Below are 57,039 nucleotides of genomic sequence, written 5' to 3'. Positions count from 1 at the left end.
GGCGCTGTTCAATCACCTGGCGCCTGAAGGCGTAGAAGCGGTCAGCTCGGGGAGCTTTCCCAGTGGCCGGGTGAATCAAAGGGCACTGCAGACACTGGAGGCGGCGGGTATCTCTACTGCGGGCTTAAGCAGCAAGGCTTCGGACGCTTTTGAAGGCTCGCCGCCAGACATCGTGATCACTGTCTGTGACCGGGCTGCAGGTGAGGCATGCCCAATCTTCTTCGGGCCAGCTTTGAAGGCGCATTGGGGGCTGGCCGACCCGTCTGAGGCTAGCGGGTCGGAAGCCGAGATCACCGCTGCGTTTGAAACCACACTCGCCAAAATTCACGAGCGCGTGAGCGCATTTCTTGCGCTGCCACTGAAGACCATCAGCACTGACCAGTTGAAAGCTGAACTGAACCGCATCGGTTCGCTTTAAAGATCAACCGAGGCGGCACCCAACCAGGCGCCGCCGTAGGAGTTTATATGCAAGAGACATTGCCGAACGTTCACGCCGACCTGATCGACATTCCTTCGTTGGAGCAACTGGCACCTCGTACGCCTTCGCTCCATAAGCCTCGAATTCTGCTTTTGTACGGATCGACGCGAGAGCGCTCTTTCAGCCGGCTGGTGACTCAGGAAGCAGCCCGCTTGTTGGAAGAGTTTGGCGCCGAAACCAAGATCTTTGACCCATCAGGTCTCCCGCTGCCGGATGACGCTCCCGATACACATCCCAAGGTCGCTGAGCTGCGCGAGCTGATGCAATGGTCTGAGGGGCAGGTGTGGTGCTCCCCTGAGCGTCACGGCTCCATGAGCGCAGTATTCAAAGCCCAAATTGACTGGGTACCGCTGGCGATGGGCGCTGTACGGCCTACGCAAGGCAAAACCCTTGCAGTGATGCAGGTCTGCGGCGGCTCGCAATCTTTCAACGTGGTCAATCAGCTGCGCGTACTGGGCCGATGGATGCGGATGTTCACCATCCCAAACCAATCTTCGGTGGCCAAGGCATTTACCGAGTTCGACGAGGCAGGTCGTATGAAGCCGTCCTCGTACTACGACCGACTCGTGGACGTGATGGAAGAGCTGATGAAGTTCACCCTGCTGTTGCGGGATCGCCAGGATTATTTGGTTGATCGGTACTCCGAGCGCAAAGAGTCCGCCGAAGAGCTTTCCAAACGCGTCAACCAGCGCTCCATCTAACGTCAGTGCGAGGAAACTGTATGAGCCAGATCACGATCTATCACAACCCGCAATGTGGCACCTCTCGCAACACCTTGGAGCTGATCCGCAACAGCGGAGAAGAGCCGACTGTTATCGAGTACCTACAGACCCCACCTGACCGCACCACGCTTGTCAGGTTGATCAAGGATATGGGTATTGAGGTGCGGGCCCTGCTTCGCATCAAAGGCACTCCTTACGAGGAGTTGGGACTGGGCGATACGTCACTTACTGATGATCAGCTCATCGATGCCATGATGGCTCACCCCATCCTGATCAATCGCCCCATCGTCGTGACGCCCTTGGGCACACGCTTGTGTCGACCGTCAGAGGCAGTCCTCGACCTTCTGCCGCAAGAGCAGCGCGGCAGCTTCGTCAAAGAAGACGGACAAGTCGTCATTGATGAGAATGGCCGCAGGGTTTAAACCGATGTAAAGCAGATGGGCCTGGGGGGATGCTGGTGAATCAAAACTCGAAATTTGATGTAGTGGTCATTGGCGGTGGCCAATCCGCGCTCACCGTAGCCTATTTCTTGAGGCGTACAGGCCTTTCCTATGTATTACTCGACGCCGAGTCAGCACCGGGAGGGGCCTGGCGGCATGGGTGGGATTCTCTCCGACTATTCTCGCCGTCTGCTTGGAGCTCTATTGCCGGCTGGCCCATGCCAGCAGTATCCGGGGGGACTCCTGGGCGGGACGATGTTATCGACTATCTAACTCTGTACGAGCGTCGATATGACTTTCCCATCATCCGATCCACGCGGGTAAACCGTGTCGAGAAAATCGAAGACGGATTACGGGTTGTCTCCGAGGGAAGAGCCTGGGTGGCCAAAGCGGTTATCAGTGCAACAAGCACCTGGAGCCGCCCATTTATCCCAAGCTATCCCGGACAGGAGTTGTTTCTAGGGCAGCAGCTTCATTCCGCTCATTACGTTGGGCCGGATGAGTTTGAGGGGAAAACTGTCCTTGTCGTCGGTGGTGGCAACTCGGGAGCCCAGATTTACGCCGAGGTTTCCAAAGTGGCTCAGGCAACCTGGGTAACTCAAGAGGCCCCGAAGTTTCTACCTGATGAGGTCGATGGCCGCGTCCTGTTCGAGCGAGCTACTGCTCGATTGAAGGCGCAGCAGGAGGGCCTGGAACCTCAGCAGCCGCCAGGAGGGCTCGGAGACATCGTTATGGTTCCGTCGGTCAGGGACGCTCGCGAACGCGGCGTGCTGAATGCCGTACGACCATTCAAGCGCTTCACTTCGACAGGCGTTGTGTGGTCATCAGGAGACGAAACAAAGGTGGACGTTGTCATCTGGTGCACGGGATTTTCTCCCGCGCTCGACCACCTGAGCAGCCTGGGCGTTGTAGGCCTGGACGGTAAAGTGGCTGTGGACGAAAATCGAAGTGTTGCGTCACCCAATTTGTGGCTGGTGGGTTACGGCGATTGGACGGGGCTCGCCTCTGCGACATTGATCGGAGTAACCCGCACCGCTCGGGATGTAGTCAAGCAAGTGCAAAGCTATCTCACAGATGCAGCACGATAGCTCACGCCCAGAATTCGAGTGGACTACTGTGATGCGACTTCAAGCTCAGGAAAGAGAATAGGCTCCAGTGGAGGAGTTGCCGGACACAGCCCGAGTCGCCAGTAGCCGACGTCGTGCCATTTCCCAAGCTTGAAGCCTACCTCCGGATATGTGCCGATGTGGACGAACCCCAGCGACTCGTGCAGGCCCACACTGCCTTCGTTTGGCTGCGCAATTCCGGCGTACGCTGCGCGAAATCTCTGCTTATCAAGAATCGGAAGCAAGGTCTCATAGAGCTCACGGCCAACGCCCTGCCGGCGAGCTGATTCAGCGACATAAACCGTCACGTCAACAGCCCATCGGTAGGCCGGACGAGCCCTGTGTTGGCTTGCGTAGGCGTAGCCCTTGATCTCGCCATCCTCTTCAGCCACTAGGTAGGGATATGTCTGAAGTGTCGTCGCTATCCGCTGAGCAATTTCCTCAACGCTTGGCGGGGTCTCTTCGAATGAGATCGCTGTATTTAGAACAATGGGAGCATAAATGCGCTGGATGGCTTCTGCGTCGGTGATTACTGCCGTACGAATTTTCAAACCCTTTACAGCCATCGTGAATGATCTCTCGTTGAATAGCCGTCGTTCGGCACTCGGAATCTAACTACACTCGCCGCAGCGATGCATTTCTGACTGAAGCCGGTGACTGGTATGACTTAGAGGCAGAAACGACCGGCATGGCCAATGTACCTGTTGGGCGCGCTCGTAGGCGATCAAAATTCGCATTTGGTGAATCGAAACTCATAAATGTTAGCGTTTTCGCCTGCTTTAAAGCATTTTTTATAGGTTTTCGAGGATTTTTGAGTGAAAACTCAGATTGACAAATAGGCAATTTATTTACCGTTCGTCGGCAATGTCCATTTTATTTTCACCCCCCCCCTCTTGAAAATTTTTAAGCGAGACGGAGTTCTTATATTTGAGAGCAAGATAAAAGCGGCAGTGGCCCAGGCACCGCTTTTCTCACAGGATTTCGCCGGCTTTTACATCTGATATTTACGGCTTCTAGATCACACGGTTTTGAGGACTGAAGGTGAATTTGAGGTTGGAATGGTGGGGCTGGGGGCGGAGGAGAAATCGCTTTACTTTGCAGCCGTAGGCTGCTGCTTACGCTTTGACGTCAAACCAATAGGGCTTTTTTGCTGGGATCAGTCCGTCTGAAATTCCACCCGTCTCGTACAACAGGCGTCTGCAAACGTCCGCCCCCGTCATATTTCTAACGAAATGCATTTGCTGACCCTATACGCACGTTGAAAATTCTGGCCTGTAAACCAAATTTTTACACTGTAAACTCCTGTGATTAACACGTTAAAAAATTGGTTTACAGGGTGCACCTGAATTCTGGCCGCGCTTGGGGTTATGTTGCCAATTTATGGATAATGCGAGCCCGACATCGGATCCTATGACCCCACTGTCTGATGGCCAGCTCTGGTCTCTTGCCTGCGAAGCCTATGGGGATGATCTCCCTGTAATCCTTCTATCGCTTTTAAGCGCCTACGAGCGTCGTCCTGGGCTGAATAATCCTATCCGTGTTCACAGGTCGGTTATCGGCGTTGATGGCTTTACAGCGCTTCGAGAGGCCCTTGTTACACAGCGCTCCAATGGTTTCCATCAGCTCGACGGTTGCTTGGAAATCCGTGAACCTTTGGCTTGGCATCTCGTACGCCATCTGCAGCAGAAGCTGATAATCGATGGGCATGCCCCTGCTTCAATCCGCGACCAGCGTTTTGCGGCAGACCTGGGGCTTTAAGTTTGTCCCGTTGAGACACTTAGTCGACCATTGGGTTGATACGATCCTGATCGTCATCAGTCTGTCGGCCTCTCTGCCCGACCTCGATCGCTGCTGTTCGGACATCCACTCGCCCGCGTCGCTGAACTCTTGCATCATTTCTGCGGAACCCCATTAGTGTCAGGGGCTCCGGAGCTTTCTTGTTCTGCGTCTCCGCAAGAGAAAGAGAAACGCCCCGCATGGGCGGGGCGTGGTTACCAGCGCCGAACTCAGCGCTCTTTGTTCGCCTGTGAGAGCACGGAGCCGGCCAGGCTCAACACCATCTGGCTGTGGCCCGACTCACCCAGAATTTTGCTGGCGAGCTCCTCCATCCGAGCGCTGGTTTGCTTGGTAGTTGAGGCCTGAGAAAGCGCCGAGCCAGCCAGCTCCTTGGCCAAAGCCGAGGATTTAGAATCAAGCAATACAGCCGAGGCCAGGCTGGCGATCGAACTGCTGGTTTGTTTCGCGTTAAAGCTCATATTCTTACCTTCTGATCAGAGATTAAGTGCCCCGGCTCAGCGCTAGCGCATCGAACCACGCGTCACCTTTATTTGACGCGGCAGTTCGCAATTCGATGTAATGCGTTCACTCAAGTCAGGTTGACTAACCGTATGGCTTTGAGAGCGGGTGGGTCACGGAACGTTTGGCGACCTAACGTGACCACTCGCTGAACTTGCCTCCCGTATAGGGATACGGTACTGCAAACACCATATCTTGGGTGTTTTTGGCGCAGCAGCCACAAGATGAGCGATTTTCGCGCGGTTATCAAGCGTTGAAGACACACATGCCCTGTGGATAATGTGTGTATATCCTGTTGGCCGTAGAGCCCAAGCTGCATACCGCTTGGCTTGCAGCGAGCCCCAAAAATTTCGAACTTTTTTCCGCTGGCCATTACGTGATTCGTCGTGAGGCTCTGAAACGCTCATGCATGCTGAACTGGCGTCGATGGGGCCAGGGCTGCCTAGAGGTAGTCGAGGAAGATCGATCCATCGTGCTCTTTGCGCACAAAGGACAGCTCTTCGGGGTATCCATCGACGCCAATCAGCTTGACTACACCGTCCGCACGCTCGTGCATGCAAACCAGAGTACACGTCGCAACCTCGGCGGCGACCTCGGCTTCATGGAGGCTATAGCGTGGGATGTGGTAAGTATCGCCGGCTTGAAGGCAAAGGCGATGTGTTTCGACTACCGCTTCACGCAGCTGAGTTTTACGCAGGGTATTCGCCGTCTGTTGAAGGTAGCGATTCCCTTCATAGATCACTTCGTACACCGGGTGGCCCGCAGTAGATCCATCGGTAACGGGCGTGCTGATGTACTGAATGTTAGTCAGCGTGCCGACCAGTATTCTGCTGCTCACATGCGTATCGTGCAGGTGGATGCGAGCGGGCATTCCCGTGATCTGGCGTACGCCGTTGGGCCAGAGATGCAGGCGCCATTGCTCAACGTCCGAGCGTTTGAGCAACATGACGTAGAAGCCATGCGGATGCTTGAGGCATTTGGGGGTCTTCTGGTTGATCCAGGCTTTCAAGGTATCCTTGATGAAAGCATTTGAGAGACCGGCAAGATCATGGAGGTTGAGAAAGTCCAGATCAGCTGACATACGGGGAGCTTTCCTTTACCGAAGCTTCCGCAGCCGTCACCACGTCCGACGGTATGATGCCCAAACCAAACATGGACTGGAGTACCTCGCTGGGGGCGACCTTGGTAGGTATCTCCACGCTGGCGGCCTCTCTGCGGATCAACCCCAGCTCATGCGCATACGCCGCATAGTCTCGATGGGTGCGGTGGTAGCGGTAGGCGAAGTCTTTGGGGTCTTCGCGTGTGATGATCAGCTCTTGAGACGACCCTTCGATCCGGAATGTCGACAGCCGCTTGCTTAGATAGAGATGCACGATGAGCAGAGAGGGGTAGTCCATCTGGGCCCTGGCAATAGTGAGGATGGTCGCCAGTACTTCAGACTTAACGTAATTCACGCTCCACAGCTTGCTGTCGAAGGTCGCGCTTTGCCGAAAACGAGCGTACTGCTCGCACAGCGCGTCGTCCCTGAAGTCGAGCAAGATTGCTTCGATCCGGATCGGCTGGCGATGTCTCTTTGCCTGCTCCAAGAGCTTCGGAAGGGTGTCTGCGCGAAAATGCCGACCCGTCCGCACACTGATCTGATAGTCAACGGATTCGGCAACGATGCGATCAAGATTTTGCGAGATGTCCTGAGGCAGAACGACCGCAGCTTTCTGGACTTCATTCGGGTCAACGAAAAACGAAATGTAGAGCGTGGACAGAATCGCAAACGCACCACTAGCCACCACAGACGTCAAGAAGCTGTTGAACGCAGTTAGTGCGGGAGAGGGTTGCGGGATGCTTGCGATCCACAGGATGGCCAGGAAGCACAAGGCGAGCAGAGTGCAGCTGGCGATCAGGAAGCTGCGGCGTTGATGAGCCGAGCTGAAAATGCCGGACAGAGACATGTCGTCTACCTTGAGAATTCCGTTTCGGTCGCGGATTTTGCTCGGCGTGATGGCGTAATGCAAGCATGAAGCCTCACAAGCAACGGGCGCTGCGATCCGAAAACTGATCCGAGGGTGCAAATCCGAATGCTTAAGCTAGGCTCAGATCGAAGCGATCTAGGCGAAGTTTTTTCCGCTGATCAGCGCCAAAATCGAGTCTCGAATCACCGCAGCGAATGGATGAAGAATCGTGTGACATGTCACAAAGGAGTATCGCTTTGCATGATTCCTTTATGCCATACTCAATTCACTAGGCGATTTTCGCCGGTTGATCCCGCTCCAAATCGGCTGCGTGAAAGGCGCAGAATTCACGATCAACACCCAGCAGTGACGGAGGCGTTTCGCTTCCTGAACCCGGAATAAACGTGGCAAAGGTATCTGCATGGCAGGTGCTTGAGATGAACGTAATCGTAAGCTTTGAGTCGAAGCAGTGAGTGAAGCCGTCTGTCGGACATCTGTTTGGGGTGCTGACGCTGTTGATGGCGGATTCGTATAATCCTCACCCTCACGAACCATGGCGAGCTGTACCCGCTTCGGCGTCGTAAGTGTCTAACGTAAGAAAGTCCGTAAGTCAGCAAGACCGCACCACCGGGAACGTGGGCAAAAAGGGGACAGAAAAATGAGCGTTGAGCTTTTGTATGAGAAGGCCAGGAAACACATGGGCGCGACGGAAGAGGAGCGCCTACGAAAAGCGCGAGCCCGTACCTTCGTGATGACCAGAATCCTAGCCAAGCAAGCCAAAGCCCAAGCCGTGACTGATGAGATGCTTGCTCGTACCTGCAGCCTCTGAGTTTTTCTGACCTGAAAGCAGCCCCTCGTGGCTGCTTTTTTTTGCGCATAGAACAATGACTCCATACCTCGTCACGGAATTTCAGGCCGAAACGCTGAGCGCCCTGATTCGCGAATGCTTTGGCTACGAATACCTGCAGATCTTTGACAAAGAGCAGGTGAAGTACCTCTACAACTACCTCTGTCACATCGGTGCCAAGTCGATCCTGCTTGAGCCTCGGTACACCGATCGTGACTTCCTAGAAGACTATTCGCGCTACTATCTGAAGCGTTTCCGTAACGACGGTCAGGTCTGCGGGCGGCTTCATTTTTTCAGCTGCAAGCTTGACCATAAATCGCTTGATCGCATGATGATCGACAGCGCGCGCCAAGACCTGTCCCGGGCTTCGCTGCAGGACAATTACCTCGGCTTTGTGGTGATCAAACCGCTCGAAAAGACCTTCATCGGCAAGACATGCCTACGCATTGCCGGTGATCACGGCACCGGGCCAGGCACGAAGAAAAAAATTGCCAAGCGCTATGACGTCAATCTGTTCGGCATCAAGCTGCATGTGAATTCGATTGCTTTCCAGGAGCAGGACAAGGTCGTCGCCGCCTGCGCGACCACTGCGATCTGGGCTGCGCTGCATGCGCTGCCAGGGCGTGATGTGAAGTCTGTCCCATCGTGCAGTGAGATCACCACCGCTGCACTCAATTTTGTGGATGGCTCGCACAACGGTTTCCCGAACAAGCACCTCACACACAAACAGATCCAGCGATCGCTCGACGTTCAGGGCTTTCGGTACCATTCCACCACACTCACTACTGAAACCCAGGGCTGGTTCCACAGCTACGCCTCTTCGCATATCGACAGTGACTTGCCGATCATTCTGGCAGGCGTCGTGTACGGGCCGGAAAGCAGCACGGCTGCTGACAAGCAGATGAAGGAAGCTGAAGCGCTGGAGGTGTTGGGGGAGTTCGATGAGCTCGACGAAACCGAGCGCGAAGAACTGAAGCTCGCAATGACGACTTCGACTTGCCAACCGATGTGCTTGAAAGGTGGCCATGCGGTGACGCTGGTGGGATATGACTTCCGAGACGGCAAAGAATGGCTCTACGTTCACGATGACCGTTTAGGCCCTTATGCGCGGGCGAAAATTGTCCCTGCGCAAGCATTCATCAAGGCTCAAGAAGACATTGGCTCTGTGGCCACTGAAGAGGTGAAGGCGTTGCTTTGCGAGCGCTGGGCGTTGGAATTCAGTCAGTGGAGCGAAAAAGCACAAGACTGGTTGCCGCCACATGAAATCCTGGTACCTGACCTCGGTATCGTTCCGGCTGACAAAAAGGCCCGTCTCGACTTCAAGTATGCGTACGGGACTGCAGGAACCATCCTCAGCCACCTCGAACGTTGGATGGTGGGCATCTGCGAGGAATCAACACTCAAGCCTGAGAAATGTTGGCACTCGATCAAGCTGGCGTCCATTTCTCAGGTTCGGGATGAGATTACCGGTCGACCCATTGGCTATGAAGTAGGCGACACCCTTGATGCCGGCGCCGAGACCCCTGTCGCGACCGCCGAGGCCATCGAGCGTTGGAACGCACACAAGTTGAGCGTCCTCACCGCACCAATGGCCCGCCTCCAGTGGAGCATTGACCTGTACTGGGGAGATCGAAAGGTGTTGAAGGTGTTGCTCGATGCCACGGACACGCCTTTGGGGGATGCTGTCTCAGCGATTTATGAACACGACTTGTTGTTCGGTGCCCTGTTCCTTAGGTGGTTCAGGGATCAGAAGGCCAATGCTCAGTACGTCGATGTTGAGCATTTCTACAGCTCGTTCTTGAAGGTGTTGGCCAAGCAAGACCAGGACTACGCCAATTACTTGAACACGACCTACGGCAAATTGCGCGCTCCCAAGCGGTTGGAGAAAAGCGAAATCACTGCTGAGGGGAAAGGCGCCAACCATACCGCGATCGAGCGATTCGACCCGCTGGCCAAGGAGCGTACCTTGGTGCGGAAATTCCCGCAGGTCGTCAAAAATCCAAAGACGAAAAACCTGATATGGGCGATCGGGAAAGACGGCAGCGTGTTCGTCGCTGAAGATTTGAAAGATCCAAAGCGCGGTCACCCGAGCATGACAGGCCTACAGGCAGCCCGGATCGCCGGGGAAATGTGGTGGCGACCCAAGGGAGGGAGGAAAGGCGTGTGGGGCGTGAATTACGGCTCAGGCCGCTACAGCTTTGACTACACCAATCCTCGGCCTTTCCTGGCCAACGCGATCACCAAGATCGCTTCTTTCTTCCCCGAAGACAGGTTTGTGGAAGAGAAGATTCGCTGAGGGACTGCGGGCGCTCACCAGGGCGCGTCTTCTCAATGTTCGCAATCGCGAGACTCGCCCAACCCAAGCCTTCCATTGACATCATCGTCACTTTTGACGATGATGGGGGCATGAGATATCCAGGCGGGAAGGGCAAGTGCTATCAGCGCTTGATCAATTTGATGCCTCCGCATCAGACCTACATCGAGACGCACTTGGGGGCGGGCGCAGTCCTGCGTCACAAAAAAACTGCAGCTCGAAACATCGCGGTGGACGTTGATCCTGCCGTTCATGACACGTGGACTGATCACCAGGTTGAAGGCCTTGAGCTCATCCTGGGTGACGCGTCGAGCTATCTGAACAGTTTCACTTACGACGGCAGCGAGCTGATCTATGCTGATCCTCCGTATGTGACAGAGACGCGTCGTCGCCCCAAGATCTACCGGTACGAATATGATCAGAGCCAGCATGAACAGCTGCTGCGTACGTTGTGCAGCGTGCCGTGCAAGGTGATGATCTCCGGCTACGACAGCGCCTTGTACAACGACATGCTCCATGGATGGAGGAAGGTCACGTTTACGGCCAAAACGCACACGGATCTGCGGGAGGAATGCGTATGGATGAACTACGCTGCCCCTCAGGAACTGCACGATAGCCGTTACCTGGGCGATACGTTCCGGGAGCGTCAGACCATCGCCAGGCGTCAGTCACGACTGCGTGATCGTATCGCGGCGATGGAGTCCGTGGAGCGCAACGATTTCTTGCACTGGATCGCGCAGACCTATGGCCCCGCTCAGGAGGCACGATGATGCAAAGCGGCGTAGTGTTTGTTGAGTCCACGCTGTACCAGCGCGACTTTCCTGATGCCAAGATCGAAGTGCTCCCGGGCGTTGCGTGGGGATTGATCGAAGCATTCCCGTCCCCCGCTTACTGGGCTTATCAAGTATGGGCAAACGACCAGGAACCTGAGCCGCTCAACTACAAGCTGGGAGCCACGTTGGCAGAGGAGGTCGGGGCATGCGTACTGGGCGGCCACGGAATTCCAGCGAACGTCGGACTGGCAGCATTCGCCCACCTGAGAAACCATGGCGCTTTTGAAGGGGGCCTGCCTAGTGAGGAGCAGCTGCAGGCGTGGCTAACCGTTCCGTTGAATATCGGTAGCCGCTCGGTACGCTACCGTTTTGCCAAACAGAAAGCGCGTTACCTGCACGCCGCGCTCGCTGCTCTGGCCGCAGGGGGCTATCCCTTGAGTTCCGGGCGGGCGCTTCGGGACTGGCTACTCAAGTTGCCGGGCATTGGCTACAAAACCGCTTCTTGGATTGCTCGCAACTGGCTCGATGCCGACGATGTCGCGATCCTGGATATCCACATTTTGCGCGCAGGGGCGTTAGCGGGCTTTTTTACGCCTGGCCTCACGGTGGAGCGGCACTACCTGAAGCTGGAAGCAGAGTTTCTTGCGCTGAGCAAAGCGATTGAGGTTCGGCCATCCAAGCTCGACGCGCTGATGTGGTACCAGATGATGTCCGCGCGTTCCGTCGTGCACAGCCTGCTGAACCAGACCGGCTTGAAGGCAGCCTAGTCCCTCAGTGTCGGCCCGCCCACTAGGACAAGTCCCACGCCGGTAAGCACCCCTGGCGGGGCAAGTCGACTGGCCCAGGGCTCCCCCGTGATACCCAGTGGGCAGAGCACGCAGTCTAAAGCCTCAGCTACCACTGCCATCACCGCTAACAGTGCCCCTGCATCCCGCCAGATCAGGCTTTCGCCGTGTTGGTATTTGGCAGCTGTTTTCCCAAGCTCGGCCACCAGAAGCAACCGCGTCGCCTGCTCGCTGGGCAGGGTTTGCTGACACTGCTCAGTCAATCCTGCGAGGGCCTCCAATGACCCTGGTATCGCAACGAGGCCGTGCCGGCGACTGTCGTAGCGGCACCAGTTCGCCGCGCCCGGGAGGTGGGCCAGGATGTGGATGGGGTGGATAGCGCCAGCAGATGGGGTGGGCCGAAGCTCCAGATCGAAGCCGTAGTCGGATTCGGCGATGGCTTGTGTACGTGTACTGCGCCACAGTAGCTGGCTCAACTGATCATCGCTCAAGGCCTGGAACGTTCGCCTGGTGCGTCTGTTCTCCAGAAGGTAGAAGATGTCCCGCTCGCGGACACCTTCTACCTCGGGCAACGCATGAAAACGGCCATCAGGCCAGGCGTACGGCTGATAGTGCCCTGGCTCTGGCCTTACGGTTGGGCTACTCAGCGTGATCCAGTCCATGCTCGATCTCGTGCCAAACCTCAAAATACTTGTAGCAGCCTCGGCAGTTACCACAGGGCACGTTTGATTTGTGGCAGCTATGAGCCCAGGCGAGCATTGAGGATGGGACGTTGGCTTCTTTGACTAACTCGAACGTGCTCAGATGAATCGCAGGCGCCTCGACGGTCATCTCACCTTCTTGGATGACCATCAGCTGGTTGATCGCCGCGATGAATTCCGGTGTGCCGTCGCGGTGTGAGCCATCCGACTTCACAGTGCCCAGGTAGAGCGTGTTCACACCCAGGCTGATTGCCTTCATGGCCGCCAGTGTGACGAGCAGCTGATTGCGATAGGGCCACCAGTCACTTGCAGGTGCATGTGCATCAGCCTTGCCGCCCGCCATGTCGCCGGAGCCGACAGCGCGGCAATCGATCGAGATGACATGGTGCTCAATACCGAGCTGTTTACAGAGGGTGGTGGAGGCGGAGATCTCGGCCTCTGCGGCCAACTGGCCATAATTCAGCGTGATACCGACTTCGGGACGCAGCCACCAGGCGATGGCGAGTGAGTCCATGCCACCTGACAATAGAAGAGCGCGCTTCATAGTTCTGCTGCCTTCCAAGCGGTCTGGTAAATGGCGGTCACGAAGTCATCGGAGATGATACAGCCGGATCCGGCCATCATTTTCTGATCCTCCTCCGACTCGTTTTCCACGTACAGGATGACGGGCTTCTTGAGTGCTCGCGCGTAGCCGATCTCATAGATCGTGCCGGCGTCGAGACCATCACCGATAGCGAGCATTAGATCGCACTCATGAATGGCCTCAAGATCCTGATGCACGACTTCCTCTGCGGGCCCGTGCCCGACGTCATGCACCGGAGAGAACACATTCAGCCCCATCGCCAGGAGCTGACTCCGCGCTTCTTCGACCAGCCAAAGCTGTGACAACGAGAAGAAGGGGCCTGCCAGATATACCAGAGGGGCTCTACCGCTTTTCGACTTCTTCGGCATGCTGGCCGCGTCGGGGTTGTACGCGCTGAGTTCAGCCTTCGACGCGAAGCCTTGGGACTCACAATAAAAGGCGGTTGCCCGTGAAGCCAGCATCGCCGCTTCCAGTGGGGGCAGCGCCTCCTCAATCCAGAAGTAGGCAAAGGTCGCGACGAAGACGTCTCCTGACCCGACCTTCCAGACCTTGGGCGTCACGAATGAGGGGATGTGGTGTGTCCGATCTTCATGCAACAGCAGTGCGCCGGCTGGGCCCATCTTGATGATGACGATTTCGGCGTGCTGCGACTTGGCAAGGGCGCGGGCCAAGTCAGTTGCGCTCAGATCACTGCTGTCATGCAACGCTTCAGCTTCGTTTCTATTTAGGACAAGTGCCAGTCGCTCTGCCTTGGAGCCGTTCTCATGGAACGGCGCTGGGGCGGTGGCGCTCTGTGGGTCATACACCGCCTGGCGTGCATCCACAACGCAGTCACCTTCCAGGAAGCCAAAGCGTACGACGTTTGCTGCACATACTTGCAGGCTGTGCTGTTGCTTGGGCGAGGGATGTAGAGATGGATGAGACAGTCCGTGGGTATAGCGGAATTGCAGGCTGCGATCAATGGCATGGGGCTCTAGCGTGAAGCCTTCCAAAGCCGACCTCAGGCGAAGAATCGACTCTGCGGTGCTGTCTACATAGGTCGTGAGGTTAACCGTTCCACCCAGGCGCGCTATCGCTGTAGCGCCTCGACCGCCCGAGCCGAAGAGTTCCTGCCATGTGGGGCACATGCACTGTTCGTAGTAAACCCCGCCAACGACGTTGATCATTAAGTCACTCCTGCTTGACCGGAGAGATCTTGAGCGCAATCTGGCCACCCACTTTGGACGTGACAAGCGCGCGGTACTGCGTACCGTTTTGAATGCAGGCGATCAGCCGAATCGCTTTCGGGGATGCGATACCTCCTGCAACGTGTCCATTCCAGACAGCAAGGGCGGAAAGTTCACTGCCTGCGACGCCTACTGTCATTTGCAGGGTGTCGCCGACTTTGATCTGCTCAACCACATCGGCCTTCGGAGAAGCAAGGTGAGTCTGAAGGTAGAGCCTGTCACAGGCGGTCTCTGTCGGAGCTCCCGCTATGTAGTCCCGGAAAAGCTTGCCATCTGAACCTGACATTACGTTCCCCAATATCCCTATGTGAAACAACGCAGCTAATCTTGGCGTCAAACCGATGGCTGTTGACAGCGGGATGACTAATGCTAGAGTGCCAGCACTCTAACCCTGCCGGCTCCAATTTGCCAATAGGCTACCGAAAGCTGTTGGCCTTACGCTCAGGGCTCAAGCATGCCAAGTTCAGCGGTGAACGCTAGCATGGCTCAGTTCGTGCTAACACAGGGCAGTGTTTGCTGATGTCGAAAATCCTCGATTTTGAGATTAAGAACTACAAAGGCATAGTCAGTACGCGCATTGAGCTCTCAGGCAAGAGTGATACGCCGATTGTGATGCTGATCGGCCTAAACGAAAGTGGTAAAACTACCATTCTCGAAGCGATATCGCAGTTCGTCAGCAGCGATAAGTCGGTCTCCAGTCTCTACGAATTCAGTCCTGAGAATAACGAAGAGTTCACCTTCATTCCCGCCAGCCAGAAGGGCTCGTTCAAGGGAACCGTTTCTGTCGCTGCCACGGTGCAGCTGGACGAAGACGAAATAACTGCGATCGAGAAGATGGCAGAAGAATTCGGGCTTTTAGTCGACAGAGAGGCTTTGGGCAAAAAGTTTCGGATCACCAAAGAAATCAGCTTTGCGAAGAATCCGAAAGGCGAAAGCACGGGCAGCCTCGGCTTGGAGCTAAATGCCAAACGGCCAAGGGAAGCTGAGTTTGAGCCTTATGCGCACCCTGATAAACCTGACGAGGATTTGTGGGAGCGGGTCGCCGAGCTGGTGGTTGAGGGTGTGCCAACGGTCGCCTACTTTCCAACATTCCTGATCAATGTGCCTGAGGAAATTGAACTGGCCCCGTTTCAAGGGGAAAGTTATGAGCAACGGCACTATCGGGAGATCCTAGCAAAGATCATAGCGTCTACAAGTCAAGATGTAGACGAACATATCAACAGGCGCATTGCGCAGTACCGTGAGAAAAATGGCCCTCAATGGCTCGATACCTTTTATCGAAGCCATGAAAAGAATCAGATCGACGCAGTGTTCAAGAAGGTCTCGCAAGCGCTGACAACTGAGGTCATAGGTGGCTGGCAGCGTGTGTTTTCGCGCGAGACGACAGCAAGACGAATCGAACTGCAGTGGTCTGTTACGGGGGCTGACACACCCACGGCAATGGTTTCATTTGCTGTGAGCAATGGAGACTCCGATTACAAAGTCAGTGAGCGTTCGATTGGTTTCAGATGGTTTTTCACCTTCCTGCTACTGACACAGTTCAAGGGTGAAAGCAGCAAGCAAAAGACAATTTATGTGTTCGATGAACCTGCCGCCAACTTGCACAGCCGTGCGCAAGCTGAGCTGTTAAAATATTTTGATCAGATGGTCGGCAGTGGAGACAAAATCATCTACTCCACCCACAGTCATCATATGGTCGATCCGAGGTGGCTCTCAGGCGCTTACATCGTTGAGAACCAGTCAGCCAAGCATGATGAAGCAGACGGATATGATCTGGAGTTCCTGCCGGCAAAAATCGCCGCGATCAAGTACAAACAGTTCATAAACAATTTTCCGGGCCGGACGTATCACTTCCAGCCGGTCTTGGAGAGGCTGCAATATGTCGTTCCAGAGATAGTCGGCTCAGCCCCTTTCGTAATTTTGGAGGGGATCTCGGATTACTACGCCTTCAAAACGGCATCGATCACGTGTGACATCCCGATAAAATTCACGATCGTCCCTGGCGTCGGTTCGAGTGCGCTTGGGAATCTGATCAGCTTTCTGATGGGGCGAGACGAGAAATTCATCGTTCTCCTAGATGACGACAAAGCCGGTCGACAAGAGCGTGAGCGATACCGGAAAAAGTATCTCCTACCTGATCGGCTCGTCATTACTTATGCCGATATTGATACGGCCTATGAGACCGGAGCGCTGGAGTTCCTTGTGGGTGAGGACAGTCTCAGGATTGTCCAAGACAAGCTGAGCTTGAGTACATTGCCCAGCAAGGATCAGTATGGGCTGTATCTCGCCGAGCAGTACCATAAAGCGGGAGCACGCGCGGGCATCTTCTCCCCGCAAGGGCTTGAGAATTTACACGCAGTGCTTCGTTTCCTTGCCCGGCAGTTCGAGCAGTCTTGAGTAGATCCGATAGCCCTGGATTTTGATCTTCGTGATCATCTGCTCTCCTTAGGTGAATGGCATGTCCGAGTAGTCGGTGCATTACTCATAGTGGAGCTCACCAAATAGTCCAATCATGAGGTCGCCGTCCAGAATCTCAAAAGGAAGGGTGACGTACTGGTCAGGGTGCCGAGGCTTGGCCTTTCCATCGTGTGGTGCATTCTTTGTGTGCCCTTGAACCTTTTCCCCGCTCTCCTTGATATAGGGAAGCACGACGATCCGGCCATGGTTCTTGGATAAGATCGTTCCCTCGTACCACAAGGTGTTTCCTTCATCGCTGCTGGACTCGCCATCCGTGTTTTTCAGCACCCACCGTGGCACCACGTCGTCCTCATACCAGAACACGAAGCCACCGCAGACCACTACTCTCTGGCCGCGCATCCTCGCCTCGGCAAGCATTTGCTTGACGCTCGCTAACTGCAGCAGCTGATTGGCTCTGGGAAGAAGCAGTGCCCGAATCTGTGCTTTCGTTCTCCCCCAGTGATCTGCTCCCGAAAGACCGAATCCTTTGGCTGTCACCTCTCGCAGGCAAATCTGCGAGCGTTTGGGAGACAAGGCTCCGATCTGTTCCCACGTCTGGTCTTCGGTACGACGAAGGCACATGTTGAATCTCGGGATGGCAACTATCTCCAGGTAAGGAGCGCGCTCAAGCTCCTGGTAGAGGGGTTGTCGCAAGCTTTCCATCGTATTGTGCAGTTTCAGCTCCTGCATGTTGGGACGGGGCAAATGGGCGTTTCGCTTGATTGCTTCGCGCTCCATGAGCTCTTCTTCTGCGTGGATGCGACGCGCCGCCGTCAGTGCTTTCTCGACTTTCAGGGTGGTTGAGCTCTGAAGCACAGGATCTGGTACCGCCTGAGCCACCAGTTCATTGGTGCGGCTGTTGAACTCGTCTGCCGCTTCCATGGCCTCCTCGTAGGAGGCGAAAACAGCCGCCCTCGCATGGCCACTGCCGTTATCGTAGAAGTAACGCTTCCAGGACAGCTGGGACTCGGGGAAGAGCTTTAGTGCTCGCAGCTGCCACGTCCATCCGATGCGGAATTGCCGGAACGGAAGAACTGCCAAGGTGGGCATTGAGTGGTATGGCATCTGATCTAGGCGCATCGATTCTCCCTGCTGTTTGCGTCTTAGCGTCTGCGGAAGCGCTGGAGCTGATCCTAGGGCGATTGATTTCCCCGACACCATGGATAGCACATTGCCAGGATGAGTCAATTTCTTGGCTAGAGGCCCCGTATTTCGGGGCTTCAGGAGAAGATGAGCTTTGGAAAGGACTTTAGAAAACTGGTGGTTTATCCAGTATTAGGGGTTGCGCAGGTAATGTGCAAAAGCTATAATGCACATATACCAAGTTGCTTGGAAGGCATTACAAGTCAGCGTAATGTGCAGTAAAAGTGGGGGGTGAAGTTTTTGGGCACGCCGTTCAACTTGACCGAAGGCGCGGCACTGCTGAGCCTGATTGGGCGCCTGACCGGTTATACGCCGCGCTGGTTCACCTACTTCATCGGCGATGCCCATGTGTATGAAAATCACCTGGACATGCTCAACGAGCAGCTGACCCGCGAACCCTTCCCGATGCCCAAACTGGTGATCTCCGATCGCGTGCCGGAGTTCGCCAAGACCGGTGTGTACCAACCTGAGTGGCTGGGCCTGATTGAGCCAAGTGATTTTAGTCTCGAAGGCTACCAGCACCACGCGCCCATGACCGCGCCAATGGCGGTCTAAACCCCGGGTAAATCCGTAGCAGCTGCCGAAGGCTGCGTCCGGCGGCGCAGCCGTCGTAAAGTCAGACGTCGCGGTCTGTCGTTTGTACCGCGATCAACGCTTTGCGACGGCTTCGCCCTCGGACGCAGCCTGCGGCAGCTGCTACGGGTGAGGGTGTGGGATATCAATGCCCGTGGCTTCTGCCCACATGGCTGGCCTCGCCTTCTGGTGCGGCCACCGAGCCGCTGACCTCCAGACGCTGCAAAATCCCGCAATGATCTTTGTCTGCGCCCGCGCTACAGCGTTGTCGCAGGTCGAGCAGTTGCGCCTGCAACGCCAGTAAGCTGTCGACCCGTGCCTTGACGTGGTGAATATGTTCGTCGATCAGCGCATTGACGCTTTCGCACTGGTCTTGCGGGCTGTCGCGCAGGCTGAGCAGGCTGCGGATTTCTTCCAGGGTCATGTCCAGACTGCGGCAGTTACGGATAAACGTCAGGCGCTCAACATGCGCTTGGGTGTACAAGCGGTAATTGCCATCACTGCGCGCCGGCTCCGGCAGCAGCCCCTCCCGCTCGTAATATCGAATCGTTTCGACCTGACAGTCGGTCAGTTTCGCCAGTTCGCCAATCTTCATCGCGACAATCTCCGAAAGGGTGCTTGACCCTATAGTGGCTACAGGGTCTTTACTTGGCAACAGGCACCTTTATTGGACGCAACCTGATGAGCAACTCCGTATTCACCCCGCACAAGCCTGAACAGAACCATGACCATCATGGGCACAGCTGTTGCGCCCCCGCGGCGGCACCAAGCGTGGTCAAGGTCAGCGACGTTCCCAGCGCAGGCGCGCGCCTGAGCAGTTTTCGTATCGAGGCGATGGACTGCCCGACCGAGCAAACTCTGATCCAGAATAAGCTGGGCAAGATGGCGGGGGTGCAACAACTGGAGTTCAACCTGATCAATCGGGTGCTGGGTGTGACCCATGACCTGCCCTCGACCGATCCCATCATCGAGGCCATCAAGTCTCTCGGCATGCAAGCCGACCCCTTGGAATCCAGCAGCGATGAGGCGCCAGGCCCTGTCGCCAAGAAGCATTGGTGGCCGCTGGCCGTGGCCGGAGTGGGGGCGTTGGCGGCTGAAGTTCTGCACATCACTGATGCTGCACCGACCTGGGTGATTGCGCTGGTAGCGTTGGTGTCTATCCTGAGCGGCGGCCTGACCACGTACAAAAAGGGCTGGATTGCCCTGAAAAACCTCAACCTGAACATCAATGCCTTGATGAGTATTGCCGTGACCGGGGCGGTGCTGATTGGCCAATGGCCAGAAGCGGCGATGGTGATGTTCCTGTTTACCGTGGCTGAACTGATCGAAGCCAAATCCCTCGACCGTGCGCGCAATGCAATCGGGGGCCTTATGCAAATGGCCCCGGATAAAGCCACCGTGCAGCTAGCGGATGGCACCTGGGTGGAGCGTGAAGTTAACGAGGTCGCACTGGGTGACATCGTGCGTGTGCGTCCCGGCGAGCGCATCGGGCTGGACGGCGAAGTGGTGGCGGGACGCTCGACCATTGATCAGGCGCCGATTACTGGCGAAAGCCTGCCCATCGAGAAAACCGTGGGCGACAAAGTGTTTGCCGGCACCATCAATCAGGCCGGGGCACTGGAATACCGTGTCACGGCCGCAGCCAGCAACTCCACGCTGGCGCGCATCATTCACGCCGTGGAGCAAGCACAAGGCGCACGAGCCCCGACGCAACGGTTTGTCGACAGTTTCGCGAAAATTTATACCCCTGTGGTGTTTATTTTCGCGTTGGCAGTGGCGGTGATTCCACCGCTGTTCATGGGCGGAGTGTGGTTTGACTGGGTCTATCGCGCGTTGGTGCTGCTGGTAGTTGCTTGCCCGTGTGCGCTGGTGATTTCGACCCCGGTGACGATTGTCAGCGGGTTGGCGGCCGCTGCGCGTAAAGGCATTTTGGTCAAAGGCGGGGTCTACCTCGAAAGTGGCCACAAGCTCGACTTTTTGGCCCTCGACAAGACCGGCACGATCACCCACGGCAAGCCGGTGCAAACTGATTACGTGGTGCTTGATCCGCTGTTTGCCGACAGTGCCTTGTTACTCGCCGCAAGCCTGGCCACTCGTTCCGATCACCCGGTGTCACTGGCCGTGGCCACGGCGGCTGTGGATAACAATATATCGCTGCTCGCTGTGGATAACTTCACGGCCCTGGCAGGCCGTGGTGTACGCGGTGAAATCGACGGCCAGCTGTACCACTTGGGCAATCATCGTCTGGTTGAAGAGTTGGAGTTGTGTTCGCCCGAGCTGGAAGAAAAGCTGTTCGCGCTGGAAGAACAGGGCAAGACCGTTATTTTATTGTGCGACTCATCCGGTCCGATGGCGCTGTTTGTGGTCGCCGATACCGTCAAGGAAAGCAGCCGCCAAGCCATCAGCGAGTTGCATGAGCTGGGCATCAAAACCCTGATGTTGACCGGCGACAACCCGCATACGGCCAAGGCCATTGCCGCACAGGTGGGCATAGATCAGGCCGAAGGCAATTTGTTGCCAGAGGATAAACTCAAAGCGATTGAAGCGCTGTATGCCCAGGGTCATCACGTGGGCATGGTCGGAGACGGGATTAATGATGCGCCTGCCCTGGCACGAGCCGAGATCGGCTTTGCCATGGCGGCAGCCGGGACAGACACCGCCATTGAAACGGCCGATGTCGCCTTGATGGACGACGATCTGCGTAAAATTCCGGCATTCATTCGTTTGTCACGTCAGACCTCCAGCATCCTCAAGCAAAACATTGCCTTGGCCTTGGTCATCAAAGGGATCTTTCTTGCGATAACCTTCCTCGGCATGGCCACCATGTGGATGGCCGTCTTTGCCGACATGGGCGTCAGTTTGTTGGTGGTGTTTAACGGTTTGCGCCTGTTGCGCAAATAGACCATGAGAGGCCGCAGTGCTGAGTGCCGAGCTGAAAGCGTTTTACCGGGTCGCCCAACTGGGCAGCATTACTCAGGCCGCTAAAAAACTTGGGCTTAGCCAGCCAACCGTGACCACACAGATTCGACAGCTAGAGAGCCAATACGCCGTGGAGCTGTTTTTCCGCGGCGGTCGGCGCCTGACTTTAAGCGATGAAGGCGTGAGCTTGCTGCCGATGGTCAAGGCCCTGATGCAGCAAGAGGCCGAGATTGAGTTCTTTTTGCGCAACAGTGGTCAGGGCGCTGGCACCTTGCGGCTTGCCGCCACAGCACCGTATTACATCCTCGATCTGGTAAAAACCTTTCGCCAGCGCCTGCCGCAGATTGATGTGTCGGTGGACATTGGCAACTCCCAGCAAGTGCTTGAAGCGCTGGACGAATACCGGGTTGATGTCGCTGCGTCATCGCAATTGCTCGAAGACCCCAGGCTGATCCGCCGACTGCTGGGCACCGATCCACTGGTGCTGGCGGTGCACCGCACGCATCCGTTGGCCAAGTTGGATCATGTGCCGTTGAGCGCGCTGGCCGGGCATTGTTTATTGATGCGCGAACCGGGTTCGACGACGCGCAAGCTCACTGAAAAACTGCTGGAAGAGGCGGGCGTTGGCTATGGCCCATTGCTGGAAATAGGCAGTCGCGAGTCGATCCGCGAAGCAGTGCTGCGCAATATCGGTATCAGCATCATTGCGCGTCAGGAAGTGCCGCAGGACCCGCAATTGAAGGTGCTGACGCTGGAAAACGCACCGGTGATTCACGAATACCTGTATTGCCTTAAAGAGCGTAAATCGGCGCGCTTGCCGGCGGCGTTTTTGGGGTTGGCGCAGGAAATGGCGGGGTGCTGATTAATATCAAAAGCCCCTCACCCTAGCCCTCTCCCGGAGGGAGAGGGGACTAAAGGCAAAAGCAGATTTTGGCTACGCCATAGATCGAGCTCCCTCTCCCTCTCCCTCGGGAGAGGGCTGGGGTGAGGGGATAGCTAAATCCACCAATACCACTATCGGCAGCTTTTGCTTCACTGCCACATCTTCTACGCATTGCGTCTCTAGGATTGCTCCATCTGCTGATGAGGTTCATCCATGAACGCAACCGCTTTGACCCAACCCGGCGTACCCATGAAGGTGCGTGATGTGAGCAAGCGCTTTGGCGCTTTCACTGCTCTGGATAACGTCTCGCTGGAGGTGGCCGCAGGTGAACTGGTATGCCTGCTCGGGCCATCCGGTTGCGGCAAAACTACTCTGTTGCGCTGCATTGCAGGCCTTGAGCGACAAGACAGCGGCGTGCTCTATCTGGGGGATCGCAATGTGTCTGTCCTGGCGCCGCAGGCGCGGGATTACGGCATCTTGTTCCAGTCCTACGCACTGTTTCCCAATCTGACGGTAGAAGCCAACATCGCCTACGGCCTCGTCGGCAGCAACCGCGATGTACTGCGTAAACGTGTGGCCGAAATGCTGGCGCTGGTAGGGCTGACCGGCAGCGAAAAGAAATTTCCCGGCCAGCTTTCAGGCGGTCAGCAGCAGCGTGTCGCACTGGCTCGCGCTTTAGCCCCGGCACCTTCGTTGTTGTTGCTCGACGAGCCGATGTCGGCACTTGATGCCCGTGTGCGGGAGCATTTGTGCACCGAGCTGCGCCAACTGCAACGCAGCCTGGGCATCACCACGTTGATGGTCACGCACAACCAGGACGAAGCCATGTTGATGGCCGATCGCATCGCCGTCATGAACAACGGTCAGGTTGAGCAATACGACACCCCGCAAGCGATTTACGACAAGCCCGCCACCCCGTTTGTGGCCGAGTTCGTGGGGCAAGGTAATTGGCTGCCTTTTCAGCAGCGCAGCGACACCCATGCGCAGGTCGGTGGCATGAACATGCGTCTGGCCGCCGATGCCGGACAAGCAACTTCGGGCCGGTTGTTCTGCCGACCCGAAGCAATCAGCGTCAATCCTGCGCGCCATGAAGAGAACCTGTTCCCGGCGCGGATTCAGGAAATCACTTTTCTGGGCAATCGCTGCCGCATGAGTTTTGAGCTCAATCATCTTCCCGGCCATGCGCTCACCGCTGAAGTGGGTACTCAAGACCTGCCGCATTTTGGTGCTCAGGACATCCTAGTTGCCTTGCCGCCCAGCAGCTTGCAGGTCTTTGCTTAAGATGGCCGCTGACATAGCGGTGCCATTGCCCGGCAGAGAAATATCAAAGGCTGAACTGGGCGACCGGATATTCGTGCTGGGAGGCAAACTGCTGTTACTGCTGTTATTGATTGTCGCGGTCTTGATGCCGTTGCTGGCGATTTTCTGGCGCGGCTTCAGCGCCGAAGAGGGGCAGGGAGGAGGCTGGATTGCCGCGCGGGAGTTAGTCACCAGCGACAATTTCCACTGGTTGGTCGGCAACAGCTTGAAAGTGTCCCTCAGCGTGGCGGCGATTGTCGTGCCGCTGGCGTATGTGTTTGCCTACGCACTACAACGCACCCTGATCCCCGGCAAGCGCGTCTGGCGCGGGCTTTCGCTGTTACCGCTGATGGCACCGTCGATGTTGCCGGGCATTGCGCTGGTGTATCTGTTCGGCAATCAGGGCCTGTTGCGCGGGCTGATTGCGGACAACATCTACGGGTTTTGGGGGATCGTGCTGGGTGAGGCGATTTACACCTTTCCCCATGCCTTGATGATTTTGCTGTCCGCGCTGTCGTTGGCCGATGCCCGGTTATTCGACGCGGCCTCAAGCATGGGCGCTGGCCCCTTCAAAGCGTTTCGCAGCATCACCTGGCCGGGCACGAAGCAAGCCGTATTTGCGGCGTTCTGCCTGGTGTTCACGCTGACCATAACCGACTTTGGCGTGCCCGTTGTGGTGGGCGGCGACTATCAAGTGCTGGCGCTCGAAGCCTACAAAGCAGTGGTGGGGCAGCAACAATTTGGCCGGGGTGCTTTGATCGGCATGGTGTTGCTGCTGCCTGCGCTGTTCAGCTTCGGGGTTGATGCGTGGCTGCGCCGTCAGCATGGCGACTCCATGAGCGGTCGAGCTCAAGTGTTCAAGCCCGAGCCATCGAAGGGGCGAGATCGCTGTTATCTGGTCATTGTGCTGCTGATTTGCGCCATCTTGCTGCTGGTGTTCGGCATGGCGGTCTACTCATCGCTGGTCAAATTCTGGCCGTATAACTTGTCGCTTTCGCTGAGCCACTACCAGTTCAATGACACGGCCGGTGGCGGCTGGCTGGCCTATCGCAACAGCGTCACGATGGCGGTATGTGTCGCCCTGATAGGCAGCGTGGTGATTTTCACCGGCGCTTACCTGATGGAAAAAACCAAGAGCCAGAAGGGCTTGAACCTGGCCTTGCGCATGCTCAGCTTTGTGCCGATGGCGGTGCCGGGTTTGGTACTGGGGTTGGGCTATGTGTTCTTTTTCAACCTGCCCGACAACCCGCTTCATGTGCTCTACGGGACCATGACGCTGCTGGTGGTGTGCACCATCGCTCACTATTTGACCACCGCACAAATGACCGCCACCACGGCTTTGCGCCAGCTCGACAGTGAGTTCGAAGCTGCTGCGTTGTCGCTCAAGGCGCCGTTGTACCGGCACTACTGGCGCGTCACCGTGCCGATCTGCCTGCCCGCGTTGCTCGACATTGTGCGCTACCTGTTTGTCTCAGCGATGACCACGGTCTCAGCGGCGATCTTCCTTTACAGCCCCGATACGATCCTCGCGGCGGTGGCGGTGCTGAACATGGACGACGCCGGCAACGTGGGCGGCGCTGCGGCCATGTCGAGCCTGATTCTGTTCACCTCGGTGGGTGTTTCCCTGTTGCTGGCCTGGGCTTCGCGCGGGGTGTTACGTCGCTCTCAGGCCTGGCGTCAGGGCGCGCCTGCGCACTAACTCATAAAAAACCAAAAGGAACCGCACCATGTTTAAGCCACTGGCTCTTGCCGCTGCTGTCCTCACCGCCTTTAGCTTTAATGCGTTTGCTGCGAAAACCGGGTTGACCGTGTACACGGCCCTTGAAGCCGAGCAACTGAAAACCTACAAACAGGCTTTCGAGAAAGCCAATCCCGACATTGAAATCAAATGGGTGCGCGATTCCACCGGCATCATCACGGCCAAATTGCTGGCCGAGAAAGACCGCCCGCAAGCTGACGCGGTCTGGGGGCTGGCGGCGTCCAGTCTGGCGATTCTTGATCAGCACGGCATGTTGCAAAGCTACGCGCCTAAGGACCTGGACAAAATCGGCCCTCACTACCGAGATACGGCCAACCCGCCTGCGTGGGTGGGGATGGACGTGTGGGCTGCGACCATTTGCTTTAATACCATCGAGGCTGAAAAGCAGGGGCTGACCAAGCCGGTGAGCTGGCAAGACCTGACCAAGCCTGAGTACAAGGGCAAGATCGTCATGCCCAACCCGGCCTCATCCGGCACCGGTTTTCTGGATGTGAGCGCATGGTTGCAAACCTTTGGCGAGAAGCAGGGTTGGCAGTTTATGGATGAGTTGCACCAGAACATCGGTCAGTACGTTCACTCAGGTTCCAAGCCGTGCAAGTTGGCGGCGGCGGGTGAATTCCCGATCGGTATATCGTTTGAATACCCGGCCGTGCAGCTCAAGCGTCAGGGCGCGCCGCTGGACATCGTGTTGCCGAAGGAAGGTTTGGGCTGGGAAATTGAAGCCACGGCGGTGATTAAAGGCACACCGCACGAAGAGGCGGCGAAAAAGCTGGCTGATTTCTCTGCCAGTGCGCCAGCGATGGACCTTTATAAAGAGAACTTTGCCGTGCTGGCGCAGCCGGGGATTGCCAAGCCGCAAACTGAGCTGCCTGCGGATTACGAGCAGCGGCTGATCAAAAACGATTTCGCCTGGGCCTCGAAGAATCGCGACAGCATTCTGGCTGAGTGGCGCAAGCGTTATGACGGCAAGTCTGAGAAAGCGGCGCAATAAAATCCCCTCACCCCAACCCTCTCCCAGAGGGAGAGGGGGCTTGATCGAGGGCGTGACTCAATCATGTGTATGACTCACCTCTGCGCCCTCTCCCTCGGGAGAGAGCTTGATCGAGGGTGTTTCTCAATTGTGTGTACGACCCCTATCTGCTCCCTCTCCCTCTGGAAGAGGGCTGGGGTGAGGGTCGTGGTTATTCAAGGATTCCAACATGCCCCACTCGCAATCAATCCTCATCGTTGGCGCAGGCATTCTGGGGTTGTCCCACGCATACGCTGCCGCCAAACGCGGATTCAAGGTTCAGGTCTTCGAGCGCACCGGCACGCCACTTGGGGCCTCGGTGCGCAACTTTGGTCAGGCATTGGTCACCGGCCAGCCGCCGGGTGAAATGCTTGATCTGGCCCGTGCCAGCCGCAGCATCTGGGCCGAGTGGTCGCGACACGCGAGTTTTGATCTCAAGCGCAACGGCTCTTACCTGTTCGCTCGCACTGAAGCCGAAGAGCACCTGCTGGAGACCTTCTGCCAAGGTCGGGCGCGCGAATATGACTACCGTGTCGAACTGCTGCGCGGCGTCGAGCTCAATACCCTTTACGGTGGTCAGTTCAGTCATCACAGGGCTGCATTGCACGGCCTTGACGACCAACAGGTGTATTCACGCGAAGCCATCCCGGCACTGGTTAAATACCTGCAACGTGAGCTGGGTGTCGAGTTCCACTTCTCGACTCTGGTGCGCGACGTTGAACCAGGGCTGGTCTACACGACGTCAGGCCGTTTCCGGGGTGCACAGGTGATTGTGTGTGCGGGCCACGACTACCTGACGCTGTTGGCCGAACCGCTGGCCAGCCTCAACCCACAGACCTGTCGCCTGCAAATGCTGAGGGTCAGGCCGAAGATTGAATTGAACCTGAAACATGCGTTGCTGACGGGGCTCAGTTGCGTGCATTACGGTGCGTTTGCCGACTTGCCGCAAGCAGCGGCCGTGCAGGCAGAAATCCTGCGTGACAGCCCCCATCTGGATCAGCACGGGATCCATCTGCTGGTCAGTCCCACTCCATATGGTGACCTGATCATTGGTGATTCCCATGATTACAGCCGCGATCCTTCGCCGTTCAACGGCGAACGTGTGGATAACTGGCTGCTGCAACTGTGTGAGGAAACCCTCGCATGTGAAGTTCAGGTCGTTGAACGTTGGCAGGGTGTTTACGGGGCCCGCGGTGCCAAGCCCTTTACCTGTTTGGAAGTAGAGCCGGGGTTGAGTGCCGCATTGATGCAAACGGGGGTCGGCATGAGTGTGGGGCCCGCGCTGGCTGAGGCTCATATCGCCCGCCTGCTCACCCTGTAGCCGCTGCCGTCGTAATGCCTGACACACCTAGGCCCATGGTTTTGCGATCGCTGCGCAATCGGACGTCGCCTTCGGCAACTGCTACGCAAAAGTGGCGACGCTATATCTGCTCGGCCAACGCCTCAATCTGCGCCTGTCGCTCGGCCTGACTGAGCTTGGGATGCGGGTTGAGCGACGACCATTGCGGGTAGGCCCGGGCTTTTTTTAACGCCTCGGGCAGTTTGCCTTCGCGCCAGGTTTTATCCTCGGGCGTGGCCACTTTGATGCTGTCTACCGCTGCATGCCCACGCGCGTTCAGGGCATGCAGCAATTGACGTTGGCGCAAGGCCAATAAGCGCAGCACGCTGTCGTCCACGGTCAATTCCCGTTGGCCCTTGAGTTTGCCCAGCAGGCGGCTGCCATAGCTGCGCGCGGTTTGCAGCGCGCCTCCGGCAATGGCCCCCGCCAGTGCGGCTGCGCCCAGTGTCAGACCACCGACCATCAAGTCCACACCCGCACCAGCAGCGGCGCCCGCGGCAACCCCGCTGCCGACACGCACGCCCAATTGCTTGAGGGTTTCGGGGTTGAACAAATCATTGCCCCAGCGTCCGTCCAGCAGTGGCAGGTCACTGGCCGCCGCATCATTGGAGCGAAAGCCATAGAGTTTGAGCAGGGCTTCAACACAGCGTTGTTCGCGCTGACGCACCGCATCGCGCAGTTGATTGATCGCCTGTTGCTCAACGGTTTTTTCGCTGGCCACGCTGCGGCGGCAGGCTGCGCAGTCGATCAATAATTCGGCAATCAGGCGCAAGGCGCTGCGTTTGCGAGCTTCGCGCTGTGCCTCCTGGTCGTTCAGCAAGCGTTGCAAGGCGTCCCGAGAATGCTCCAGTAACAGGGCGAGGCTCTCATATAAACGGCGCTCGCCATCTTCAGGCGGGGCCACACTGTCAAATCGCACCAGTGCATGCAGGCCAAGACGCGCCAGGGCGTCACGCCACTCCGGCTCGCGGTGCTGCGGGCTGCTGACGAAGTTGAGCACGGGCAGTAGCGGCTTGCCGCAACTGGACAACACGCTCAATTCGTCACGGTATTTGGCCAGCACGGGCTCACGGGCATCAATTACATACAGACCGGCATCAGAAGCCAGCAGTTGGCGCAGCACTTTGGCTTCTTGTTCAAAGCGCTGACGCGCCTCGCTGCCGTCGAGAAAGCGGGCCACCCTTGCCGGGCCATCAAGCCGCTCGCCAGGACGGTCGAGGCGTTCCAGATAGTCGAGTAGCGCAATGGCGTCTTCCAGCCCCGGTGTGTCGTACAGCTCCAGCAGCGGTTCACCGTCCACTGATAACCGTGCGCCTTCAACATGACGTGTGGTGCTGGGGCGATGGGACACTTCACCAAAGCCAACATCGCGGGTCAGGGTGCGCAGCAACGAGGTTTTACCGACGTTGGTATGGCCCACTACGGCCAGCGTAAGCGGTTTAGTCATGGCCATTCTCCAACCAGTTCAGCGGGGCGCTGGCGGCGTAGGGCAGCCCCAGTTGATCCAGTGCCGTGTGCCAGTCGCTCAGACGATCCGCGTCCAGCGCCTGACCGGGCGGGGCTTGCATCAGCCAGACGCGGGTTTCGCTGGCGCTGCGGGCCAGTTCGCCAATCAACCCCAGACTGCCGCGATCCGGCGAACGACGTGGGTCGCAGGCGATAGCCAGTCGGCTCGGGGGAAAGCGGGTCATCTGCTCCAGCAGCTTTTGTCGCGATTCGCGGCTGTCGAGGATGCCTGCGTCCTTGACCGTTGCGGGCAGTGTGGGAGGCCACGGCTGCTGATCGTCCAGCTCAATGGCGACGATCAAAGCACCCTCGGTGTGCAGGTCACTGCTACCGGCGCTGACGTCATGCAACTGATCGGGTGCGATATCGTTCACGCCCAGACGCTCACTGCTGGGCATCAGGCGCTCGCGCAACGGGCTGTAACCGGGCAGGTTGAGGTCCAGTTGCAGCGCCCGGCGGCCGCTTTTCCAGCGCCACAGACACAAAGCTGTCAGCAACAGACGCGGCATTACCCCGTAAATCAGCACCACGCCCACCAACCAGACCGCCCACGCCTGGCGCACCAGTTCATTGTTGTAGAGGCTGGAGTCATTGCTGACGCGGATCATCTCCACAGTCGGCACGCTGAACCCCAGCCAGTTCGGCAGCGCTCCCAGTGCGCGGGTCGCGGCGACGAAGACGTCAGCACCCAGAATGGTGGTTTCCCAGATAAAGCCGTAGCGCCGAGTCGCCATCAACAAGAGCATCATCACCAGCGCACTGAGCATCGCCAACAGCCACAGGCCATTGATCAGGGTGCCGAGTGCCCAGCGATTGAGCTTGCGCCGTTGCAGCAACAGCACCAATGCGGGGGCCAATTGCGCGGCCTTGGCGTCACGCGCGAGCTTTTCGCTCAGCCATAACCACAAGCGGCCCAGGCTGGCCCCGTGCTCCCCGGCAAACAACAAGCCGAGCGCCCAGCTGACCAGCAGAATCAGGTTCAGGCCCAGCAAGCTGCCTAAAGCCCAGAAGACGTTAACGGGTGTTTTGCCATCGCCCAGCGCAGCAAAAGCCAAGCCGGCACCGCTGACGACGGCCAAGATGGCCAACACCAGCAACGCCAACCGCGCGCCTTGCAGCCAATGCTGCATGGCATCAAGCAAACCATCGCGTTTGGCCAGCCACAGGGCGCGGTTTTGGACGCGTGTCGGCAAGTCGCCGCCACTGGCGCGGGCATGGCGATTGGCTTCAAGGTCGTCCAGCGGGCCCGCGTGTTCTTCACGCAGACGCACGGTCTCGGTCAACCAAAGGCGTTGTAAGGGGGAAAGTTGAGTCACAGGCCAGTCCATTCAAGTGAGCCATGAGCATAACCGCTGTTAGTCAGGCGGGGTACTGCGGGTGCGGGTGGCTCTGGTATTCTCGCGCCATGAAAAAAACTCTCCCTCTTAGCCTGATCGCGGCCCTTGCTGAAAACCGCGTGATTGGCGTCGATAACAGCATGCCGTGGCATTTGCCTGCGGATTTTAAATATTTCAAAGCCACCACGCTGGGTAAGCCGATCATCATGGGTCGCAAAACCTGGGATTCGCTGGGCCGCCCGCTGCCGGGTCGCTTGAATCTGGTGGTCAGTCGTCAGACCGATCTGCAACTTGAGGGTGCCGAGGTTTTTGCCTCTCTGGAAGCTGCCGTTGAGCGCGCAGAGGCGTGGGCTGTAGAGCAGGGCGTCAGCGAAGTGATGTTGATTGGCGGTGCGCAGTTGTACAGCCAGGGCTTGGCGGATGCCGACCGGTTGTACCTGACGCGGGTGGGCCTGAACCCGGTGGGCGATGCGTGGTTTCCTGAGTTTGATACGGCGCAGTGGACGCTGGTGTCAGAAGAATTGCACCCGGCAGTCGATGATAAACCCGCGTTCAGCTTTGAAGTGTGGGAAAGGGCTTAAGCCAAAGCCCCTCACCCACGGCGCTGTTTTACTTCTGTGTACCGTCATCGTGCAGCAAGTTGGCCTGGGTCAGGTTGCTGCCCGCGGGCACGCTGCGGGTCAGCCACACATTGCCGCCAATCGTCGATCCCTGGCCGATGGTAATGCGCCCCAAAATGGTCGCGCCGGCATAGATGACGACATCATCCTCAACAATCGGATGGCGTGGATGGCCCTTCTGTAATTGCCCCGATTCGTCGGCCGGGAAACGTTTGGCGCCCAGGGTCACGGCCTGATAAATCCGCACCCGCTCGCCAATGATCGCGGTCTCACCAATCACCACGCCTGTTCCGTGGTCGATAAAGAAGCTGCGGCCAATCTGCGCGCCGGGGTGAATGTCGATACCGGTGGCCGAGTGAGCGATCTCCGCACTGATCCGCGCCAGCAGCGGCAGCCCTGCACGGTACAGATGATGCGCCAGCCGGTGATGAATCACCGCCAAAATCCCCGGATAGCACAACAACACTTCATCGACGCTGCGCGCTGCCGGGTCACCGTGGTAAGCCGCCAGTACATCCGTGTCCAGAATGCTGCGCAGCTCAGGCAAGGCCAACGCAAAGTCCTGAATCAACAGGGTTGCGGTCGCGTCCACGCCATCATCGGGCAGACCGCCCTGACGCGCTACGTAACGCAATTCCAACCGCGCCTGAATCAGTAAGGCATTCAGTGCAACGTCCAGCGTATGGCCAACGTAGAAATCTTCGCTTTCTTCACGCAGGTCAACCGGCCCCAGACGCATCGGAAACAAGGCACCGCACAGGGCTTCCAGAATGTCGGCCATTGCCGCACGGGAGGGCAACTCACGGCCGCCCAGTTCACCGCTGACGCGCCCGTTTTGCGTGCGCCACTGGTTACGTGCCGAGCGCAGTTGGCTGACGATGGTTTGCAATTGCCAAGGATGGGAACGATCACTCACGATGCATACTCCGCACACTGGCGGCTGATGTGAACAGCCGCGAATGGCAATTATTTTACGGTATCAAACCGTTTCGGGTTGTGACAATTACGCCTTAGTGCCGACGATGGCGCCACATCCGCCAACTCAGGGCCAGCACCAGTAATACGCCCAGCGCACCCAGAATGGCCAAACTCAGACTGTTGTAACTGAACAACGGCTTCTCGATGCGCACATACCCCGGCTCAGCGAACAGCTCACGCAGGGCAACGTTGGCCTGATCAAGGCTGATTGCCTGTAACTGCTTGGCGGGATCGCTGAAGTGGCCGTCTTCATAGTCGCCCAGCGAGGCCCAGTAATAATCGGCCAGCGCGCTGTTACCTTGCGCCGCCCACGCCTGCCGGGCGACGGCCGCGTTTTTGAGACGGGCAAATACTTCAGGATTGAGGCCGTCCTTCAGCAGGTTCGTTTTGAGTTGCTCAACGACCTCACGAGCGCGAGGGACGTCGTCGCGCTCCAGGTCCGCGTTCAGGCTCAAAAAGCCGACCCCCCCGAACACTTCGCGCTCTGCCCAAGGCCCATACGACAGCCCCTGTTTGAGCCTTAGCTCGCTGTACAACGCCCACTCCAGATAATCGCGGAGCAGGTTCCAGGTGTCGTCACTTTGACCCTCGATCACCGGTTCGGGCAGTAACCAATGGAGTTTGGCGGTATTGCCCACCACGCCACGGATCAGTACTCGCTCGGCATCGGCCTTGGCGTCAATCGCCGCCAGCGGTTTGTGTTCGCTGGGTTCCACTGGTTCGAGGGCGCCGTAGGTGCGCTCCAGGTAGGCCGGTAGCAAGCGGTCCAGATCGCCGACAATAATCAGCGTCATATTGTTGGGGGCGTACCAGTCTTGGCGCACTGCTTGAAGCTGCTCGCGGGTCAGATTGTGCACTTCGGCGCGCTCGGCGCACTTGAGGCCTAACTCAACCGCCAGTTGATTACTGGCGCTGTGGCCCAAATCCTGACGATCAAGCCAGCGTTGCAGGTGCGAATAGTGGCCGCCGTCCTCACGCTCAACCACGTGCTTGGCCTCGCTGATGCGCTTTTCCGTCAGCGGGGTGCGGGTGAGAAGACCCAGCAGCAAATCGAGCACTTTGCGTTGATTTTTGGCCGGTGCCTCGATCACAAAAGTGGTGTCGGCATGGCTGGTAAAGGCATTCCACTCACCGCCCAGCGCTTGCATGCGTTCTTCAAGGCCGCCTTCGCCGGTATCGTCAGTGCCGCTGAAGAGCAGGTGCTCCAGCAGATGCGGCAACTGTTGCTCGGCGCAGCTGAAATCGTCCAGCCCCACGCCGACGACCAACCGGATGGCCACGTGCCCGCGTTCGCTGCCCGGCTTGAGCATCAGTTGCAAGCCATTGGGGAGCTGGTAGCCCTCCACGCTGTATCGATCGAGTGCATAACTTTGGGCGGCGCCCAGCAACAAGCAAATTAACAGCAGGCAACGCATAAAAAATCCCTGAATCCCTACGGGGTGGTCAAACAGACGGTGCAGGTTAGTCGCTGCTTACAGACTGACAACACCCCGGCGTGCAACGTTCAAGGCGAATGTTGAGTGTCCGCCGCGTCATTAAGCTCCAGTGCGCCGATCTCAGAGGTTTCAAGCACCACGTAAGCACTGCCGCAAAACAGCGAGTTAAGGCGTTGCATGTCGGCGATCAGCTCAAGATGCATGGAACTGGTCTCGATACTTTGTGTGATTTTTCGTTGCAGGCGACTGACATGAGCGTGGGCCAATCGCCGTTCTTGTGCACGAAAGCGACGTTTCTCACGCAGCAGTTGGCGAGCGCTGTGAGGATCTGAATTCAGGAAAACCGTCAGCCCCAAGCGCAGGTTTTCGATCAAGTGAGTTTGCAGGCCCACCAGCTCTTCAAGCCCGGTTTCAGAGAACGCACGGCGCTGTGAGGTTTTCTGCTGCTGGACTTTGCGCAGCATGCGCTCGATCAGGTCGCTGGCGAGTTTGAGGTTAATTGCCAGTTCGATAATTTCAGCCCAGCGCCGACTGTCCTGCTCGCTCAAATCCTCTCGGGGCATTTGCGCCAGATAGAGTTTGACGGCGCTGTAGAGCACTTCGACTTCATCGCTGAGGGTGCGCATTTGCTGGGTGATCGCTGTTTGCTTGCCGCGCAATACGTCGAGCATATTGACCAGCATGGTGTCGATCACGTCGCCAATGCGCAGGGTTTCACGCACGGCGTTGGTCAGTGCCAGGCTGGGTGTGTCGAGCGCGGCGGGGTCAAGGTGGCGGGGTTTGATAACGCCATTGGTGTGTTCGCGCTCGGGCAGCATCCAGGCGCACAGCCGGGCCATTAAGCCCACGGTGGGTAACAACAAAAAGCACCGCGCCGTGTTGTAGAGCAGGTGAAAGCCGATCACCAGCTCTTGGGCGCTGTAGTCGAGGCCATCCATCCATTCAACCAGCGGATCAAGCACCGGCATGATCAGCAGTAAACCGATCAACTTATACAGCAAGCTGCCCAGCGCCACTTGGCGACCCGCCGCGTTTTGCATGTTGGTGCTGAGGAAGGCCAGCACGCCGCTGCCGATGTTGGCGCCAATCACCAGCCCAATGGCCACGTGCAGGCTGATCACCCCCGCGCCCGCGAGGGTTGCGGTCAGCAGTACGGCCGCCAGGCTTGAGTAGGAGACCATCGCGAACAGCGCTCCCACCAAGGCATCGAGCAGCAGGTCGCCGGTGAGGGAGGCGAAAATGACCTTCACGCCTTGGGCATGGGTGATGGGGCCTGCAGCCTCAACAATCAGTTGCAGCGCCAGAATGATCAGCCCAAGACCGATACCGACCCGGCCCAATTGTCCGGCGCGGGTCTGCTTGCGAGACAGAAAGAAAATCACCCCGAGAAAAATCAACAGCGGCGACAGCCATGAAAGGTCGAAGGTCAGCACTCGCGCCATTAATGCTGTACCGACATCCGCACCCAGCATGGTTGCCAGTGCTGGCGTGAGCGCCATCAGGCCCTGGCCGACGAAAGAGGTCACCAGCATGGCCGTGGCGTTACTGCTTTGCACCATGGCCGTCACGACAATGCCTGCGACAAAGGCGAACATGCGTTTGGAAACATTGCGGCCGATGACATGGCGCAAGTTAGTGCCATAAACCCGCAAAATGCCGGTTCGCACGATATGCGTGCCCCAGATCAGCAGGGCCACAGCGGAGAGTAAATTGAGCAGGGTCAGCATGCTGGCTCCCTGTGATGGATATGTCGAAGGATCAGGTAGCTGCGGGGATTTCCTACAGATGTTTCTTAAGATGTAGTAGGCAAATGAGCATAGCGCCAGCTTCGCACAGCTGGCGCCGCCTTGAAACATTTCTGAAATATATTGCCAGTGCGACATTCCGTAGCAGCTGCCGCAGGCTGCGTCCGGCGACAGCGTCGCCGTAAAAAAACAGAAGCCTCAGCATGTCGGTAGAACCGAGCGCTCTGAATTTACGGCCGCTTCGCAACCGAACGCAGCCTGCGGCAGCTGCTACGGGTGCGTGTGGGTTTAAAGCGTACTGAACACCGGAAAAGTGCCCAGCAGCAATGCTGCGACCATGATGCACAGGCACACCAGAATCGCCCATTTGAGGGTAAAGCGCTGGTGATCGCCAAATTCGATCCCGGCCAGCGCCACCAGCAGGTAAGTCGATGGCACCAGCGGACTTAGCAAATGCACCGGCTGGCCGACAATGGAGGCGCGGGCCATCTCAGCGGCAGTAATGCCGTAATGGCTGGCCGCTTCGGCCAGGACGGGCAACACGCCGTAGTAAAACGCATCGTTGGACATGAAGAAGGTGAACGGCATGCTCACCAGTGCGGTAATCACCGCCAGATAAGGCCCGAGCGCGGGCGGGATGACCGCCAGCAAGCTTTTGGACATGGCGTCCACCATGCCGGTGCCCGACAGGATTCCGGTAAAAATACCCGCCGCAAAAATTAATCCGACCACGGCCAGCACGCTGCCCGCATGGGCCGCGACCCGATCCTTTTGCTGTTGCAGGCACGGGTAGTTGACGATCATGGCAATACTGAACGCCACCATAAACAACACGGGCAAAGGCAACAGCCCCGCAATCAGGGCCACCATCAATGCCAAGGTCAGCGCACCGTTGAACCAGATCAACTTTGGGCGGCGTGCATCCGGAAACTGCGAGACGCTGATTTCGCTGTGATCGACGTCATCGCCTTGCAAGTGCAATTGGCCCAGACGGGCACGCTCACGCAGGCCATAACACCAAGCGATGGCCAGAATGGCCGCACAGCCCGCGAGCATGGCCGGGATCATGGGTACAAAAATATCGGAAGGATCAACGTGCAGCGCACTGGCAGCGCGTGCGGTAGGGCCGCCCCACGGGGTCATGTTCATCACGCCCCCGGCCAGAATGATTAACCCGGCCATGATTCGTGGGCTCATGCCGATACGGCTGTAGAGCGGCAGCATGGCTGCCACGCAAATCATGTAAGTGGTTGCCCCATCGCCATCCAGAGACACCACCAACGCCAGCACGGCGGTGCCCACGGCAATTTTCAGCGGGTCGCCCTTAACCAGTTTGAGGATTTTGCGCACGGCCGGATCGAACAGGCCGGAGTCGATCATCAAGGCGAAGTAGAGGATGGCGAACATCAACATCACCCCGGTGGGGGCGAGTTTGGTAATGCCCTCAAGCATCATCGGACCGATTTTCGGGGCAAAACCGCCGAATACGGCGAACAGGATAGGCACCAGAATCAAGGCGATCAGCGCCGACAGGCGCTTGGTCATGATCAGGTACATGAACGTAATGACCATGGCAAAGCCAAGGAAGGTCAGCATAAAGTCACCCTTATTATTGTTGTGGTATGGCGCTGACTGCGTGAGGCAATGCGGTTCAGGCCGGCCGGTCTTTTGCCGGTGGTGACGAGATGTTAGAGAGGAATACTTTCAGCCAGCTTTCGCAGGTGAAATATCTGATGCCGGGTATGGCATTTTCTATGCTTGAACAGGCGGCTGGCTGACCTTAGGGGCAGTGGGTGCTTTTAGACGTGTTCTATCAAGCCATGCCCTTTATAATGCGCAACAGTTTTCCGTCCCGTACAGGTATCCCACATGAAACGTCCAAGTGGTCGCGTTGCCGATCAGCTGCGCTCGATCCGCATCACCCGCAACTACACCAAACACGCAGAGGGTTCTGTACTGGTCGAGTTCGGTGACACCAAAGTCATCTGCACCGTCAGCGTCGAGAACGGCGTGCCGCGCTTTCTGAAAGGCCAGGGCCAAGGCTGGTTGACCGCCGAGTACGGCATGCTGCCACGTGCCACCGGCGACCGGAATCAGCGTGAAGCCAGCCGCGGCAAACAAGGCGGCCGCACACTTGAAATCCAGCGCCTGATCGGCCGCTCCCTGCGCGCCGCACTCGATATGTCCAAGCTGGGCGACATCACCCTGTACGTCGACTGCGACGTGATCCAGGCGGACGGTGGCACGCGCACGGCCTCGATCACCGGTGCCATGGTGGCGCTGGTCGACGCCCTCAAAGTCATCAAAAAGCGTGGTGGTCTCAAAGGTGGCGACCCGATCAAGCAAATGATTGCTGCTGTGTCGGTCGGTATCTATCAAGGCGTGCCTGTGCTTGACCTCGACTACCCTGAAGATTCGGCAGCCGAGACTGACCTGAACGTGGTCATGACCAGCAGCGGTGGTTTCATTGAAGTTCAAGGCACTGCCGAAGGCGCGCCGTTCCAGCCTGAAGAGCTGAACGCCATGCTGGCCTTGGCACAAAAAGGCATGAACGAAATTTTCGCTTTGCAGCAAGCTGCATTGGCGGACTGATTGCTCACGCCTTCACCCCCTATCTGGAGAACGCCATGAACGAGCTGGACCTTTCAAAACCCGAGCCGAGCCGTGACGCTCGCAAATGGGCCATGTTTTGTCACTTCTCGGCGTTCCTCGGGATGTGGTTCCCGTTCGGCAGCCTGATCGGGCCGCTGATCGTGTGGCAGCTCAAGCGCGACAGCGACCCCTTTATCGACGATCAAGGCAAGGAAGCCCTGAATTTTCAGATCACGGTGGCGATAGCATCGGCTATTTGCTACGTGCTGATGTTCGTGCTCATCGGCTTTGCCTTGTTGGGATTGGTGCTGATCGGTGCTGTCGTACTGGTGGTGATTGCCGGCGTTAAAGCCAATGACGGGATTGCTTACCGCTATCCCTTCACGTGGCGGCCGATCAAGTAACGTTGCTGCGCGGCTTCAGACAAAAAAGGCCCGTATCTTCCGATACGGGCCTTTTTTTACGGCGAGAACACTTAGATAGTCAGTGTCCAGTCGTAGTCTACGATCAGCGGCGCATGTTGCGAGAAGCGTGGCTGACGCGGCAAGCGAGCGCTTCGGACAAAGCGGCGCAGGCCCGGCGTCAGCAACTGGTAATCGAAACGCCAGCCCAGATTGAGCATCTCGGCCTGTTCGTTGTCCGGCCACCAGCTGTACTGGTCACCTTCGCGACTGACTTCACGCAGGGCATCGACATAGCCCATGTTGCCGACAATCTCATCCATCCAGGCCCGCTCAGGCGCCAGGAAGCCAGGAGATTGCTGGCCGTCACGCCAGTTCTTGACGTCGAGTTTCTGCTGCGCCACATACAGTGAGCCGCAATAGATGTACTCGCGACGTTTGCGACGCTGTTTATCCAGATAGCGTGCAAAGTCGTCCATTAACTTGAATTTTTGATTCAAGTCTTCATCGCCATTCTGCCCCGAAGGGAGCAGCAAGGTCGCGATGCTGACCTTGTCGAAATCAGCTTGCAGGTAGCGCCCGTAGCGATCAGCCGTTTCGAAGCCAAGCCCCGTGATGACGGCTTTCGGCTGCAACCGCGAATACAAAGCCACGCCACCTTGGGCAGGAACTTCAGCTTCGCAGGCATAAAGAAAGTAGCCATCCAGCTGGTAGGCCGGATCGTCCAACTCAAAGGCGGAGGCGCGGGTGTCCTGCAGGCAAATAACGTCGGCATTCTGAGCTTGCAGCCAACTGAGCAAACCGCGCTCGACTGCCGTCTGAATACCATTAACGTTCACACTGATGATCCGCATAAATGGCCCCAAAAATCACGTGCGTGTATGATACACGCCGTCATACTAATTAGCTAAATCCGTGGTATCCAGGGCCTTTTTCATGCAAACGTATCAGCGCGACTTCATCCGTTTTGCCATTGATCGCGGCGTTTTGCGCTTCGGTGAGTTCACCTTGAAGTCCGGGCGTACCAGTCCTTACTTCTTCAATGCCGGCTTGTTCAACACCGGTTCGGCGCTGGCTCAGCTGGGGCGCTTCTATGCCGCCGCGATCGTAGACAGCGGTATTTCCTTCGACGTGCTGTTTGGCCCGGCGTACAAAGGTATTCCTTTGGCGGCGACCACCGCCGTGGCGCTGGCTGAACATCACGAACGCGACATGCCGTGGTGTTTCAACCGCAAGGAAGCCAAGGCTCACGGCGAAGGCGGTAGTCTGGTCGGCTCTGCGCTTGAAGGCGATATTCTGATCATCGACGATGTGATCACGGCGGGCACCGCCATCCGTGAAGTCATGCAGATCATTCAGGCCCAAGGCGCCAATGCAGCAGGCGTACTGATTGCCCTGAACCGTCAGGAGCGTGGCAACGGTGAGCTGTCGGCCATTCAAGAAGTTGAGCGTGACTTCAACATTCCGGTGGTCAGCATTGTTTCGCTTAACCAGGTACTGGAGTTTTTGGCCGAAGACGAAACACTCAAACAGCACCTTCCAGCGGTAGAAGCCTATCGGGCGCAGTACGGGATCTAACCCGCACAGCAAAACACCGCACATAAAAAAGCCCCCGCCCGGAGTGTCCGGACGGGGGCTTTTTACATCGTTCAGGCAGGTTTGCTGTTGGTGATCAGCGTGCCCACACCGGTGTCGGTGAAGATTTCCAGCAGTACCGCATTGGGTACGCGGCCGTCGACGATGTGCGCGGTGGTCACGCCACCTTGCACGGCCTCCAATGCGCAGCGGATTTTAGGCAGCATGCCGCCGTAAATGGTGCCATCGGCTATCAGGTCATCGACCTGGGCGGTGGTCAGGCCGGTCAGCACTTTGCCTTCTTTGTCCATCAAACCGGCAATGTTGGTCAGCAGCATCAGCTTTTCGGCTTTCAGCGCTTCGGCAACTTTACCCGCCACCAGATCGGCGTTGATGTTGTAAGACTCTCCGTTCTCGCCCACGCCAATCGGTGCGATCACCGGGATGAAATCACCCTTGGTCAGCATGTGCAGCAGATCGGTATTGATACCGACCACTTCACCCACATGACCAAAATCGATGATTTCCGGCGTGGTCATTTCTGGCGTCTGGCGCGTCACCAGCATTTTTTTGGCGCGGATCAGCGTGGCATCTTTACCCGTCAGGCCGATGGCGCTGCCGCCATGGCGGTTGATCAGGTTAACGATCTCTTTGTTCACATGCCCGCCCAGCACCATCTCAACCACATCCATGGTTTGCGAGTCGGTCACGCGCATACCGTCGATGAAATGACTCTCGATGGACAAACGCTTGAGCAAATCACCGATTTGCGGGCCACCGCCGTGGACGACCACCGGGTTGATACCCACGGCCTTCATCAGCACGATGTCGCGGGCAAAGCCGGTTTTCAGCTCATCGTTCTCCATTGCATTGCCGCCGTACTTGATCACCAGCGTCTTGCCGACGTAACGGCGAATGTAGGGCAGCGCTTCGGACAAAACCTTGGCGACGTTGGAGGCGGCATCACGTTCGAGGGTCATTTGGGCTCCGGTATTACAAAGTCGATCAAAACGGTAGTGGGAGGTCAGGTGCCACACGCTTCAATTGAGCGTGAAAAACATCCTTGATACGTTGCAGTTCGGTCTCGGATTCAGCCTCAAATCGCAGCACCAGCACCGGCGTGGTGTTGGATGCGCGAACCAGGCCCCAGCCGTGCGGGTAGTCGACGCGGACACCATCAATAGACGTCAATTTGGCGTCGTCACCCCATTGAGCGTCGTGCAAGGCGTCAATGATGCTGAATTTGCTCTCATCCGTCACATCGATATTGATTTCTGGCGTAGAAATATCGTTCGGGAAGGTCTCAAACAGTTCTTCGGCGCTCATAGACTGCTTACTCAGCACTTCCAGCAGTCGGGCAGCGCTGTAAATGCCGTCATCAAAGCCGAACCAGCGCTCTTTGAAGAAGATGTGCCCGCTCATCTCGCCGGCCAGTAAAGCCCCGGTTTCTTTCATTTTCTTTTTGATCAACGAATGACCGGTCTTCCACATCAGGGGACGGCCGCCATATTCTTTGATCAGTGGTGTTAAAAGGCGTGTGCACTTCACGTCGAAGATGATTTCGGCCGCCGGGTTACGTGTCAGCACATCCTGGGCGAATAGCATCAGCAAGCGATCCGGGAAAACCATTGTGCCTGTATTGGTTACCACGCCTACGCGGTCGCCATCACCGTCAAAAGCCAAGCCCAGATCAGCCCCTGTTTCTTTAACTTTGGCAATCAGGTCCACCAGGTTTTCAGGCTTACCCGGATCCGGGTGATGGTTGGGGAAGTTGCCGTCGACCTCGCAGAACAACGGAATCACTTCGCAGTTCAGCGCCTCGATCAATTGAGGCGCAATGACCCCAGCGGCACCGTTACCGCAGTCGACCACTACCTTCAAGCGCTTTGCCAGCTTGATGTCGCGGGTAATTTCCTCGTAATAGCGCGGCAGAATATCAACCTGAGTGATGCTGCCTTCGCCCGAAGTCAAATCATTGGTTTTGAGACGGGTATGCAGTGCCTGAATTTGCTCGTTGGCCAGCGTGTCGCCTGCGATAACGATTTTGAAACCGTTGTAGTTCGACGGGTTATGGCTGCCTGTGAGCATCACGCCCGACTTGCCTTCCAGCACATTCGCGGCGTAATACAGCGCGGGTGTGGGCACCAGCCCCACATCGCTGACATGGCAGCCGCTGTCCGCTACGCCCTGAATCAAGCGCTCAACCAGCTCCGGGCCCGATAAGCGGCCGTCGCGACCTACTGACACGTTAGGCTCGCCCTGAGCCAAGCTCTGGGAACCGATGGCCCGTCCTACCCAGTAGGCAGTTTCAGCAGTCAACGTGGTCGGCACGACGCCTCGAATGTCGTAGGCGCGAAAGATACTGTCAGGGAATTTCGGTGCAACCGTAGCTGGACTGCTCATTACAGGGGGACTCCATTGTCTTTCAGAGAATTCAACAGGCGCGTTGAAACGATCAGGCGCGCAAAAACGACTGGGCTCTACGGCATGCAATCACGGGGGTGACGGGATACTGTTGAACGCAAACTGAAGGTTTGGACGGTGTTTTGGCGCGAGAGTTCGAGAGGCCATTTGGCATCACGGGGCTTATGGCACAAGGCTGCCATGTAATTCGAGGCTGAAAAAGGTATCCCCATCCGGGCGAGAATCATCCTGAATTAACCGCCAGACGCTTCCGCTCAGGCAGGGCGCCCGAGCGGAGGCTTTACAGTCAAAGCGTTCCGGAGTGCCCGAAACCGCCAGCACCGCGTTGGCTTTCGTCGAACGTTTCAACCATCTCAAAGTGTGCCTGTACCACCGGCACCAGCACCAACTGAGCGATGCGCTCACCGATGGTGATAGTGAAAGCGGTCTGGCCACGGTTCCAGCACGACACCATAAGCTCGCCCTGGTAATCGGAGTCGATCAGACCGACCAGATTACCCAGCACGATACCGTGCTTGTGGCCCAGCCCCGAGCGCGGCAGGATCAGCGCCGCGAGGCCCGGATCACCAATGTAAATCGACAGGCCAGTGGGAATCAGCAGGGTTTGGCCTGGCTCCAGCACGGTGTCCTGTTTGAGCATGGCGCGCAGGTCAAGACCCGCGGAGCCGGGTGTGGCGTACTGCGGCAACGGAAATTCGTTGCCAATGCGTGGATCGAGAATTTTGGCTTGTAAAGCGTGCATACGAGTTAAACCTGGTTCAGACGTTCGGCGATAAAAGTGATCAGCTGGCGGGCAATCTTGCCCTTGCTGGTCTGGGCAAACACAGTGGCGTGCAATTGACGATCAATCACGCTGCAGGCGTTCTCCTCGCTGTTGAAGCCAATGCTGGGGTTAGCCACGTCGTTGGCGACAATCAAGTCAAGGTTCTTGTCCTTCAGCTTGCGCGCAGCGTAATCGAGCAGGTGCTCGGTTTCCGCAGCGAAGCCGACACTGAAGGGACGATCCGGGCGTGTAGCAATGGTGGCCAGGATGTCGGGGTTGCGCACCATTTGCAGCAACAGACCGTCACCTTTTGTAGGGTCTTTCTTGAGTTTTTGCGGGGCGACGACTTCTGGGCGGTAATCCGCGACCGCAGCCGAGGCAATAAACACGTCACACGGGATCGCTGCTTCGCATGCCGCGAGCATGTCGCGGGCACTGACAACATCAATGCGGCTCACGCGGTCCGGAGTCGGCAAGTGCACCGGGCCTGTAATAAGAGTCACGCGAGCCCCGGCTTCAACCGCGGCTTCGGCGAGGGCAAAGCCCATTTTCCCCGAGCTGTGGTTAGTGATGTAGCGCACCGGATCGATGTTTTCCTGCGTCGGGCCAGCGGTAATCAGCACGTGTTTGCCCGTCAACAGCTGGCGCTGAAAGCACTCGGCTGCGCAATGCACCAGATCATCTGCTTCGAGCATGCGCCCAAAGCCCACGTCGCCGCAGGCCTGGCTTCCGGAGGCCGGGCCAAACACGCGCAAGCCGCGGCTTTGCAGCAATTGAGTGTTGGCTTGGGTGGCAGGGTCGCGCCACATGGCCTGATTCATCGCGGGCGCAATGGCGACCGTGGCATCGGTGGCGAGCACCAGTGTGGTCAGCAGATCATTGGCCAGCCCTTGAGCCAGACGCGCGATCAGGTCAGCGGTCGCTGGCGCGATAAGCACCAGATCGGCCCACTTGGCCAGCTCGATATGCCCCATGGCGGCTTCTGCCGCGGGGTCGAGCAAGTCCAGATGAACGGGGTGACCGGAAAGGGCCTGCATGGTCAGGGGGGTGATGAATTCGCTGCCGCCGCGCGTCATCACAACGCGGACTTCGGCGCCTTGATCCAGCAGGCGGCGAACCAGCTCTGCACTCTTGTAAGCCGCGATGCCGCCGCCGACGCCCAAAACAATGCGTTTTCGATACAGCCGCTGCATAGGCCTGCCTTTTAGTTCGATGATGACTGCGCGGAAAATGGCCAAATGCCACGCAAAAATGATGGGCTAAGATAACACAGCGCCTGCCAGGGAACAGCGGGCGACCACTCACACGGAGGTGTTATGAGTATCAGAGATTGGCCTGCGGCCGAACGACCGCGCGAGAAACTTTTAGAGCATGGGTCATCCAGTCTGTCTGATGCCGAGCTATTGGCGATCTTCCTGCGCACCGGGGTATCCGGCAAAAGCGCTGTTGATCTGGCCCGCCATCTACTCAATGAGTTCGGGAGTTTACGGGCTTTGCTGGAGGCGGATTTGAGATCATTTTGCCGGCCGCTTGGGCTTGGTCCAGCCAAGTTCACCCAGCTACAGGCGGTCCTCGAAATGAGCCGCCGTCATTTGGCCGAGCATTTGCGTCGTGATTGCGCGCTGGAGAGCCCGCAGGCGGTTCGTGACTTCCTTACATCGCAAGTGCGTCATGAGCCGCATGAGGTGTTCGGATGTCTGTTTATGGACACCAAACACCGAATGCTGGCCTTTGAAGTGTTGTTCCGAGGCTCAATCGACAGCGCCAGCGTGTACCCACGCCAAGTGGTAAAGCGGGCCCTTGTGCACAACGCCGCGGCAGTGATTTTCTGCCATAACCACCCATCAGGTATCAGTTTGCCCAGCGAGGCCGACCGCACGCTGACCCAGCGCCTCACCAAGGCGCTGGATTTGATTGAGGTGCGCGTGCTTGATCATTTTATTGTCGGCGAAGGCCAGCCGCTTTCGATGGTTGAGCACGGCTGGATGTAAGGATCAAGGTTTGACGCTGACGGTCGAAAAATCCTGTCTGCCAAACGGACTCACCTGATAACCCTCTACGTTTTTGCGGGTGAGCGTGTAAGCCGTTGGGTGTGCCAGAGGCAGCCAAAGCGCCTGTTGCTGAATCAGCCCTTGGGCCTTTTGATACAACGCGCTGCGCTTGTCCTGATCGGTGAGGGTTTTGCCCTCGCTGATCAAGGTGTCCAGAGTGTTGTCGCAATAACGCGCAAAGTTAGTCCCGGACTTCACTGCCGCGCAGGAAAATTGCGGTGTGAGGAAGTTGTCCGGGTCGCCGTTGTCCCCGGCCCAGCCCATGAACAGCAAGTCATGCTCACCGGCCTTGGCGCGCCGAATCAATTCGCCCCATTCAATCACCCGAATATCTGCCTGAACGCCAACTTTGGCCAGGTCAGCCTGCAATAACTGCGCACCCAGACTTGGGTTGGGGTTCAGCACACTGCCTGTTGGGCGTGTCCAGATGGTTGTTTTGAAACCGTCCTTCAGACCCGATTTTGCCAGCAGCTCCTTGGCTTTTTGCGGGTCGTAAGCGTACCCCGGCAAGTCCTTGGCATAGCTCCAGGTGGTGGCCGGGTAGATACCGTTGGCCGCCTGAGCGCTGTTTTCGAACACGGCTTTCAGGTAGGTGTCTTTATCGAATGCGAGGTTGATCGCTTGACGCACTTCAGGTTTGTCCAGCGGCGGATGCTGGCTGTTGATGGCCACAAACGCGGTCATAAAAGCCGGGGTCTGAGCAACGCTCAATGCCGGGTCTTTGGTGGCGCTGTCCACGTCCAGCGGTTTTGGCGAAAGGGCTATCTGGCATTCGTTCTGACGCAATTTTTGCAGGCGTACGTTGGCGTCTGGGGTAATGGCGTAAATCAGCCCGTCAACCGAGGGCTTGCCCGCGAAGTAATCAGGATTGGCCTTGTAGCGCACCACCGCATCTTTTTGAAAGCGGGTGAAGACAAATGGGCCTGTACCAATCGGCTGGCTGTTCATCAGCTCAGGGGTGCCGGCCTTGAGGAGCTTGTCGGCGTACTCGGCTGAATAAATCGAGGCGAAACCCATGCTCAGGGCGGGCAGGAAGGTGGAGTCTGGGTGACTCAGGGTAAAGCGTACGGTAAGCGGGTCAGGCGTCTCGATTTTTTTGATCAGGGCGGGCAACTGCAATGATTGCGCGTGAGGGAAACCGCTTTGGGCCACCTTGTGCCACGGTTTGGCAGGGTCCAGCATGCGTTCGAAGCTGAAACGCACGTCTTCGGCGTTGAGTTCCCGGCTCGGGGTGAAATATTTAGTGGTGTGGAATTTGACCCCAGGGCGCAATTTGAAATCGTACACAAGGCCATCAGGGGACACTGACCAGCTTTGCGCCAGCCCCGGCACCAACTTGCCCGTTTGCGCATCAAAGTCCACCAGCCGGTTCATCAGCACGTCTGCGGAGGCATTGGTGGTGGTGAGCGAGTTGTATTGCACCACGTCGAACCCTTCAGGGCTTGCCTCGGTGCAAACGGTCAAGGTTGCCGCGTGAACCCACGGGCTCAAGCACAGTGTCAGCAAAAAGGGGGCGGCAGCGAGGCGCATTGTGTGTGTCCTTTGCAAGTCGATGGGGCCCATCTGCAGGGCAGTCTGGAAAAGTCCTACCGTAGTGCGCGGGTAGATAAATAACTACCGTTTTCATGCCTTATGTGTGGCTTCCCTGCAAAGCAGTAATTTACGCAGCACCCACTGCCGCCCGGAATGCGGACTGAAACCTTTCATCTCGCGACGAGCGGTTGTAGATAGCCGGACATAGGCTTTAGCGCGGATTGGCGCTAGAATGCGCGCTAAATTAATTACAGCAAATCACATCGCTTGTTGTTGCTCTTTAGTCTTTCTGGTATAAAGCAGCGCTCTTTTCTAGGGGCCCGGTTCCTGCGTTTGTAGGTGTAGCCGGTAAGACCCTTAAAGAAACGCGGCGCCTGGCGCCATGACTGAGAGATTAAGCGGCCAACCCATGCCGGGTTGGGCATGTGGTTTTAGAGGGCTGAGGCATGTCGAGAGTCTGTCAAGTTACCGGTAAGGGTCCGGTGACTGGGAATAACATTTCCCACGCAAATAACAAAACCCGTCGTCGTTTCCTGCCGAACCTGCAGCATCACCGCTTCTGGGTTGAAGAAGAGAAACGTTTTGTTCGTCTGCGCGTATCTGCTAAAGGCATGCGTATCATCGACAAGCGCGGCATTACTGTCGTGCTGGCCGAAATCCGCCGTGCTGGCAAGATCTAAGGGAGCTAATCATGCGTGAATTGATCCGTTTGGTGTCGAGCGCTGGTACAGGCCATTTCTACACCACTGATAAGAACAAGCGCACCACTCCGGACAAAATCGAAATCAAAAAATTCGATCCGCGGGTTCGCAAGCACGTGATCTACAAAGAAGCCAAAATCAAGTAATTGGTTTTTCTTCTTACAAAAAAGGCCCGTATCGCGAGATACGGGCCTTTTTTGTGTTTGAAGGGCGCTAAATTGTTATGCCTGCGTCATTCCATTAACCACACAGATAACGCTGCATGATGTTGTTTTTGTCGACGATCACACGCAGGCGATCATCACGAAATTCTTGGGTGTAATTCTCTCCCGGTTTTTCAACACGTACCGAGGCAGACCCCGAACGGTTACGGATATCTTCCAGAAACTCCGGAGTGGCCGGGTGCAACATCTTGGTCAGCGCAAAATCCAGGTGGCATTTGCCTGTGACCGAATCCGATGCGGACGCTTCCAGGGCGCTCAAGCCCAGCGTTACCAAACCGACCAGCGTTGCTGTTTTCAGTTTAATTAAAGTCATCGTGTAGCTTCCTTGCATGAATAGATTTTTGATTGGAAAAAGTGTGTATCAGTAGAACCAGCAGAGTCCTTCTGCTGTTCCTTGCTCTGCAGAACATGCACGCTGCGTTTACCCACAGATCTGCGTGTTCAAAAAATTGTCTTCATTCACTAACAACCTCAAGCGAAAGGGATTGAATTCTTTAGTATGTGCCTCTCCCGGACGCTCTATACGAACCTCTTGCGCGCTGTAAGCGGTACGTAACTGCTCCACAAGCTGGGGTGTGACTTTGGGTGGTACGAGGTAGTTAATCGCCATGTTTGTATTGCATTTGCCGTCTTCGCCAGCCATTGCCTGCAATGAAAGGGTTGAGACCGCAACTGTTGCAGCCAACGCTGCACGTTTAAAAACCGTAGAGATCGACATGGTTCATCCTTGTCAGTAATCGAAAGTGAGTGGTGACACTGTCAGTGCTTGCTACTCCATGAGTGTTTGGCACCGCAGCGCTTGCCTCCAAAGACTGGCTTAATTTGACCCGCGCGCACTGCCGCAGGTGTTTCGGAATTTGTGCGTTAGTGAGTGTAAAAACAGGCAAAAAAAAGCCTCGCCCTGTCTTGATGGCGAGGCTTTCAAATGGTCTAAATCAGAGCTTTGGAGCGTTCTGCTCAAACACGACGTAAATCTTCCTACACGGTTCCAGTACTTCCCAAGTGCCGCTGAACCCGGCCGGGATTACAAAACGATCACCTGCGCGGAGTGTCTTGGCATTCCCTTGAAGGTCACGCAGAACCGAAACGCCTTGCATGATTTCGCAGTATTCATGCTCGGTGTAATTGACGGTCCATTGACCTACAGCGCCTTCCCACATCCCAGCATTCATTTGCCCACAAGGACTGTTGTAGTGATTGTGGATGACTTGCTCAGGGGAGCCCTTGAGTACTTTTTCCGGAGCCGGGCTGAAGCGTTCCGCCTGAGTGTTGGCCGTGCTGAAATCGACGATAGTTTTGATGCTCATGGTTCTTGTCCCCCCTGAAAGTGCGATGTGCAGGTCATTAAAGACCCAAGGTTATGTTTATTAAAACGAACAAGCCAAGCCATTCGCGCCCCATGTGTCAAATATATTGAAAGTTCCAGGGCCACTGGTTAGGGTGGCACTTCCATTTAACAATGAGGAGGACACTCGAATGACCACCCTGACGCGTGCTGATTGGGAACAACGGGCCCAACAGCTAAAAATCGAAGGTCGTGCGTTTATCAACGGTGAATACACCAACGCAGTCTCCAATGAAACATTCGAGTGCCTCAGCCCGGTCGACGGCCGCTTGCTGGGCAAAGTCGCCAGTTGCGATGCCGCAGACGCTCAGCGCGCTGTTGAAAATGCCCGCAAAACTTTCGAATCAGGTGTCTGGTCACGGTTGGCACCTGCCAAGCGTAAAGCGGTGATGATTCGTTTTGCCGATCTGCTCAAGCAAAACGCCGAGGAGCTGGCGCTTCTTGAAACCCTGGACATGGGCAAGCCAATTAGCGATTCGCTGCATATCGACGTACCCGGCGCCGCCGGTGCACTGAGCTGGAGCGGTGAAGCCATCGACAAAATTTACGATGAAGTGGCCGCCACCCCCCATGACCAATTGGGTCTGGTGACCCGTGAAGCCGTTGGCGTGGTCGGCGCCATTGTGCCGTGGAACTTCCCGCTGATGATGGCGTGCTGGAAACTGGGGCCTGCGTTGTCCACCGGTAACTCGGTGATCCTCAAACCTTCGGAAAAATCGCCACTGACGGCCATCCGAATTGCTGCACTGGCTGTTGAGGCAGGTATTCCCGCAGGCGTTCTTAACGTTCTGCCCGGTTACGGTCACACCGTCGGCAAAGCGCTGGCCTTGCACATGGATGTCGACACGCTGGTGTTCACCGGCTCGACCAAAATTGCCAAGCAGTTGATGATTTACTCCGGCGAATCGAACATGAAACGCATCTGGCTGGAGGCGGGTGGAAAAAGCCCGAACATCGTCTTCGCCGACGCGCCAGACCTTAAAGCAGCCGCCGAATCTGCCGCCAGCGCGATCGCCTTCAATCAGGGTGAAGTCTGCACCGCAGGTTCCCGCCTGCTGGTCGAGCGTTCGATCAAAGACACCTTCCTGCCGTTGGTGATTGAAGCCCTTAAAAGCTGGAAGCCAGGCAACCCACTGGACCCTGAAACCACGGTGGGCGCGCTGGTCGATACACAGCAAATGAACACTGTGCTGTCGTACATCGAGTCGGGCCATAGCGAAGGCGCCAAACTGGTCGCGGGCGGTAAGCAAATTCTGCAAGAAACGGGCGGTACTTACGTTGAGCCGACCATCTTCGACGGCGTCAGCAATGCCATGAAAATCGCTCAGGAAGAAATCTTTGGCCCTGTGCTGTCGGTCATCTCTTTCGATACCGCAGCTGAAGCGATCCAGATTGCCAACGACACCCCTTATGGTCTGGCTGCAGCGGTGTGGACGTCTGACATCTCCAAGGCACACCTGACTGCCAAAGCCTTGCGGGCCGGTAGCGTGTGGGTTAACCAGTACGATGGCGGTGACATGACTGCGCCGTTTGGCGGATTCAAGCAATCCGGTAATGGCCGCGACAAGTCGTTGCATGCGTTCGACAAATACACCGAGCTGAAATCCACCTGGATCAAGCTGTAACACCCCGCATCAAAGCATGACGTGCCCGCGCGATTAAACGCGCGGGCACACATTTCCCTCCCAAAAAACCATTGTCTCCGTTCGCGCAAACCTGCGCGTACGCCACTGGCCTTTGCAACCAACTACAGTCACTCTCTGTCACATCTCTATACACGGATGGTAAAGGAGGGTCAGATGGTGCAGTCCTGTTCGATCGAGCGCACAGTTGATGAGCTGCTCGCACGTTTGCCAGCCCATATTCACCTCGGTACTCCGCTGGGGCTGGGTAAGCCCAATCGGTTGATCAATGCGCTGTATCAGCGGATCAAAGGCTTGCCTGACCGTCAGCTAACGATTTATACCGCCTTGAGTCTGGGTCGCCCGCCGCTGGGAGACGGGTTGCAGCAGCGATTTCTTGAGCCTTTTGTAGAAAGAGTTTTCGGCGACTATATCGAGCTGGATTACTTGGCTGACCTGCGTCACAACCGCATGCCGGGCAATATACACATTCAGCAATTCTATATGCAGGCGGGCAGCCTGCTGGATAGCCCGCCCGCGCAGCAGGACTACGTCAGCAGCAATTACAGCCACGCGGCCCGCGACATCAATGCCTGCGGTTTGAACCTGATTGCGCAGTTGATCGCTTGCGACCCGCAGGATTCCAGCCGCTTAAGCCTCAGTTGTAACCCCGACATCACCCTTGATTTACTGCCCATGATCGCCAAACGTCGAGCCGCAGGCGAAACCATCCTGATGGTGGGCCAGCTTCATGGCGACTTGCCGTATATGCCCGGTGATTCAGAGGTTAAACCCGCTGACTTCGATTACCTGATGGACGACGTTGAGCGCACACGTTTGTTCTCGACCCCGAATATGCCGCTGACGCTTCAAGACCACTTTATTGGTGTCCATACCAGCACCTTGATTCGCGATGGCGGAACATTGCAAATCGGTATCGGCTCGATGGGTGATGCGTTGACCGGGGCTCTACTCGCGCGGCACTCCGACGGCGAAGGCTATCGAGCCCTGCTGGACGCTATTGATATCACCCCGTGGCAGGGCCTGATTGAGCGCGAAGGTGGTACCAGCTCCTTTGCCCAAGGCTTGTACGGATGCAGTGAAATGTTTGTAAGCGGGCTGATGGTATTGGTCGATGCGGGCATTGTTCGGCGCAAGGTCTATCCCGACGTCGAGCGCCAGAGCCAGGCCAATGCCGGCACTCTGGACGAATCTCTGCACACCGATGGCGTCTGTGTTCACGGCGGGTTCATTTTGGGGCCTGACAGTTTCTACCAACGCTTAAGGGCCTTGCCTCTCAGTCGACGTACTGAATTCAACATGACCGCAATCAGTTACATCAACGAGTTGTACGGCCAGGAAGAGTTAAAGCGCTTACAGCGGCGAGATGCCCGCTTTGTAAACAGCGCGTTCACCATGACGCTACTCGGGGCCGCAGTGTCTGATCAGTTGGAAGACGGCCGAGTGCTGAGCGGGGTGGGAGGCCAATATAACTTTGTTGCTCAGGGCCACGCGTTACATGACGCACGCTCAATTATCATTCTGCGCAGCTGGCGTGAATCAGGTGGGGAGGTCAATTCCAATATTGTCTGGGAATACGGTCATTGCACTATCCCGCGTCATTTGCGCGACATAGTGATCACCGAATACGGCATCGCGGACTTGCGTGGCAAGACGGATCGGCAAGTGATCGAAGCATTGCTCAACATCACCGATTCACGCTTCCAGACCGAACTGATTGCGCAGGCTCAGTTCTTCCGCAAATTGCCGGAGGACTTTTGCCTTGATCCACGGTTTACGGACAATAGCCCGGAGCGACTTCAGGAGATTGCCGAACGGCATGCGCATTTATTCCCGGAGTATCCGCTGGGGAGCGATTTCAGCGCGCAGGAACAAGACCTTCTGCGGGCATTGAACTGGCTTAAAAGTAAATTCAAGCTCACGCAGATCTACGAGTTGGGCAAAGCGACGCTGGAGGCCCCCGCACCGCAGGCTTTCCCTGAACATCTCGAACGCATGGGGCTGGAAAATCCTGACGGCCTGCGCGAAGAGTTGTATCAGCGTTTGTTGCTGGCCGGGCTGGAGGCCACACGCAACGTAAACCCTTAACCCTGTAGTCGCTGCCGCAGGCTGCGATAAGGACCGCAGGGCCTTCGCTTTCGAAGCGAGGGCCGCTGTGATGCCCATCGAAGCCTGCGACAGCGACTACAGATGGGGGTTAGTCAATAAACGTGACTTTGCCACCCGCCAGAGATTTAACCCGAGCCAGCGATTCAACGCGGTAGCCCTGTGCGTCCAGTTCAGCGCGGCCGCCCTGAAACGACTTCTCGATCACGATACCCAAGCCGGCCACTTCGGCACCCGCTTGTTTGATGATCGAAATCAGCGCCTGCGAGGCTTTGCCGTTGGCCAGGAAATCATCGATCACCAGCACGCGGTCAGTGGCCTGCAAGTGACGCGGGGAGATGGCCACCGTGCTTTCAGTTTGCTTGGTGAAGGAGTACACCGAAGCCGTCAGCAGGTTTTCAGTGAGGGTCAGGGACTGGTGCTTGCGTGCAAAAATCACCGGCACGCCCAAGTTCAAGCCAGTCATCACGGCCGGGGCAATGCCCGAGGCTTCGATGGTGACGATCTTGGTAATGCCCGCATCCTTGAACAAGCGCGCGAACTCATCGCCGATCTGCTTCATCAGGTACGGGTCGATCTGATGGTTCAAAAAGGCGTCGACCTTCAAAACCTGATCGGAAAGCACGATGCCTTCTTCGCGAATTTTCTTGTGCAGTGCTTCCAACGTAACGTCCTCAAATAGCGCATATGCGCTGAAGGTAGAGTGAAAAATAGTCGATTTTAGCGTTTTAGCATGGCGCGTATATCGGCCAATGCCGTATTTCCGCGAACCGCTTTAACTTCGGTAGGGGTGTCATCGTTGCCTTCCCAGGCCAGATCGTCCGGGGGCAACTCATCAAGGAAGCGGCTCGGCGCGCAGTCTATGATCTCACCGTATTGCTTGCGCTTGGCGGCAAAGGTAAATGCCAGCGTCTCACGTGCGCGGGTAATTCCCACGTAGGCAAGGCGACGCTCTTCCTCGATGGTGTCTGCTTCAATGCTGGAGCGGTGCGGCAGGATCTCTTCTTCCATGCCCATGATGAACACGTAGGGGAATTCCAGGCCTTTGGAGGCATGCAGCGTCATCATTTGCACGCCCTCGGCGCCGTCTTCCTCTTCTTGCTGACGTTCGAGCATGTCGCGCAGCACGAGTTTGCCGATGGCTTCTTCGATGGTCATGGCGCCGTCTTCGTCCTTTTCGAGGGTGTTTTTCAACGCCTCGACCAGAAACCAGACGTTGGACATGCGGTAATCAGCCGCCTTGTCGCTGGAGCTATTGATACGCAGCCAGTTTTCGTAATCGATGTCCATGATCATGCTGCGCAACGCTGCAATCGGGTCTTCCCCCGAGCAATGCTCACGCACGCGGTCCATAAAGCGTTTAAAGCGCACCAGACGATCCGTGAAGCGAGCGTCCAGATGCTCGCCCAGACCGATTTCATCGGTGGCCGCATACATCGAAATCTTGCGTTCGGTGGCGTAGTTTCCGAGCTTTTCCAGTGTCGTCGAACCGATTTCGCGGCGTGGGACGTTGATAACCCGCAAGAAAGCGTTGTCATCATCCGGGTTTACGATCAGGCGGAAGTAGGCCATCAGGTCTTTAACCTCCTGACGTCCGAAAAAGCTGTTACCACCCGACAAGCGGTAAGGAATCTGATGGTGTTGTAGCTTCAATTCGATCAGCTTGGCCTGATAGTTCCCGCGATAGAGGATCGCAAAGTCACTGTAAGGCCGGTCAGTGCGCAGGTGCAGCGTGAGAATTTCAACAGCCACGCGCTCAGCTTCGGCGTCTTCGTTGCGGCAACGTATTACCCGCACTTCATCACCGTGGCCCATCTCGCTCCACAGTTGTTTCTCGAAGGCATGGGGGTTGTTGGCAATCAACACGTTGGCGCACCGCAAGATGCGGCTGGTGGAGCGATAGTTTTGCTCCAGCATGACCACTTTCAGGGACGGGTAATCGTCCTTGAGCAGCATCAGGTTTTCCGGGCGGGCACCGCGCCAGGCGTAGATCGATTGGTCATCATCGCCCACTACGGTGAACTGGTTGCGCGTGCCGATCAGGTATTTCACCAGCAAATACTGGCTGGCGTTGGTGTCCTGATATTCGTCCACCAACAGGTAGCGCACCTTGTTCTGCCATTTTTCCAGAATATCGGCGTGCGCTTCGAAGAGTTTCACGGGCAGCAGGATCAGGTCGTCAAAGTCCACCGCGTTGTAGGCTTTGAGCGTGCGCTGATAATGGGTGTAAACGATAGCGGCCGTCTGTTCCTTGGGGTTGCGCGCGTTTTCCAACGCCTCGGGCGGCAGGATCAGGTCGTTTTTCCACGAGCCGATCATGTTCTTGATTTCATCGACCCCGTCGTCGCCTGAGTATTCCTTTTGCATGATGTCGGCCATCAGCGCTTTGACGTCCGCTTCGTCAAAGATCGAAAAGCCCGGCTTGTAACCTAATCGTGCATGTTCCTTGCGGATGATGTTCAGCCCCAGATTGTGGAACGTACACACCGTCAAGCCTCGACCTTCACCCTTTTTCAGCAGCGTACCGACCCGCTCCTTCATCTCGCGGGCGGCTTTGTTGGTAAAGGTCATGGCGACGATGTATTGGGCACGGATGCCACAGTTCTGAATCAGGTGCGCGATTTTTCGGGTAATCACGCTGGTTTTGCCGGAGCCTGCGCCGGCGAGCACCAAAAGAGGGCCGCCGACGTAGCTCACGGCTTCTTGCTGCCGGGGATTGAGTCGGGACATGACGAGTTAGGGGGTCGTGTGTAAAAAGGGCGAGCATTTTAACAGGCTGTGCAGATAATGCTGCCTCTGTGCGACGGTGTGACACGTCTCTTGATCTAAATTTGCCGCTTTTGTGCGTTTGTCGCAGGCTACCCCCTTGTTTTACGTCTACCTTACGGTAGGTTCAGGTCGCGTGTTCCGGACAAAGGGTCTCATTGCCATGACTCGCTGGAGCACCAAAATGCCTATCACTCATTTGTGTAGAGTCCAGGGAGCTAGCTTGTCAGAGCATGTCGAACCCTTGCGTTTGCTTTTGCTGGCTGAAGATCCTTCTTGGGAAGCGTTGGTACGCAAGTGCCTGCTGCCGATGGGAGGTTCAGTCATTTTGCTGTGCGCGCCAAGCTGGGAGTCCGTCAGCTACCTGTTTGAGAATGACCGAAACGCATTGTTGCTGACCACGCCCACCTTACAGCCAGCCCCGGGCCGCTGCCGCTTGCCCACCGTATTGTTGCTGGACGCTGAACCCGAAACCTCGCCCCAGGACGTCAGCGACTGGCTGGTCCGGCCCAGCCTGACCACTGATGTACTGCGACGTTGCCTGCGCCATGTACGCGAGCGCGGCATCCTTGAATACACCCTGCAACGCCTCGCGGAAGAGGACCCGCTGACCGGTATCGCCAACCGCCAGGGCTTTCAGACCTTGCTGGCCGTACGCTTGGCTGAAAACGACGGGCGTGGAATGGCGCTCGGGCATCTGGATCTGGACAATTTCCGTCACGCCAACGATGCGCTTGGCCATCAGGCCGGTGACCGTCTGATTCTGCAAGTCGTGGCGCGCCTTAAAAGCAGGCTTGAAGCCGGCGACCAGTTGGCACGGCTGGGCAGTGATGAGTTCGCACTGTTGATCGACACCCGCCGAGCGCCCGAGCGTGCTGAATGGATGGCCGAACGCATCATCGAAGTGCTGTCCGAGCCGTACTGGATCGACGGCGAAAGCCTGCTGCTCGGGTGCAGCCTCGGGATAGCCCATGCCCGCGTCAACGCCGGGGCCGATCCATTGATGTGGCATGCACACATCGCCATGCAACAGGCCAAAAGCACCCAGGGCTGTACCTATCATGTGTTCGACGAACGCATCAATCGTAATGCCCGCAGCCTGGCTGACCTTGAAAGTGAACTGCGCCGTGCCTTGCGCCGTGACGAACTGGAGCTGCATTACCAACCGCGTCTGGATTTGGTCACGGGGACGATTGTGGGATTAGAGGCGTTGGTGCGCTGGCGCCATGGCGAACGCGGATTGCTCGCGCCCAATGAGTTCGTGCCACTGGCCGAGCAAAGTGGATTGATTGTGCCGCTGGGTTACTGGGTTATCTCGCGTGCCCTGCGTGATATGCAGGCGTTGCGCGAGCGCGGGCTGGCGCCACTGCATATGGCCGTCAACCTGTCGTTCCGCCAGTTTCAGGACAGTCAGCTGCTATCGACCCTGAGCCGCCTGATTACCGAACGAGGCGTTGAAGCCAACTGGCTTGAGTTCGAATTAACCGAAACCGCGGTGATGCGGCGCAGTGATTTGGTTAAACAAACGATGGATGCGCTGGGACGACTGGGCGTGCGCTTCTCGCTGGATGACTTCGGCACGGGCTTTTCATCGTTCGTTCACCTCAACAGCTTGCCCATTGCCTTGCTCAAAATCGACAAAAGCTTCGTAGGCGGCATGGAAAACCGTGAAGAAAACCGCAAGCTGGTGCTGGCC

General features: G+C 57.0%; 51 protein-coding genes and 2 pseudogenes (2 of these 53 only partly in view). 26 read left to right on the top strand and 27 right to left on the bottom strand.

The genetic code is table 11. The features are described from left to right. The 4 genes in view from GHN86_RS10795 to GHN86_RS10780 are tightly spaced (at most 47 nt apart) and all read left to right on the top strand, a layout consistent with a single transcriptional unit that may run on beyond the window. Nucleotides 1–418: the 3' portion of an arsenate reductase ArsC gene (locus tag GHN86_RS10795; RefSeq protein ID WP_033902850.1), read on the top strand. The gene continues 53 nt to the left of window position 1, outside the view; the window shows 418 of its 471 coding nt (coding positions 54–471); its start codon lies off the left edge, out of view; its stop codon occupies nt 416–418. A gap of 47 nt (nt 419–465) precedes the next feature. Further along, entirely contained in the window at nt 466–1,179 is a 714-nt protein-coding gene (gene arsH, locus GHN86_RS10790; RefSeq protein ID WP_033902849.1) for an arsenical resistance protein ArsH, read from the top strand. Between the two features lie 20 nt (nt 1,180–1,199). Further along, a complete protein-coding gene (gene arsC / locus GHN86_RS10785; protein ID WP_058410998.1) occupies nt 1,200–1,622 on the top strand; it encodes an arsenate reductase (glutaredoxin) in 423 nt (140 codons plus the stop codon). Nucleotides 1,623–1,651: 29 nt separating this feature from the next. Then, a complete protein-coding gene (locus GHN86_RS10780) occupies nt 1,652–2,728 on the top strand; it encodes an ArsO family NAD(P)H-dependent flavin-containing monooxygenase (RefSeq protein ID WP_153386529.1) in 1,077 nt (358 codons plus the stop codon). A gap of 23 nt (nt 2,729–2,751) precedes the next feature. Here the strand turns inward: GHN86_RS10780 and GHN86_RS10775 are convergent, their stop codons facing one another. Further along, entirely contained in the window at nt 2,752–3,312 is a 561-nt protein-coding gene (locus GHN86_RS10775; protein WP_032856852.1) for an arsinothricin resistance N-acetyltransferase ArsN1 family B, read from the bottom strand. An 844-nt stretch (nt 3,313–4,156) separates the two neighbouring features. Here GHN86_RS10775 and GHN86_RS10770 point away from each other — a divergent pair. Next, nucleotides 4,157–4,504, top strand: coding sequence for a hypothetical protein (locus GHN86_RS10770; RefSeq protein ID WP_141718236.1), 348 nt, complete (start codon nt 4,157–4,159; stop codon nt 4,502–4,504). Nucleotides 4,505–4,752: 248 nt separating this feature from the next. On the opposite strand, the gene GHN86_RS10765 is transcribed toward GHN86_RS10770, so the two are convergent. The 3 genes from GHN86_RS10765 to GHN86_RS10755 form a co-directional block, all read right to left on the bottom strand. Continuing rightward, nucleotides 4,753–5,001: a hypothetical protein gene (locus tag GHN86_RS10765; protein WP_058410833.1), complete on the bottom strand. Its 249-nt coding sequence runs from the start codon at nt 4,999–5,001 to the stop codon at nt 4,753–4,755. Nucleotides 5,002–5,483: 482 nt separating this feature from the next. Beyond that, nucleotides 5,484–6,122 carry a hypothetical protein gene (locus GHN86_RS10760; RefSeq protein WP_058410832.1) on the bottom strand — a complete coding sequence of 213 codons (639 nt, stop codon included), beginning with the start codon at nt 6,120–6,122 and terminating at the stop codon, nt 5,484–5,486. After that, nucleotides 6,112–7,050 carry a hypothetical protein gene (locus tag GHN86_RS10755; protein WP_141718235.1) on the bottom strand — a complete coding sequence of 313 codons (939 nt, stop codon included), beginning with the start codon at nt 7,048–7,050 and terminating at the stop codon, nt 6,112–6,114. Before GHN86_RS10755 ends, GHN86_RS10760 begins: the two co-directional genes overlap by 11 nt. A 923-nt stretch (nt 7,051–7,973) precedes the next feature. Here GHN86_RS10755 and GHN86_RS10750 point away from each other — a divergent pair. From GHN86_RS10750 to GHN86_RS10740, 3 genes are all read left to right on the top strand, one after another. After that, the gene (locus GHN86_RS10750) at nt 7,974–10,130 is read left to right on the top strand and encodes a hypothetical protein (RefSeq protein ID WP_153386528.1); all 2,157 of its coding nucleotides are present in this window, start codon (nt 7,974–7,976) and stop codon (nt 10,128–10,130) included. A 161-nt stretch (nt 10,131–10,291) separates the two neighbouring features. Beyond that, entirely contained in the window at nt 10,292–10,918 is a 627-nt protein-coding gene (locus GHN86_RS10745) for a DNA adenine methylase (RefSeq protein ID WP_228389609.1), read from the top strand. After that, the gene (locus tag GHN86_RS10740) at nt 10,915–11,688 is read left to right on the top strand and encodes an 8-oxoguanine DNA glycosylase (RefSeq protein ID WP_228385891.1); all 774 of its coding nucleotides are present in this window, start codon (nt 10,915–10,917) and stop codon (nt 11,686–11,688) included. Before GHN86_RS10745 ends, GHN86_RS10740 begins: the two co-directional genes overlap by 4 nt. Here the strand turns inward: GHN86_RS10740 and GHN86_RS10735 are convergent. From GHN86_RS10735 to GHN86_RS10720, 4 genes are read right to left on the bottom strand one after another with little or no spacing between them, the layout of a single operon-like run. Next, nucleotides 11,685–12,368 (bottom strand): SagB/ThcOx family dehydrogenase, encoded by a 684-nt coding sequence (locus tag GHN86_RS10735; protein ID WP_058410829.1) that lies wholly within the window; start codon nt 12,366–12,368, stop codon nt 11,685–11,687. The genes GHN86_RS10740 and GHN86_RS10735 overlap by 4 nt on opposite strands. After that, nucleotides 12,346–12,951: a 7-cyano-7-deazaguanine synthase gene (locus GHN86_RS10730; RefSeq protein WP_058410828.1), complete on the bottom strand. Its 606-nt coding sequence runs from the start codon at nt 12,949–12,951 to the stop codon at nt 12,346–12,348. The genes GHN86_RS10735 and GHN86_RS10730 overlap by 23 nt, the downstream gene beginning before the upstream one ends. Then, nucleotides 12,948–14,156, bottom strand: coding sequence for a PfkB family carbohydrate kinase (locus tag GHN86_RS10725; RefSeq protein WP_058410827.1), 1,209 nt, complete (start codon nt 14,154–14,156; stop codon nt 12,948–12,950). The genes GHN86_RS10730 and GHN86_RS10725 overlap by 4 nt, the downstream gene beginning before the upstream one ends. A gap of 4 nt (nt 14,157–14,160) precedes the next feature. Further along, on the bottom strand, nt 14,161–14,502 hold the full coding sequence (locus GHN86_RS10720; RefSeq protein WP_063613477.1) for a hypothetical protein: 342 nt from the start codon (nt 14,500–14,502) through the stop codon (nt 14,161–14,163). A 233-nt stretch (nt 14,503–14,735) separates the two neighbouring features. Here GHN86_RS10720 and GHN86_RS10715 point away from each other — a divergent pair, with 233 nt between their 5' ends. After that, nucleotides 14,736–16,613: an AAA family ATPase gene (locus GHN86_RS10715; protein ID WP_058410826.1), complete on the top strand. Its 1,878-nt coding sequence runs from the start codon at nt 14,736–14,738 to the stop codon at nt 16,611–16,613. Nucleotides 16,614–16,694: 81 nt separating this feature from the next. Here GHN86_RS10715 and GHN86_RS10710 read toward each other — a convergent pair whose 3' ends face one another. Then, a complete protein-coding gene (locus GHN86_RS10710; protein ID WP_069552305.1) occupies nt 16,695–17,753 on the bottom strand; it encodes a hypothetical protein in 1,059 nt (352 codons plus the stop codon). 303 nt (nt 17,754–18,056) lie between these two features. Here GHN86_RS10710 and GHN86_RS10705 point away from each other — a divergent pair. Next, nucleotides 18,057–18,371 (top strand): annotated as a pseudogene (locus GHN86_RS10705) (thymidylate synthase); the annotation flags it as partial. 163 nt (nt 18,372–18,534) lie between these two features. On the opposite strand, the gene cadR reads toward GHN86_RS10705, so the two are convergent. Continuing rightward, entirely contained in the window at nt 18,535–18,984 is a 450-nt protein-coding gene (gene cadR, locus GHN86_RS10700) for a Cd(II)/Pb(II)-responsive transcriptional regulator (RefSeq protein WP_153377479.1), read from the bottom strand. Nucleotides 18,985–19,070: 86 nt separating this feature from the next. Here cadR and GHN86_RS10695 point away from each other — a divergent pair, with 86 nt between their 5' ends. From GHN86_RS10695 to GHN86_RS10670, 6 genes are all read left to right on the top strand, one after another. Then, entirely contained in the window at nt 19,071–21,290 is a 2,220-nt protein-coding gene (locus GHN86_RS10695) for a heavy metal translocating P-type ATPase (RefSeq protein WP_153386527.1), read from the top strand. Nucleotides 21,291–21,306: 16 nt separating this feature from the next. Next, complete coding sequence (locus tag GHN86_RS10690) at nt 21,307–22,170, top strand: LysR family transcriptional regulator (protein ID WP_323369152.1); 864 nt, start codon at nt 21,307–21,309, stop codon at nt 22,168–22,170. Between the two features lie 234 nt (nt 22,171–22,404). Then, nucleotides 22,405–23,472: a putative 2-aminoethylphosphonate ABC transporter ATP-binding protein gene (locus tag GHN86_RS10685; protein ID WP_153377477.1), complete on the top strand. Its 1,068-nt coding sequence runs from the start codon at nt 22,405–22,407 to the stop codon at nt 23,470–23,472. 1 nt (nt 23,473) lies between these two features. Then, nucleotides 23,474–25,189, top strand: coding sequence for a putative 2-aminoethylphosphonate ABC transporter permease subunit (locus tag GHN86_RS10680; RefSeq protein WP_153377476.1), 1,716 nt, complete (start codon nt 23,474–23,476; stop codon nt 25,187–25,189). Between the two features lie 28 nt (nt 25,190–25,217). Further along, nucleotides 25,218–26,240, top strand: a complete 1,023-nt coding sequence (locus tag GHN86_RS10675) for a putative 2-aminoethylphosphonate ABC transporter substrate-binding protein (protein WP_153377475.1) — start codon at nt 25,218–25,220, stop codon at nt 26,238–26,240. A gap of 208 nt (nt 26,241–26,448) precedes the next feature. Beyond that, on the top strand, nt 26,449–27,579 hold the full coding sequence (locus GHN86_RS10670) for a TIGR03364 family FAD-dependent oxidoreductase (RefSeq protein ID WP_153377474.1): 1,131 nt from the start codon (nt 26,449–26,451) through the stop codon (nt 27,577–27,579). 100 nt (nt 27,580–27,679) lie between these two features. On the opposite strand, the gene GHN86_RS10665 is transcribed toward GHN86_RS10670, so the two are convergent. Beyond that, nucleotides 27,680–29,044 (bottom strand): GTPase/DUF3482 domain-containing protein, encoded by a 1,365-nt coding sequence (locus tag GHN86_RS10665; protein ID WP_153377473.1) that lies wholly within the window; start codon nt 29,042–29,044, stop codon nt 27,680–27,682. Further along, a complete protein-coding gene (locus GHN86_RS10660) occupies nt 29,037–30,419 on the bottom strand; it encodes a DUF2868 domain-containing protein (protein WP_323369151.1) in 1,383 nt (460 codons plus the stop codon). Before GHN86_RS10660 ends, GHN86_RS10665 begins: the two co-directional genes overlap by 8 nt. Nucleotides 30,420–30,508: 89 nt before the next feature. Here GHN86_RS10660 and GHN86_RS10655 point away from each other — a divergent pair, with 89 nt between their 5' ends. Beyond that, nucleotides 30,509–31,021: a dihydrofolate reductase gene (locus GHN86_RS10655; protein ID WP_153377471.1), complete on the top strand. Its 513-nt coding sequence runs from the start codon at nt 30,509–30,511 to the stop codon at nt 31,019–31,021. Nucleotides 31,022–31,049: 28 nt separating this feature from the next. On the opposite strand, the gene epsC is transcribed toward GHN86_RS10655, so the two are convergent. From epsC to GHN86_RS10635, 4 genes are all read right to left on the bottom strand, one after another. After that, the gene (gene epsC / locus GHN86_RS10650; RefSeq protein ID WP_122786251.1) at nt 31,050–31,976 is read right to left on the bottom strand and encodes a serine O-acetyltransferase EpsC; all 927 of its coding nucleotides are present in this window, start codon (nt 31,974–31,976) and stop codon (nt 31,050–31,052) included. A 94-nt stretch (nt 31,977–32,070) separates the two neighbouring features. Continuing rightward, on the bottom strand, nt 32,071–33,453 hold the full coding sequence (locus GHN86_RS10645) for a M16 family metallopeptidase (protein ID WP_153377470.1): 1,383 nt from the start codon (nt 33,451–33,453) through the stop codon (nt 32,071–32,073). An 89-nt stretch (nt 33,454–33,542) separates the two neighbouring features. Further along, nucleotides 33,543–35,201 carry a Na/Pi cotransporter family protein gene (locus GHN86_RS10640; RefSeq protein ID WP_153377469.1) on the bottom strand — a complete coding sequence of 553 codons (1,659 nt, stop codon included), beginning with the start codon at nt 35,199–35,201 and terminating at the stop codon, nt 33,543–33,545. A gap of 306 nt (nt 35,202–35,507) precedes the next feature. Beyond that, a complete protein-coding gene (locus GHN86_RS10635) occupies nt 35,508–36,815 on the bottom strand; it encodes a CitMHS family transporter (protein WP_153377468.1) in 1,308 nt (435 codons plus the stop codon). A 273-nt stretch (nt 36,816–37,088) separates the two neighbouring features. On the opposite strand from GHN86_RS10635, the gene rph reads away from it, so the two are divergent. Continuing rightward, nucleotides 37,089–37,811 (top strand): ribonuclease PH, encoded by a 723-nt coding sequence (gene rph, locus GHN86_RS10630; RefSeq protein ID WP_153377467.1) that lies wholly within the window; start codon nt 37,089–37,091, stop codon nt 37,809–37,811. A gap of 35 nt (nt 37,812–37,846) precedes the next feature. Then, complete coding sequence (locus GHN86_RS10625; RefSeq protein ID WP_146385592.1) at nt 37,847–38,215, top strand: DUF4870 domain-containing protein; 369 nt, start codon at nt 37,847–37,849, stop codon at nt 38,213–38,215. 71 nt (nt 38,216–38,286) lie between these two features. On the opposite strand, the gene GHN86_RS10620 is transcribed toward GHN86_RS10625, so the two are convergent. Next, entirely contained in the window at nt 38,287–39,066 is a 780-nt protein-coding gene (locus tag GHN86_RS10620) for an exodeoxyribonuclease III (RefSeq protein WP_122786258.1), read from the bottom strand. Between the two features lie 82 nt (nt 39,067–39,148). Here GHN86_RS10620 and pyrE point away from each other — a divergent pair, with 82 nt between their 5' ends. Then, nucleotides 39,149–39,790: an orotate phosphoribosyltransferase gene (gene pyrE / locus GHN86_RS10615; RefSeq protein WP_153377465.1), complete on the top strand. Its 642-nt coding sequence runs from the start codon at nt 39,149–39,151 to the stop codon at nt 39,788–39,790. A 71-nt stretch (nt 39,791–39,861) separates the two neighbouring features. Here the strand turns inward: pyrE and argB are convergent, their stop codons facing one another. The 4 genes and pseudogenes from argB to coaBC all read right to left on the bottom strand — a co-directional run bounded on the left by argB (nt 39,862) and on the right by coaBC (nt 44,167). Beyond that, nucleotides 39,862–40,767 carry an acetylglutamate kinase gene (gene argB, locus GHN86_RS10610; protein WP_153377464.1) on the bottom strand — a complete coding sequence of 302 codons (906 nt, stop codon included), beginning with the start codon at nt 40,765–40,767 and terminating at the stop codon, nt 39,862–39,864. A 25-nt stretch (nt 40,768–40,792) separates the two neighbouring features. Further along, nucleotides 40,793–42,169: pseudogene (locus GHN86_RS10605) on the bottom strand (phosphomannomutase/phosphoglucomutase); the annotation flags it as partial. Between the two features lie 328 nt (nt 42,170–42,497). Further along, on the bottom strand, nt 42,498–42,953 hold the full coding sequence (gene dut, locus GHN86_RS10600) for a dUTP diphosphatase (RefSeq protein ID WP_153377462.1): 456 nt from the start codon (nt 42,951–42,953) through the stop codon (nt 42,498–42,500). 5 nt (nt 42,954–42,958) lie between these two features. Further along, complete coding sequence (gene coaBC / locus GHN86_RS10595) at nt 42,959–44,167, bottom strand: bifunctional phosphopantothenoylcysteine decarboxylase/phosphopantothenate--cysteine ligase CoaBC (protein WP_122786263.1); 1,209 nt, start codon at nt 44,165–44,167, stop codon at nt 42,959–42,961. Between the two features lie 123 nt (nt 44,168–44,290). On the opposite strand from coaBC, the gene radC reads away from it, so the two are divergent. Continuing rightward, nucleotides 44,291–44,965, top strand: coding sequence for a RadC family protein (gene radC, locus GHN86_RS10590; RefSeq protein ID WP_153377461.1), 675 nt, complete (start codon nt 44,291–44,293; stop codon nt 44,963–44,965). A 3-nt stretch (nt 44,966–44,968) separates the two neighbouring features. Here the strand turns inward: radC and GHN86_RS10585 are convergent, their stop codons facing one another. Then, entirely contained in the window at nt 44,969–46,555 is a 1,587-nt protein-coding gene (locus tag GHN86_RS10585; RefSeq protein ID WP_153377460.1) for an ABC transporter substrate-binding protein, read from the bottom strand. Between the two features lie 449 nt (nt 46,556–47,004). Between GHN86_RS10585 and rpmB the strand changes: the two genes are divergently transcribed. After that, a complete protein-coding gene (gene rpmB, locus GHN86_RS10580; protein WP_019410280.1) occupies nt 47,005–47,238 on the top strand; it encodes a 50S ribosomal protein L28 in 234 nt (77 codons plus the stop codon). Between the two features lie 11 nt (nt 47,239–47,249). Continuing rightward, nucleotides 47,250–47,405 (top strand): 50S ribosomal protein L33, encoded by a 156-nt coding sequence (gene rpmG, locus GHN86_RS10575; protein WP_003437824.1) that lies wholly within the window; start codon nt 47,250–47,252, stop codon nt 47,403–47,405. Between the two features lie 94 nt (nt 47,406–47,499). Here rpmG and GHN86_RS10570 read toward each other — a convergent pair whose 3' ends face one another. The 3 genes from GHN86_RS10570 to GHN86_RS10560 form a co-directional block, all read right to left on the bottom strand. Further along, a complete protein-coding gene (locus GHN86_RS10570) occupies nt 47,500–47,796 on the bottom strand; it encodes an I78 family peptidase inhibitor (protein ID WP_194286181.1) in 297 nt (98 codons plus the stop codon). 108 nt (nt 47,797–47,904) lie between these two features. Further along, nucleotides 47,905–48,201, bottom strand: a complete 297-nt coding sequence (locus GHN86_RS10565) for a hypothetical protein (protein ID WP_153377458.1) — start codon at nt 48,199–48,201, stop codon at nt 47,905–47,907. A 217-nt stretch (nt 48,202–48,418) separates the two neighbouring features. Continuing rightward, nucleotides 48,419–48,790, bottom strand: a complete 372-nt coding sequence (locus GHN86_RS10560) for a cupin domain-containing protein (protein ID WP_153377457.1) — start codon at nt 48,788–48,790, stop codon at nt 48,419–48,421. A 169-nt stretch (nt 48,791–48,959) separates the two neighbouring features. Between GHN86_RS10560 and GHN86_RS10555 the strand changes: the two genes are divergently transcribed. Continuing rightward, nucleotides 48,960–50,453: an aldehyde dehydrogenase gene (locus GHN86_RS10555; protein ID WP_153377456.1), complete on the top strand. Its 1,494-nt coding sequence runs from the start codon at nt 48,960–48,962 to the stop codon at nt 50,451–50,453. A 174-nt stretch (nt 50,454–50,627) separates the two neighbouring features. Then, nucleotides 50,628–52,559 (top strand): acetyl-CoA hydrolase/transferase C-terminal domain-containing protein, encoded by a 1,932-nt coding sequence (locus GHN86_RS10550; RefSeq protein ID WP_153386526.1) that lies wholly within the window; start codon nt 50,628–50,630, stop codon nt 52,557–52,559. 109 nt (nt 52,560–52,668) lie between these two features. Here GHN86_RS10550 and GHN86_RS10545 read toward each other — a convergent pair whose 3' ends face one another. Continuing rightward, nucleotides 52,669–53,241: a xanthine phosphoribosyltransferase gene (locus GHN86_RS10545; protein ID WP_153377455.1), complete on the bottom strand. Its 573-nt coding sequence runs from the start codon at nt 53,239–53,241 to the stop codon at nt 52,669–52,671. Nucleotides 53,242–53,297: 56 nt separating this feature from the next. Then, nucleotides 53,298–55,307 (bottom strand): DNA helicase Rep, encoded by a 2,010-nt coding sequence (gene rep, locus GHN86_RS10540; protein WP_153377454.1) that lies wholly within the window; start codon nt 55,305–55,307, stop codon nt 53,298–53,300. A gap of 259 nt (nt 55,308–55,566) precedes the next feature. On the opposite strand from rep, the gene GHN86_RS10535 reads away from it, so the two are divergent. Continuing rightward, nucleotides 55,567–57,039, top strand: partial view of a putative bifunctional diguanylate cyclase/phosphodiesterase gene (locus tag GHN86_RS10535; RefSeq protein ID WP_153377453.1) — the 5' portion only. It continues 177 nt past the right edge of the window; 1,473 of the gene's 1,650 nt are visible here — the first part of the coding sequence; the start codon lies at nt 55,567–55,569; its stop codon lies off the right edge, out of view.

This window comes from Pseudomonas helleri, assembly GCF_009600315.1.
GTDB classification, from domain to species: domain Bacteria; phylum Pseudomonadota; class Gammaproteobacteria; order Pseudomonadales; family Pseudomonadaceae; genus Aquipseudomonas; species Aquipseudomonas helleri_A.
The sequence above is the reverse complement of the archived record's forward strand: the minus strand, read 5'-3'. Positions and strand labels throughout refer to the sequence as shown.

Excerpts from the sequence above, each read along its gene's own strand:
- GHN86_RS10620 (WP_122786258.1), bottom strand. The coding sequence starts at position 39,066 with ATGCGGATCATCAGTGTGAACGTTAATGGTATTCAGACGGCAGTCGAG.
- GHN86_RS10745 (WP_228389609.1), top strand. The coding sequence starts at position 10,292 with ATGCCTCCGCATCAGACCTACATCGAGACGCACTTGGGGGCGGGCGCA.
- GHN86_RS10570 (WP_194286181.1), bottom strand. The coding sequence starts at position 47,796 with ATGACTTTAATTAAACTGAAAACAGCAACGCTGGTCGGTTTGGTAACG.
- GHN86_RS10665 (WP_153377473.1), bottom strand. The coding sequence starts at position 29,044 with ATGACTAAACCGCTTACGCTGGCCGTAGTGGGCCATACCAACGTCGGT.
- rph (WP_153377467.1), top strand. The coding sequence starts at position 37,089 with ATGAAACGTCCAAGTGGTCGCGTTGCCGATCAGCTGCGCTCGATCCGC.
- GHN86_RS10585 (WP_153377460.1), bottom strand. The coding sequence starts at position 46,555 with ATGCGCCTCGCTGCCGCCCCCTTTTTGCTGACACTGTGCTTGAGCCCG.
- GHN86_RS10640 (WP_153377469.1), bottom strand. The coding sequence starts at position 35,201 with ATGCTGACCCTGCTCAATTTACTCTCCGCTGTGGCCCTGCTGATCTGG.
- GHN86_RS10565 (WP_153377458.1), bottom strand. The coding sequence starts at position 48,201 with ATGTCGATCTCTACGGTTTTTAAACGTGCAGCGTTGGCTGCAACAGTT.
- GHN86_RS10735 (WP_058410829.1), bottom strand. The coding sequence starts at position 12,368 with ATGGACTGGATCACGCTGAGTAGCCCAACCGTAAGGCCAGAGCCAGGG.
- GHN86_RS10710 (WP_069552305.1), bottom strand. The coding sequence starts at position 17,753 with ATGCGCCTAGATCAGATGCCATACCACTCAATGCCCACCTTGGCAGTT.
- GHN86_RS10770 (WP_141718236.1), top strand. The coding sequence starts at position 4,157 with ATGACCCCACTGTCTGATGGCCAGCTCTGGTCTCTTGCCTGCGAAGCC.
- rpmG (WP_003437824.1), top strand. The coding sequence starts at position 47,250 with ATGCGTGAATTGATCCGTTTGGTGTCGAGCGCTGGTACAGGCCATTTC.
- dut (WP_153377462.1), bottom strand. The coding sequence starts at position 42,953 with ATGCACGCTTTACAAGCCAAAATTCTCGATCCACGCATTGGCAACGAA.
- GHN86_RS10560 (WP_153377457.1), bottom strand. The coding sequence starts at position 48,790 with ATGAGCATCAAAACTATCGTCGATTTCAGCACGGCCAACACTCAGGCG.
- rpmB (WP_019410280.1), top strand. The coding sequence starts at position 47,005 with ATGTCGAGAGTCTGTCAAGTTACCGGTAAGGGTCCGGTGACTGGGAAT.
- arsC (WP_058410998.1), top strand. The coding sequence starts at position 1,200 with ATGAGCCAGATCACGATCTATCACAACCCGCAATGTGGCACCTCTCGC.
- GHN86_RS10670 (WP_153377474.1), top strand. The coding sequence starts at position 26,449 with ATGCCCCACTCGCAATCAATCCTCATCGTTGGCGCAGGCATTCTGGGG.
- arsH (WP_033902849.1), top strand. The coding sequence starts at position 466 with ATGCAAGAGACATTGCCGAACGTTCACGCCGACCTGATCGACATTCCT.
- GHN86_RS10675 (WP_153377475.1), top strand. The coding sequence starts at position 25,218 with ATGTTTAAGCCACTGGCTCTTGCCGCTGCTGTCCTCACCGCCTTTAGC.
- argB (WP_153377464.1), bottom strand. The coding sequence starts at position 40,767 with ATGACCCTCGAACGTGATGCCGCCTCCAACGTCGCCAAGGTTTTGTCC.
- GHN86_RS10550 (WP_153386526.1), top strand. The coding sequence starts at position 50,628 with ATGGTGCAGTCCTGTTCGATCGAGCGCACAGTTGATGAGCTGCTCGCA.
- GHN86_RS10695 (WP_153386527.1), top strand. The coding sequence starts at position 19,071 with ATGAGCAACTCCGTATTCACCCCGCACAAGCCTGAACAGAACCATGAC.
- GHN86_RS10715 (WP_058410826.1), top strand. The coding sequence starts at position 14,736 with ATGTCGAAAATCCTCGATTTTGAGATTAAGAACTACAAAGGCATAGTC.
- GHN86_RS10655 (WP_153377471.1), top strand. The coding sequence starts at position 30,509 with ATGAAAAAAACTCTCCCTCTTAGCCTGATCGCGGCCCTTGCTGAAAAC.
- GHN86_RS10680 (WP_153377476.1), top strand. The coding sequence starts at position 23,474 with ATGGCCGCTGACATAGCGGTGCCATTGCCCGGCAGAGAAATATCAAAG.
- GHN86_RS10555 (WP_153377456.1), top strand. The coding sequence starts at position 48,960 with ATGACCACCCTGACGCGTGCTGATTGGGAACAACGGGCCCAACAGCTA.
- GHN86_RS10645 (WP_153377470.1), bottom strand. The coding sequence starts at position 33,453 with ATGCGTTGCCTGCTGTTAATTTGCTTGTTGCTGGGCGCCGCCCAAAGT.
- GHN86_RS10780 (WP_153386529.1), top strand. The coding sequence starts at position 1,652 with ATGCTGGTGAATCAAAACTCGAAATTTGATGTAGTGGTCATTGGCGGT.
- cadR (WP_153377479.1), bottom strand. The coding sequence starts at position 18,984 with ATGAAGATTGGCGAACTGGCGAAACTGACCGACTGTCAGGTCGAAACG.
- GHN86_RS10625 (WP_146385592.1), top strand. The coding sequence starts at position 37,847 with ATGAACGAGCTGGACCTTTCAAAACCCGAGCCGAGCCGTGACGCTCGC.
- pyrE (WP_153377465.1), top strand. The coding sequence starts at position 39,149 with ATGCAAACGTATCAGCGCGACTTCATCCGTTTTGCCATTGATCGCGGC.
- GHN86_RS10740 (WP_228385891.1), top strand. The coding sequence starts at position 10,915 with ATGATGCAAAGCGGCGTAGTGTTTGTTGAGTCCACGCTGTACCAGCGC.
- radC (WP_153377461.1), top strand. The coding sequence starts at position 44,291 with ATGAGTATCAGAGATTGGCCTGCGGCCGAACGACCGCGCGAGAAACTT.
- GHN86_RS10685 (WP_153377477.1), top strand. The coding sequence starts at position 22,405 with ATGAACGCAACCGCTTTGACCCAACCCGGCGTACCCATGAAGGTGCGT.
- GHN86_RS10720 (WP_063613477.1), bottom strand. The coding sequence starts at position 14,502 with ATGTCAGGTTCAGATGGCAAGCTTTTCCGGGACTACATAGCGGGAGCT.
- GHN86_RS10765 (WP_058410833.1), bottom strand. The coding sequence starts at position 5,001 with ATGAGCTTTAACGCGAAACAAACCAGCAGTTCGATCGCCAGCCTGGCC.
- GHN86_RS10725 (WP_058410827.1), bottom strand. The coding sequence starts at position 14,156 with ATGATCAACGTCGTTGGCGGGGTTTACTACGAACAGTGCATGTGCCCC.
- GHN86_RS10760 (WP_058410832.1), bottom strand. The coding sequence starts at position 6,122 with ATGTCAGCTGATCTGGACTTTCTCAACCTCCATGATCTTGCCGGTCTC.
- rep (WP_153377454.1), bottom strand. The coding sequence starts at position 55,307 with ATGTCCCGACTCAATCCCCGGCAGCAAGAAGCCGTGAGCTACGTCGGC.
- GHN86_RS10730 (WP_058410828.1), bottom strand. The coding sequence starts at position 12,951 with ATGAAGCGCGCTCTTCTATTGTCAGGTGGCATGGACTCACTCGCCATC.
- GHN86_RS10635 (WP_153377468.1), bottom strand. The coding sequence starts at position 36,815 with ATGCTGACCTTCCTTGGCTTTGCCATGGTCATTACGTTCATGTACCTG.
- coaBC (WP_122786263.1), bottom strand. The coding sequence starts at position 44,167 with ATGCAGCGGCTGTATCGAAAACGCATTGTTTTGGGCGTCGGCGGCGGC.
- GHN86_RS10775 (WP_032856852.1), bottom strand. The coding sequence starts at position 3,312 with ATGGCTGTAAAGGGTTTGAAAATTCGTACGGCAGTAATCACCGACGCA.